At 67.6% G+C, this 57,175-nt stretch carries 49 protein-coding genes and 1 other RNA gene (2 of these 50 only partly in view); 21 read left to right on the top strand and 29 right to left on the bottom strand.

Annotated elements, in window-relative coordinates; translation table 11 throughout:
- Nucleotides 1-378, bottom strand: the beginning of a protein-coding gene (gene roxA / locus OV287_RS39975; protein WP_267539285.1) for a rubber dioxygenase RoxA. It extends 1,644 nt beyond the left edge of the window; the window shows 378 of its 2,022 coding nt (coding positions 1-378); its start codon is at nucleotides 376-378; the stop codon falls past the left edge of the window.
- Between the two features lie 188 nt (nucleotides 379-566).
- Between roxA and OV287_RS39970 the strand changes: the two genes are divergently transcribed.
- Entirely contained in the window at nucleotides 567-806 is a 240-nt protein-coding gene (locus OV287_RS39970) for a hypothetical protein (protein WP_267539284.1), read from the top strand.
- A gap of 98 nt (nucleotides 807-904) precedes the next feature.
- On the opposite strand, the gene ppsA is transcribed toward OV287_RS39970, so the two are convergent.
- From ppsA to OV287_RS39950, 4 genes are all read right to left on the bottom strand, one after another.
- Complete coding sequence (gene ppsA, locus OV287_RS39965) at nucleotides 905-3,520, bottom strand: phosphoenolpyruvate synthase (protein WP_267539283.1); 2,616 nt, start codon at nucleotides 3,518-3,520, stop codon at nucleotides 905-907.
- Nucleotides 3,521-3,649: 129 nt separating this feature from the next.
- Entirely contained in the window at nucleotides 3,650-4,075 is a 426-nt protein-coding gene (locus OV287_RS39960; protein ID WP_267542505.1) for an HAD-IA family hydrolase, read from the bottom strand.
- A 216-nt stretch (nucleotides 4,076-4,291) separates the two neighbouring features.
- On the bottom strand, nucleotides 4,292-5,434 hold the full coding sequence (locus tag OV287_RS56270; protein WP_308809772.1) for a M57 family metalloprotease: 1,143 nt from the start codon (nucleotides 5,432-5,434) through the stop codon (nucleotides 4,292-4,294).
- A gap of 706 nt (nucleotides 5,435-6,140) precedes the next feature.
- The gene (locus tag OV287_RS39950) at nucleotides 6,141-6,314 is read right to left on the bottom strand and encodes a hypothetical protein (RefSeq protein ID WP_267539282.1); all 174 of its coding nucleotides are present in this window, start codon (nucleotides 6,312-6,314) and stop codon (nucleotides 6,141-6,143) included.
- Nucleotides 6,315-6,385: 71 nt separating this feature from the next.
- Here OV287_RS39950 and OV287_RS39945 point away from each other — a divergent pair, with 71 nt between their 5' ends.
- Entirely contained in the window at nucleotides 6,386-7,735 is a 1,350-nt protein-coding gene (locus OV287_RS39945) for a hypothetical protein (protein WP_267539281.1), read from the top strand.
- Nucleotides 7,736-8,189: 454 nt separating this feature from the next.
- Nucleotides 8,190-11,213, top strand: coding sequence for a sensor histidine kinase (locus tag OV287_RS39940; protein WP_267539280.1), 3,024 nt, complete (start codon nucleotides 8,190-8,192; stop codon nucleotides 11,211-11,213).
- 44 nt (nucleotides 11,214-11,257) lie between these two features.
- Here OV287_RS39940 and OV287_RS39935 read toward each other — a convergent pair whose 3' ends face one another.
- Together OV287_RS39935 and OV287_RS39930 are read right to left on the bottom strand one after the other, a co-directional pair.
- Nucleotides 11,258-12,214, bottom strand: coding sequence for a phosphoribosylaminoimidazolesuccinocarboxamide synthase (locus tag OV287_RS39935; RefSeq protein ID WP_267539279.1), 957 nt, complete (start codon nucleotides 12,212-12,214; stop codon nucleotides 11,258-11,260).
- 46 nt (nucleotides 12,215-12,260) lie between these two features.
- The gene (locus OV287_RS39930; RefSeq protein WP_267539278.1) at nucleotides 12,261-12,776 is read right to left on the bottom strand and encodes a hypothetical protein; all 516 of its coding nucleotides are present in this window, start codon (nucleotides 12,774-12,776) and stop codon (nucleotides 12,261-12,263) included.
- Nucleotides 12,777-12,912: 136 nt separating this feature from the next.
- Here OV287_RS39930 and OV287_RS39925 point away from each other — a divergent pair, with 136 nt between their 5' ends.
- Nucleotides 12,913-13,686, top strand: coding sequence for an RNA methyltransferase (locus tag OV287_RS39925; RefSeq protein WP_373371865.1), 774 nt, complete (start codon nucleotides 12,913-12,915; stop codon nucleotides 13,684-13,686).
- Here the strand turns inward: OV287_RS39925 and OV287_RS39920 are convergent.
- From OV287_RS39920 to OV287_RS39910, 3 genes are all read right to left on the bottom strand, one after another.
- Nucleotides 13,683-13,949 carry a vegetative protein gene (locus OV287_RS39920; protein ID WP_267539277.1) on the bottom strand — a complete coding sequence of 89 codons (267 nt, stop codon included), beginning with the start codon at nucleotides 13,947-13,949 and terminating at the stop codon, nucleotides 13,683-13,685. The two genes, OV287_RS39925 and OV287_RS39920, sit on opposite strands and share 4 nt — an antisense overlap.
- Before the next feature lie 143 nt (nucleotides 13,950-14,092).
- Nucleotides 14,093-15,271 (bottom strand): S1C family serine protease, encoded by a 1,179-nt coding sequence (locus OV287_RS39915; protein ID WP_267539276.1) that lies wholly within the window; start codon nucleotides 15,269-15,271, stop codon nucleotides 14,093-14,095.
- A gap of 89 nt (nucleotides 15,272-15,360) precedes the next feature.
- Nucleotides 15,361-15,651 (bottom strand): hypothetical protein, encoded by a 291-nt coding sequence (locus OV287_RS39910; protein ID WP_267539275.1) that lies wholly within the window; start codon nucleotides 15,649-15,651, stop codon nucleotides 15,361-15,363.
- Between the two features lie 101 nt (nucleotides 15,652-15,752).
- On the opposite strand from OV287_RS39910, the gene OV287_RS39905 reads away from it, so the two are divergent.
- Entirely contained in the window at nucleotides 15,753-16,835 is a 1,083-nt protein-coding gene (locus OV287_RS39905; protein WP_267539274.1) for a CFI-box-CTERM domain-containing protein, read from the top strand.
- Nucleotides 16,832-17,440: a TlpA family protein disulfide reductase gene (locus OV287_RS39900; protein ID WP_308809771.1), complete on the top strand. Its 609-nt coding sequence runs from the start codon at nucleotides 16,832-16,834 to the stop codon at nucleotides 17,438-17,440. Before OV287_RS39905 ends, OV287_RS39900 begins: the two co-directional genes overlap by 4 nt.
- Before the next feature lie 5 nt (nucleotides 17,441-17,445).
- Here the strand turns inward: OV287_RS39900 and omp85 are convergent, their stop codons facing one another.
- The 6 genes from omp85 to OV287_RS39870 form a co-directional block, all read right to left on the bottom strand.
- Entirely contained in the window at nucleotides 17,446-18,810 is a 1,365-nt protein-coding gene (gene omp85 / locus OV287_RS39895; RefSeq protein ID WP_267539273.1) for an Omp85 family outer membrane protein, read from the bottom strand.
- Nucleotides 18,811-18,827: 17 nt separating this feature from the next.
- The gene (locus tag OV287_RS39890; protein WP_267539272.1) at nucleotides 18,828-19,964 is read right to left on the bottom strand and encodes a DUF819 family protein; all 1,137 of its coding nucleotides are present in this window, start codon (nucleotides 19,962-19,964) and stop codon (nucleotides 18,828-18,830) included.
- Between the two features lie 4 nt (nucleotides 19,965-19,968).
- Nucleotides 19,969-21,300: a pyridoxal phosphate-dependent decarboxylase family protein gene (locus OV287_RS39885; protein WP_267539271.1), complete on the bottom strand. Its 1,332-nt coding sequence runs from the start codon at nucleotides 21,298-21,300 to the stop codon at nucleotides 19,969-19,971.
- 121 nt (nucleotides 21,301-21,421) lie between these two features.
- Nucleotides 21,422-23,173, bottom strand: a complete 1,752-nt coding sequence (locus OV287_RS39880; protein WP_267539270.1) for an OmpA family protein — start codon at nucleotides 23,171-23,173, stop codon at nucleotides 21,422-21,424.
- Nucleotides 23,174-23,292: 119 nt separating this feature from the next.
- Nucleotides 23,293-24,900, bottom strand: a complete 1,608-nt coding sequence (locus OV287_RS39875) for a M16 family metallopeptidase (RefSeq protein WP_267539269.1) — start codon at nucleotides 24,898-24,900, stop codon at nucleotides 23,293-23,295.
- A complete protein-coding gene (locus OV287_RS39870; protein WP_267539268.1) occupies nucleotides 24,900-26,258 on the bottom strand; it encodes a M16 family metallopeptidase in 1,359 nt (452 codons plus the stop codon). Before OV287_RS39870 ends, OV287_RS39875 begins: the two co-directional genes overlap by 1 nt.
- Before the next feature lie 202 nt (nucleotides 26,259-26,460).
- On the opposite strand from OV287_RS39870, the gene ssrA reads away from it, so the two are divergent.
- Nucleotides 26,461-26,824, top strand: a transfer-messenger RNA (tmRNA) gene (gene ssrA, locus OV287_RS39865).
- Between the two features lie 304 nt (nucleotides 26,825-27,128).
- Here the strand turns inward: ssrA and OV287_RS39860 are convergent.
- Genes OV287_RS39860 through OV287_RS39850 form a run of 3 tightly spaced genes read right to left on the bottom strand, consistent with a single transcriptional unit; the run spans nucleotide 27,129 to nucleotide 28,216 of the window.
- Complete coding sequence (locus OV287_RS39860; RefSeq protein WP_267539267.1) at nucleotides 27,129-27,317, bottom strand: hypothetical protein; 189 nt, start codon at nucleotides 27,315-27,317, stop codon at nucleotides 27,129-27,131.
- Between the two features lie 21 nt (nucleotides 27,318-27,338).
- Nucleotides 27,339-27,824, bottom strand: a complete 486-nt coding sequence (locus OV287_RS39855; RefSeq protein ID WP_267539266.1) for a hypothetical protein — start codon at nucleotides 27,822-27,824, stop codon at nucleotides 27,339-27,341.
- A gap of 2 nt (nucleotides 27,825-27,826) precedes the next feature.
- Nucleotides 27,827-28,216: a hypothetical protein gene (locus OV287_RS39850; protein ID WP_267539265.1), complete on the bottom strand. Its 390-nt coding sequence runs from the start codon at nucleotides 28,214-28,216 to the stop codon at nucleotides 27,827-27,829.
- A gap of 256 nt (nucleotides 28,217-28,472) precedes the next feature.
- Here OV287_RS39850 and OV287_RS39845 point away from each other — a divergent pair, with 256 nt between their 5' ends.
- Both OV287_RS39845 and OV287_RS39840 read left to right on the top strand, forming a co-directional pair.
- A complete protein-coding gene (locus OV287_RS39845; protein ID WP_267539264.1) occupies nucleotides 28,473-29,519 on the top strand; it encodes a serine/threonine-protein kinase in 1,047 nt (348 codons plus the stop codon).
- 2 nt (nucleotides 29,520-29,521) lie between these two features.
- Nucleotides 29,522-29,914 carry a helix-turn-helix transcriptional regulator gene (locus tag OV287_RS39840; protein ID WP_267539263.1) on the top strand — a complete coding sequence of 131 codons (393 nt, stop codon included), beginning with the start codon at nucleotides 29,522-29,524 and terminating at the stop codon, nucleotides 29,912-29,914.
- Here the strand turns inward: OV287_RS39840 and OV287_RS39835 are convergent.
- On the bottom strand, nucleotides 29,911-30,288 hold the full coding sequence (locus OV287_RS39835; protein ID WP_267539262.1) for a helix-turn-helix domain-containing protein: 378 nt from the start codon (nucleotides 30,286-30,288) through the stop codon (nucleotides 29,911-29,913). The genes OV287_RS39840 and OV287_RS39835 overlap by 4 nt on opposite strands.
- 697 nt (nucleotides 30,289-30,985) lie before the next feature.
- Between OV287_RS39835 and OV287_RS39830 the strand changes: the two genes are divergently transcribed.
- The 3 genes from OV287_RS39830 to OV287_RS39820 all read left to right on the top strand — a co-directional run bounded on the left by OV287_RS39830 (nucleotide 30,986) and on the right by OV287_RS39820 (nucleotide 35,885).
- Nucleotides 30,986-32,281, top strand: coding sequence for a lanthionine synthetase C family protein (locus tag OV287_RS39830; RefSeq protein ID WP_267539261.1), 1,296 nt, complete (start codon nucleotides 30,986-30,988; stop codon nucleotides 32,279-32,281).
- A gap of 28 nt (nucleotides 32,282-32,309) precedes the next feature.
- Nucleotides 32,310-32,483 carry a class I lanthipeptide gene (locus OV287_RS39825; protein WP_267539260.1) on the top strand — a complete coding sequence of 58 codons (174 nt, stop codon included), beginning with the start codon at nucleotides 32,310-32,312 and terminating at the stop codon, nucleotides 32,481-32,483.
- An 84-nt stretch (nucleotides 32,484-32,567) separates the two neighbouring features.
- Nucleotides 32,568-35,885, top strand: a complete 3,318-nt coding sequence (locus tag OV287_RS39820; protein ID WP_267539259.1) for a lantibiotic dehydratase — start codon at nucleotides 32,568-32,570, stop codon at nucleotides 35,883-35,885.
- Here OV287_RS39820 and OV287_RS39815 read toward each other — a convergent pair.
- Complete coding sequence (locus OV287_RS39815) at nucleotides 35,857-36,315, bottom strand: LysR substrate-binding domain-containing protein (RefSeq protein WP_267539258.1); 459 nt, start codon at nucleotides 36,313-36,315, stop codon at nucleotides 35,857-35,859. The genes OV287_RS39820 and OV287_RS39815 overlap by 29 nt on opposite strands.
- 230 nt (nucleotides 36,316-36,545) lie before the next feature.
- Here OV287_RS39815 and tnpA point away from each other — a divergent pair, with 230 nt between their 5' ends.
- The 3 genes from tnpA to tnpC are packed head-to-tail and all read left to right on the top strand — an operon-like array spanning nucleotide 36,546 to nucleotide 38,989.
- Entirely contained in the window at nucleotides 36,546-36,935 is a 390-nt protein-coding gene (tnpA, locus tag OV287_RS39810; RefSeq protein ID WP_267533913.1) for an IS66 family insertion sequence element accessory protein TnpA, read from the top strand.
- Nucleotides 36,936-36,961: 26 nt separating this feature from the next.
- Complete coding sequence (gene tnpB, locus OV287_RS39805) at nucleotides 36,962-37,273, top strand: IS66 family insertion sequence element accessory protein TnpB (RefSeq protein WP_267533914.1); 312 nt, start codon at nucleotides 36,962-36,964, stop codon at nucleotides 37,271-37,273.
- 48 nt (nucleotides 37,274-37,321) lie between these two features.
- Nucleotides 37,322-38,989: an IS66 family transposase gene (gene tnpC / locus OV287_RS39800; protein ID WP_267533915.1), complete on the top strand. Its 1,668-nt coding sequence runs from the start codon at nucleotides 37,322-37,324 to the stop codon at nucleotides 38,987-38,989.
- Nucleotides 38,990-39,009: 20 nt separating this feature from the next.
- On the opposite strand, the gene OV287_RS39795 is transcribed toward tnpC, so the two are convergent.
- Both OV287_RS39795 and OV287_RS39790 read right to left on the bottom strand, forming a co-directional pair.
- Nucleotides 39,010-39,306, bottom strand: a complete 297-nt coding sequence (locus tag OV287_RS39795) for a hypothetical protein (RefSeq protein WP_267539257.1) — start codon at nucleotides 39,304-39,306, stop codon at nucleotides 39,010-39,012.
- A complete protein-coding gene (locus OV287_RS39790; protein WP_373371864.1) occupies nucleotides 39,296-40,624 on the bottom strand; it encodes a hypothetical protein in 1,329 nt (442 codons plus the stop codon). Before OV287_RS39790 ends, OV287_RS39795 begins: the two co-directional genes overlap by 11 nt.
- Nucleotides 40,625-40,935: 311 nt before the next feature.
- Between OV287_RS39790 and sitA5 the strand changes: the two genes are divergently transcribed.
- The 4 genes from sitA5 to OV287_RS39775 are packed head-to-tail and all read left to right on the top strand — an operon-like array spanning nucleotide 40,936 to nucleotide 46,019.
- Nucleotides 40,936-42,621 carry a SitA5 family polymorphic toxin gene (gene sitA5 / locus OV287_RS39785; RefSeq protein WP_267539256.1) on the top strand — a complete coding sequence of 562 codons (1,686 nt, stop codon included), beginning with the start codon at nucleotides 40,936-40,938 and terminating at the stop codon, nucleotides 42,619-42,621.
- Between the two features lie 11 nt (nucleotides 42,622-42,632).
- Nucleotides 42,633-43,259 (top strand): pentapeptide repeat-containing protein, encoded by a 627-nt coding sequence (locus tag OV287_RS39780; protein WP_267539255.1) that lies wholly within the window; start codon nucleotides 42,633-42,635, stop codon nucleotides 43,257-43,259.
- A 46-nt stretch (nucleotides 43,260-43,305) separates the two neighbouring features.
- On the top strand, nucleotides 43,306-43,899 hold the full coding sequence (locus OV287_RS56835; protein ID WP_506344828.1) for a DUF5372 family protein: 594 nt from the start codon (nucleotides 43,306-43,308) through the stop codon (nucleotides 43,897-43,899).
- Nucleotides 43,896-46,019, top strand: coding sequence for a recombinase family protein (locus OV287_RS39775; protein ID WP_267539254.1), 2,124 nt, complete (start codon nucleotides 43,896-43,898; stop codon nucleotides 46,017-46,019). The genes OV287_RS56835 and OV287_RS39775 overlap by 4 nt, the downstream gene beginning before the upstream one ends.
- Here OV287_RS39775 and OV287_RS39770 read toward each other — a convergent pair.
- From OV287_RS39770 to OV287_RS39750, 5 genes are all read right to left on the bottom strand, one after another.
- Nucleotides 46,010-46,963, bottom strand: a complete 954-nt coding sequence (locus OV287_RS39770; RefSeq protein WP_267539253.1) for a beta-ketoacyl [acyl carrier protein] synthase domain-containing protein — start codon at nucleotides 46,961-46,963, stop codon at nucleotides 46,010-46,012. The genes OV287_RS39775 and OV287_RS39770 overlap by 10 nt on opposite strands.
- Before the next feature lie 475 nt (nucleotides 46,964-47,438).
- Nucleotides 47,439-49,010, bottom strand: a complete 1,572-nt coding sequence (locus tag OV287_RS39765; protein WP_267539252.1) for a hypothetical protein — start codon at nucleotides 49,008-49,010, stop codon at nucleotides 47,439-47,441.
- Nucleotides 49,011-49,207: 197 nt separating this feature from the next.
- The gene (gene istB / locus OV287_RS39760) at nucleotides 49,208-50,035 is read right to left on the bottom strand and encodes an IS21-like element helper ATPase IstB (RefSeq protein ID WP_267533778.1); all 828 of its coding nucleotides are present in this window, start codon (nucleotides 50,033-50,035) and stop codon (nucleotides 49,208-49,210) included.
- The gene (gene istA / locus OV287_RS39755; RefSeq protein WP_267533779.1) at nucleotides 50,032-51,522 is read right to left on the bottom strand and encodes an IS21 family transposase; all 1,491 of its coding nucleotides are present in this window, start codon (nucleotides 51,520-51,522) and stop codon (nucleotides 50,032-50,034) included. The genes istB and istA overlap by 4 nt, the downstream gene beginning before the upstream one ends.
- Nucleotides 51,523-52,032: 510 nt before the next feature.
- Nucleotides 52,033-52,218, bottom strand: coding sequence for a hypothetical protein (locus OV287_RS39750; protein ID WP_267539251.1), 186 nt, complete (start codon nucleotides 52,216-52,218; stop codon nucleotides 52,033-52,035).
- 95 nt (nucleotides 52,219-52,313) lie between these two features.
- On the opposite strand from OV287_RS39750, the gene OV287_RS39745 reads away from it, so the two are divergent.
- Both OV287_RS39745 and OV287_RS39740 read left to right on the top strand, forming a co-directional pair.
- Nucleotides 52,314-55,256, top strand: a complete 2,943-nt coding sequence (locus OV287_RS39745; protein ID WP_267539250.1) for a DUF2135 domain-containing protein — start codon at nucleotides 52,314-52,316, stop codon at nucleotides 55,254-55,256.
- A 61-nt stretch (nucleotides 55,257-55,317) separates the two neighbouring features.
- Nucleotides 55,318-56,670, top strand: a complete 1,353-nt coding sequence (locus OV287_RS39740) for a hypothetical protein (protein ID WP_267539249.1) — start codon at nucleotides 55,318-55,320, stop codon at nucleotides 56,668-56,670.
- Here the strand turns inward: OV287_RS39740 and OV287_RS39735 are convergent.
- Nucleotides 56,633-57,175, bottom strand: the final stretch of a protein-coding gene (locus OV287_RS39735) for a recombinase family protein (RefSeq protein WP_267539248.1). It continues 1,443 nt past the right edge of the window; 543 of the gene's 1,986 nt are visible here — the last part of the coding sequence; the start codon falls outside the window, past its right edge; the stop codon is at nucleotides 56,633-56,635. The two genes, OV287_RS39740 and OV287_RS39735, sit on opposite strands and share 38 nt — an antisense overlap.

The raw sequence follows: 57,175 nt of genomic DNA, 5'->3' as shown, positions 1-57,175 counted from the left end.
CGAGTTGGTGAAGGGCTGGAAGTAGGCACGGGTCTCGATGTTCGCCTTACCCCGAGCGACGCTTGCGCGAAATTCGCCGCAGGTCTTCGGGTTCGGAGGCAGGTTCGAGATGAACGGCGGCGGCGGCGTGTGAAGGTCCACCCAGTAGGCATTGAACTGCACCGCCGCCCCAGGCTTGTTGACGCCGGGCACCACCAGGGTGCGCGGATCCACTGGCAACAGAGTGGAATCCGGCTTCCCAGCGCACGCGGCCGCGAATGGCGACCGGTTGGCCGTCGAATCCAACAACGGCAATGGGTCCGCAACTGCCTGGGATGTGCTCAGGGCAAGAAACAGGAAACTCGAAAACGCCAACTCACGGGTCCACCGCAGTCTCATGGCGCATCCTCCATCACGTATTGGCAAAGTGCCAATAAGGCGTTTTTTAGACTGCCAGTGCGGGTAGCCACAATGCGCAGTGCGTCAACGAGTGTCATCGCTGGCCGCATCATCTGGTGGAGAACAGAGAGAAGCTGACTCGCGCAGTTGGCCGAAGAGAGGGCACTGTAGAGGTGTTGTTCGGGGCGTTGGACGAGGCTCCGACCTGGCGAGCCACCGCGGTCTTCACCCGTGACGAGTTGGAGATGCTCATCTCCGATTCACGAGGTGGCCCCGAGTGCCACCAGCACCGCATCTTCGGGTTCGTCTACCGGATGGCAGAGCCCGGCTATCCGACGCCTGTACCCGGAGCCCAGGTGGACGTGGACTCCAACACGGTCAGCGCGCTCGTGCCGGGTCTGGGGCGCTACGCCTTCGCGCCGCGCTGAAACCGGGTTGCAGGAGCCGGCGGCGCAACGAGCGTGAAGGGGTAACGTGCCGTTCAGCATCCGGCCGGTCGCGGTGAACGCCCCCGCGGACGACAAGGCTAGAGGATTTCTACGTACCCTTCCGTGCCATGGACGCGAATCCGCTGCCCATCCTTTATCCGCCTGGTGGCATGTTCCACGCCGACAACCGCCGGTAAGCCATATTCGCGTGCGATGACCGCGCCATGGGTCATCAGCCCACCGACTTCGGTGACCAGTCCTTTTATGGATACGAACAACGGTGTCCAGCTCGGGTCGGTGAAGGCGGTGACCAAGATATCTCCCTCTTCCAGCACAGCGTCTTCCACGTTCAAGACGACACGCGCGCGTCCCTCCACAACGCCGGAAGAAACGGGGAGACCGACGATCGCTCCGGCCGGGAGATTGTCTCGTTTGTATGCACCTGCGATGATCTCGCCATCGGACGTGATGACGCGCGGCGGCGTCAGTTTTTCATACAACGCGTGCTCGTCTTTTCGTTTGCTGATGAGCTGGTAGTCCAGTTTGTATGTGCGCACGACGTCGCGAAGCTCTTCGAAGGTGAGATAGTATATATCTTCCTTTTCTTGAATGACGTTGGCTCGCACGAGTCGTTCGGCTTCTTTCAGCAAGGCCTGCTTGTAGACGAAGTAGCGACCGACGATGCCGTATTTGGGATATTCACGGTAACCGATGAAGTTCCGGACCAGGCTGATCATTTGCTTTGTCCGTTCGGCTTTCTGTTCACCATCCGGTAGTTGCTTCAATCGTTCCAACAACTCTTGTTCTTTTTTCAGAGCCGCCTGTCGCCCTTGCTCGAATTTCTGACCGCCAGCACTGGGCGCAAAGTTTTTGATGTTCCCGAGAATCAAGGGGACGAGCGTAGTTGGTTTTTCGCGCCAACGAGGTCTCGTAATATCGATTTCCCCGGCACACCGCATTCCATACTTATCGAGGTAAGAATAGATGGCGTCTCGGGCTTCCTGGCCACCCTTGAGCTTGACCAGTTCATCCAAAAAATCATCATCTTTTACATGCTGGATATATTCGACCACTTGCGGATGAGGGCGAATCACGTCTGCGACATCCAGTAGTGCTAGCCCCATTTCCGAGGTGATATTGTTTGGTACGGATTGAGAGAGTGTATCTGCTGCGCCTTTTTCGCCTAGCCACTTCTCGATGTTTTCATTGAGCCATGTTGAAGCACCTATGGCCGCCATGATCACGGCCGAACTCCGGGGATCGAATAGAATCCTCTTCAGTTCCTGAACATCTTCTTGGATGAAATCAAGCAGTTCGGGGCCTGATTTCGTTTGGATGTTCCGTTTCAACGCGTCTATCGATGCTTGATTCTTCTCAATCAAGTCAGAAGCGATTTTCGGATCGTTTTCGATTTGCGGATGAAACTCCGAAGACGACGCGCCTTTGTTGTTCTTGATGGAACTCTGTTCTTTCTTGTCATCTGGCGACGATTTGATGAAATCGCGTCGCTCGATGATGGTCGTGAGTGCATCTTTTATGAGCGGATCGTGTTTCCCCATGCCATCCAGCAACATTTCTCTGCCGGCGGGTGAAGTCAGATTGTTGGTGACATCAACAAACAGCCTTCCGCCAGCTTTGTACATGGGCCGGAGAGCCGTTAGCTGGAACAACGAAATCCCCAATGGCTTCATGGGATCGGTCATCATTTGCTGATGGCCGACAGACACATAAACGTGATTGTCTTGATCGTTCGCTTCCGGGATGGGAAATAGAGTGGTGATTGGCCGACTCTGAACCAGGTAGAATTCATCGCCAACCAGGCACCATTCGATGTCCTGGGGGCAGCCGAAGTGTTCTTCGATCTTTCGGCCCATGCGCGCGAGTTGCAAGATCTGCTCATCCGTCAGCGCTTGCCTGTTCTGCCGCTCAGGCTCGATCGCCAGTTCCTTCGTGCCGCCATCGTTCAAGGCATGAATAGCCAGCTTCTTGGTGGAGACCTTCTTTTCGATGAGCTCGCCGTCACGCACTTTGTAGATATCGGCATTGACCAGGCCGGAGACCAGAGCCTCGCCGAGTCCGAAGCCGGCATCGATGGATGACACCTTCCGATTGGACGTGACGGGATCTGCCGTGAACAGGATCCCTGCCGCCTGCGGGAAGACCATCTGCTGCACAACCACGGACAGGTGGACTCGGCGATGATCGAAGCCGTTCTGAAGCCGGTAGGTGACGGCCCGCTCGGTGAATAGCGATGCCCAGCACTTGCTGATGTGCGCGAGGATGGCCTTCTTTCCGATGATGTTCAAATACGTATCGTGCTGGCCCGCAAAGGAGGCCGTCGGTAAATCCTCCGCGGTTGCGCTGGAGCGGATTGCGTAGGCATTTTCTTCGCCCAGTCTGGAGAGAAGGTGCGTGATGTCTTCGAGGATATCTTCAGGGATGGCCCTCCCTTCGATGGCGCTGCGGATTTCACCGCTCAGTTTACCGATCTTGTCCCGGTCTTCCGCCTTCAGAAGCGACAACTGATCAAGTGAATCGCCGATCGACGGTATTTCCCCGATAATTCGTTTGAAGGCTTCGGTGGAAATGCAAAAGCCATCCGGCACGCGGATTCCTTCGATCTTGGACAGTTCCCCCAGGTTCGCGCCTTTACCTCCGACAACCATGCGTTTTGTTTTGTCCAGATCCTGGAAACCAAGCACATATGAATCCATATGTTCGCGCCTCCAATTTCAGTAAAATCCAGCTTCGGCGGCCGAGCATGCGGGACGACCCCCGTCTTGCGGCAAGCCCCCTCTCACAAGGTATAAACCTAGAATCAGGGAGAGTAGGGCTCTTCCTCTCTATCCCGGCCGGGCGAGCACGAGGTTCTCGCGGGCGGCCCACTGTGCGAGGTCCTGCCGCTGCAGCGCCGCGGTCATCAAGCCCGGGAGCTGGTCGAGCATGCAGGCGAGGGTCGGAATGCCCATTCCGGCGAAGGCCGCCGCGTGGCGCGTGTCGTAGCCCAGCCCGCCTCGGGGGTCGTGATGAGCAGTCACACATTCGGCACGTGCCTGGAGCAGGACGTCACACGGGAATGTGGTGGTCAACGCGAGGCACCGGGCGCCAGCGGCCAGGGTGGCACGGTCTCTGAGCACGGCGTCCTCGACCACGAGGCACCCGGTGGGCGCCACGCCCGGCGCCGAGGCCGCCTTGATGTACATCTCAGGGTCCGGCTTGCACCGGGCGACATCCGCCGCCGTCACCCGCGCGTTGAATCTCTCCCGCAGGCTCAGGTGCGACTAGGGAGAGTTCGGTGTTCATGGGCACCGCGCTCGCCGCCACCGCCCGGGGCACCCCGCCCGCCGAAGGGCTTCGAGGAACTCCCGCAGGCCAGGTCGAACAGGACGGCGTCGAAAGGGTAGGGCCGTGAACCCCGAGTGCTTGTTTGTTCTTGTTCGTGCATGACTCGGAGGTAACGGCCGTACCCCGTCCTGAGGGCCAGGTCAGCGGTTGATCAAGCTGTAGTTGCCGCTACCGGTGCTGCTGTGAGCTCCACCCGTGGGACAAACCGAGCCGGGATTGCCGCCAAAGAACAGCCCCTGGCACTTGTTGCACCATCGCCAGTTCGACTGCAGATCGGGGGCGCTTCCCGCGTCATGGAGCAGATGGTAGTCCCCGCTACCGGTAGCATCGTGGGCGCCACCCGTGGGACAAACCGAGCCGGGATTGCCGCCAAAGAACAGCCCCTGACACTTGTTGCACCATCGCCAGTTGCTCTGCCACCCAGTCGTGGATGCCAGACTGTGTCCGAGATGGTAATTGCCGCTGCCGACGTTCTCGTGCGCTCCCCCGGCCGGACACTTGGAGCCGGGATTGCTGCCGAAGAACAGCCCCTGGCACTTGTGACACCACCGCCAGTTGCTTTGCGTAGGCGTGTACAACGTCCTCATCGCGGAGAGGTCGCCGGGGGCGAACTCGCCCGTCTCGATCGAGCGGAAGCAGGAGTTCATGAGCGAGCCGCCGGAGGTCGCCGTGGTCGGCGTGCCCGGGATGTGGATCGCGCCAACGCCATCGTCGCCCTCGTTGCCGCCGGTGCCACAGCTGATGCTGCGGTTGTAGTAGTCCGAGTGGCGGAACCCGATGGTGTGGCCGATCTCATGCGTGATGACGTGCTCGATCACATCGACGCTGTATGAGGCGAGCCCTCCGCCGATGTTGATCGTCGAGTACGGCAGCCCGCCGGACGGGAACCCGGCCGAGCCTCCGACCAGGCCCGGTTGGAGCACCGCGTTGATGGTGAAGCTGCAGCCGCTGCTCGGCGTCCGTGCCATGGCGAAGGTGAGCGGTAGCTCGTCGTAGTTCTGGATCGCCAGATCGAGCGCCGTGCTGAACACGCCGGTGAACGTCGAGCCATTGATGCAGATTTTCGACAGTGACGTGTTGATGAGGTTGGTGGTGCGGTATTGCTCCTCGGTGGAGTTGCCGCGCTCGAGCATCTCGCGCGATGCGGCCAGGGACACCTCGGCGTCCCGCCCGACGTAGACCTTCCCGTCGACGACCATGATGTCATCGGCCGGGAACCCGGCCTTGACCAGATTGCCGAGGACCTCTTGCGTTTCATCGGGTTGCCCGGCGCACCCGGACATCAACGCAATGCATCCCGCTGCAAGTACAAGACTTCTCGTAAACATGGAGCCCCCTTCGGTTTGACTTGTGTCTCCGAGGCCGCCGTATCGCGGCGAGCCCCCCAGCGACACGTGCGCAACGTAGTCGAAGGAGTAGAGCCTCCTCAACCAGTCAATCCAGGTTTCCTAGCAATCAACGAATGCTGAGCAGGTGAGAATAAGCTCTCACGACGAGGAGGGCCTGTGCTGCGAGGTGCCTACCACGACACCGGCACGGTCAATCCCACATCAGGGTCCGGAATGCGGCTGGCAATTCCTGGAGGCCCAGGCCCTCGATGGTAGTTTCACCGTGTGCTGGCTCCTTGAAAGAGGCACGCCAGCACAAGGTGAAGTCCGTCTACCAGCGGCGCATCAACAAATGCTGAGCCGGTGAGAAAAGGCCCTCCATGACGAGGAGGACCTGTGCTGAACCGAGGTAAAAGGAGACAGCGGACACATTCACAGTTCAGGTCTCGAGGCATGGAATCTCTGTGACGGGTTTTGGGGTGGCGTATTGCGGTGATACCGGTGACGGCCCGAGCCGGCTGTCAGTGCAGATTGAAGACTGGAAGGATGCCGACGCAGCCATTGCCATCGTGGAGCGGGTGCTTCAAGAGTTGGGCATCGGCGACTCCGACTCCTTCGGGGTGAGTGTGCGTGGAATAGACTGTGCGGAAGAAGCGGTCGCTCACGGGCGCGTGTCGCTCATGACGCTTCCGAGCCACCCCATCAGTGCCCGCCGCCTGGGTACGTCGAGGTGCTCCGGCGGGTGGAGCACGGGAGAGAGGGGCTCTACCTCGTCGGGCTCGACTACCACGTGGGCTTCCTCTGGAACGACGGCACTCAGGTCCTCATGTGCCATGTGCCACCGTCATCGTGTTACACCCCACCCTCATGTTCTTCTGTTCAAGGCGAGTCATCGCTTCCCTGTGTATGTCGGTAGGCTTGTCGCTGCTGTGTGGCGCGTCCGTGGCCGCCGAGCCCTCCCCCGGGGACTCGCCCCAGCGGGTGACGCCCGCGGGCGGGTTGTTCAGCATCGAGTTTCCCGCGGCGCCAACATGCAACGCGAATCCGGTCGAGCCGGACTGCCACTATGTGTACCCCTCGGAGGGGTGGGTCTTGAGCGCGTCGCTCTCGCAGGTCGAATCCTCGGAGCCGCCCGCCAGGTCCCTCGAGAAGCAGCTGAACACGAGTGCGGAAGACGGGAGCTTCCGGATCGTCCGCCAGGAGATCACACACGTCGGCGACCTCCCCGCTCTCGACTACCGCTTCGAGTCCACCGACGAGTCGGCCTATCGGGCAGTGGGGCGGTTGGTGCTCATCGGCGCGCGGATCGTCACCCTCGAGGTGGGCGGTGACACGCTGCCCTCCGAGGATGCCATCCAGCGCTTCATGAACACCTTTCGCGTGGAGGGCCAGCCGGGGAAGTCAGAGGCCGTCGTGAGCTCGGCTCCGGAGCCGCAGCCCTCCGCCGCTCCCAGTCCCACGGAGCCGGCAGAGGTTCCCCAGCGAGCGCAGGCGTCCTCCGCTTCGCTCCAGTCCGAGCCCTCTTTGCAGTCCATCACCGCGCGGATGCAGGCCTCACTGCTCAAGCCAGGCAAGCTCCAGTACCAGAGCATCCAGGAGAAGCTCCCCGGAGAGGGGATGCCTTGGAGCTTCTCCGTGGGGACGGCCAAACGCATCATCCAGCGCAAGCGCGACAAGAAGCGTGACGCGCTCATCATCATCGAGACGGGCCGCACCCAGGCGGGGACGTTCGAGCATCGCTTCTGGCTCGATGCGAAGACCTTGCTTCCCTACCGGTGGACGAGCCGGTCTCCCGGTTCCTCGACGCGGCTGGAAGTCATCGACGGTTTCCTGCATGCGGACGGCAAGGGCGCCAGCGCGGTGAAGTTCAACCAGCACCTGGGAGACACGCCGCTCTTGTTCCCGGGCGCTCCGCTGGAGCTTGCCCTCTCCACGCTTCCCCTGGCGCCGGGTTTCACCGGGAGCGTCCGGGTGCTCGACCCGGGGGGAATGGCTACAGGAAAGCCCTTCTCCACCTGGCGGGTTTCCGTTCCCTTCGCCGGCCCGGTCACGGGTCTCGCGAGACTGAAGAAGGACGTCGCGAGCTACAAGGTCGAGCTGCTCGAGTCCACCGGGGAGAAGGAACTGGAGAAGGCGCCGCGGAAGATCATCCTGTGGATCGAAAGCGAGGCGCGCCGCGTGCTGCAGGTGGAGACCGAGGCTCCCTTGTCGCGAGGCGGTATCAGGAGCGTTCAGACGCTCCAAGCCCAACGTTGAGCCTCGGTATCTCGGAATGCGCCGGTCATCCTTGTACCGCCCCTGCTTGCTCCTGGGGAAAGCATTCAAATCCTTGAGCGCCTTCTCCCGGACCATCTCTCCAGGGACTTTTCATCGCCCCGGGCTTCTTCGAGGAGCTGCTCTTCCGCGGCATCGTCTTCCGGCTGTTCGTCGCGACAACTACTGACACTCACCGCTGCCGCCCCCCTTCTGGGGGCCGCCTGGGTCGGCGTGTGCCCCATGAGGGCTGCACGGCTTGTCCACCAGCCTGGTGCACAGCACGGGCGGCACCCGTCTGCCTCCTTCCTCGCCCCCTCTGCACCAGCCCCCCTCAACAGCGCCCCAATTTCTCCTATGCTCAACGCAGCGGTGTTTTCCTTGCAATGAGGATGTGGTGACCGGACTGGCGGACGAGCGAGGCTGCAGAACCTGTTCGGCGAGGAGGGGAGCGCGCGTGCGCGCGAGCCTCTGGCTGGCGGGGTGCTTCCTGCTGCTGACGCTCGGCAACGTCGCCCATGCGCTGGACGCCACGCGCCACATCGGCCAATTCCATCACACCTCCTGGACGGTGAAGGAAGGCGCACCGGGGCAGATCACCGCGCTGGCGCAGACGCGCGACGGTTATCTGTGGCTTGCCACGCAGATCGGCCTGTTCCGCTTCGACGGCGTGCAGTTCGAGCGCTTCGACCCGCCGGATTCCAATGCCTTCCCCGCCACCAGCATCTCGGCGCTGTATGCGCCGGAGAGCGGCGGGCTGTGGATCGGCTTCCGCTATGGCGCGGTGAGCTTCCTCGAAGGCGATCGGCTGACTCATTACGGCGAGGCGCAGGGCCTGCCGACCAGCACCGTGTTCCGCTTCGCACAGGACCAGGGCGGCACGCTGTGGGCGGCCACGTTCACCGGCCTGGTCAGGCTGAAGAACAATCGCTGGGAACGGCTCGGCGCGGAGTGGCGGTTTCCCGGGAAGCAGGCGCGCACCGTGTTCGTCGATCGCGCCGGCACGCTGTGGGTGGCGACGGAGCGCGGCGTGGCGTTCCTGCGCAAGGGCGCTGCCGCGTTCGAAAGCGTGGCGGCGCCGGTCGGGCGCATCAGCCAGATCGCGCAGGCGCCCGATGGCGGCATCTGGATCGCCGAATCCGACGGCGCCGTGCGCCAGTTGCCGCTGGATGGCGGGCGTCCGGCGACGCAGGCGCTGGCGCATCCCTCGGCGGGCCTGCTGTTCGACCACGACGGTGCTCTGTGGGCAACGACGCTGGGCGAAGGCCTGTACCGTCTGCAGTATCCGACCCCGGTGAACGATGCCGCCTTGAATGCGCAGGGCAGCGCGTTCGAAGCATTCCGGAGGATCGACGGGCTCAGCTCCGATTACGTGCAACCGGTGCTGGAGGATCGTGAAGGCAACCTCTGGATTGGCAGCAGCCGTGGACTGGACCGCTTCCGCCACTCGAACGTGGTGCCTGCGCTGCTGCCGGATGGCGCGCAGGACTTCGCCATCGTGCCGGGTGATGCGGACACGTTGCTGACAGGCAGCCGCAACAACCCGCTCATGCGCCTGCAGGGGCATCGGCTTTCGTTCCTCGAGCTGGCGCCTCCCATCACCGCGGCACATCGCGACAAGGACGGCGTGATCTGGCTGGGTGGGCCGAACGGGCTGTGGAAGCTGCAGGGCGGGCGGCTCACGGAAATCACCGCGTTGCCGATCGACAAATACTCCGGTGTCCAGGCGATCGCGAAGGGCCGCGATGGTGCGTTGTGGGTGTCGTTGAACACACCGGGCGTGTGGCGCCTGTCCGAAGATCGGTGGCAGCACTTCCAGGATCTGGAAGGCATGCCCGAGGGTTCCTCGCCGCTCACGCTGCTGTGCGCGTCCGACGGCACGCTGTGGATGGGCTTCGCCCGCAACAGGATCAGCCGGATGAAGGAGGGCGCGATCCATGAGCTGGCCAGCGCGCAGGGCCTCGCGGTGGGCAATGTCACCGCGCTGGTCGAAGGCTCGAACGGCATCTGGATCGGTGGCGAACGCGGACTGGCGTCGTTCGCGAACGGCCGGCTGCGCAGCATGCACGCGGCGGAGGAAAGTCCGTTCCGCGGCATCACGGGCATCGTCGAAACCCGCAAGGGCGATGTGTGGTTGAACGGCGCTCGCGGCATCGTCCATGTGCCGTCCGCGCAACTCGCGCATCTGTTCGACGAGTCCGGTCGCGGGCCGGCCTACGAGCGCTTCGATTTCCTCGACGGCGTGCCAGGCATCCCGGCGCAGTTCCGGCCCATTCCGACGGCCGTGGAAACCGGCGACGGCAAGCTGTGGTTCGCCACCACCGGCGGCCTGGTTTCGATCGATCCCGCTTCGATCCGGCGCAACGCGATTTCGCCGCCGGTGCGGATCCGTTCGGTCGTCGCGGACGGGCACGCCCATGCGGTGGGTGCCGACCTGCTGCAACTGCCTGCGGGCATCCGGAACCTGCAGATCGCCTACACCGCGCTGAGCCTGTCCATCCCCGAGCGCGTGCGCTTCCGCTACAGGCTCGAAGGCCACGACGAGTCATGGCAGGACGCGGGCACGCGACGCGCGGCCTTCTACAGCGATCCGGGACCGGGCACGTACGTCTTCCGCATGATGGCCGCCAACAACGACGGCGTGTGGAACGAGGTTGGGGATTCGCTGACGCTGACCATCGCGCCGCTGTACTACCAGACCACCTGGTTCCGGGTGCTGTGCGTGCTGCTGGTGCTGTCGAGCGTGTGGATCGCCTACCTGCTGCGGCTGCGCCATCTGGCCCAGCAGATCCGCCTGCGCCTGCAGGAGCGCTACGGCGAGCGCGAGCGCATCGCGCGCGAGCTGCACGACACCCTGCTGCAGGGCACGCAGGGACTGATCCTGCGGCTGCACGCGACCAGTCAGCGACTGCGCGAGGAGGATCCGGTGCGGCAGGACCTGGAGAAGGCCATGGATCTGGCCGAGCGCGCGCTGGCCGATGGACGCGACCGCGTGCGCGGCCTGCGCGGCGATGTGCCGTACTGGCACGATCTGGGCAGCGCGCTGCTGCACGTGCGCGACGAGGTGCACGTCCAGTCGCTGCCGGACATGCGCCTGAGCGTCGAGGGAAAGCCCAGGCCGCTGTTGCCCGGTGTCGCCGAGGAGCTCTACCTGATCGGCCGCGAGGCGGTGCTCAACGCGCTGCATCATGCGCGCGCGACCACCGTCGAGATCGAACTGGGCTACCACCCGCGCGAACTGCGCCTGCGCATCCGCGACGACGGCGTCGGCATGCCCGAGCAAGCACCCAGCCGGCCCGGCCATTGGGGGCTGGACGGCATGTACGAACGCGCCGAGCGCATCGGCGGGCACCTCGACATCCTCTCCGGCGTCGGCGCGTGGACGGACGTCGACCTGCGCCTGCCCGCGGTGGCCGCCTACCCGCGCCGCCGTCGCTCGCGCTGGTCCGCGTTCAGGCGCTGGGCGCTGCGCAGGTCCTGACGCATCTAAAGATTTCGCGGGGATCGAACCCGCCGCCAGAGGCTTCAGAGGTACCCGCGTGCCTTCAGGTTCTTCTCGATGCGCGCGTGCACGTCGCCCACGTTCAGCGCCAGCGGCGTGCCGGTAATCCGCTCGTAGGCCGCGAGGTACTTCTCCGCGAGCTCCACGCGCACGTCATCCGGAATCGCCGGTGGCGTGCCCTGGCCCTGGAAGCCTCGCTCGCGGATGAGCCACTGGCGGATGTTCTCCTTGTCCAGCATCCGCTGGTCTTCGCCCTTCGCGAAGTGCGCCTCGTACTCGTCCGCCACCCAGTAGCGGCTCGAGTCCGGCGTGTGGATCTCATCGATGACGTACAGCTCATCGCCCACCTTGCCGAACTCGTACTTCGTATCCACCAGAATCAGCCCGCGCGTGCGCGCCCACTTCTGGCCCTCGAGGAACAGCCCCCTGGCCGCCTCGGTGATGCGCGCCCAGTCGCGTGCGCTCGCCAGGTTCTTCGCCAGAATCTCCTTCTCGGAGATGGGCTCGTCGTGCTGGCCGTACTGCGCCTTGGTGGACGGGGTGATGATGGGCGAGGGGAAGGCCTCGTCCTTGCGCATCCCGTCCCCGAAGGGCACCCCGTAAGCGGTGTGCGTGCCCTTCTGGTAGTCGCGCCACAGGCTGCCCGTCAGGTAGCCGCGCACCACCACTTCCACCGCGAAGGGCTCGCAGGCGCGCGCCACCGTTACGTTCGCGTCCGGCACGTCCAGCACGTGGTTGGGGACAATGTGCTTCGTGCGCTCGAACCAGAACGTCGCAAGCCGGTTGAGGACCTCGCCCTTGAAGGGGATGGTGGTCAGCACATGGTCGAACGCCGACAACCTGTCCGAGGTGACCAGCACGAGCCGGTCTCCCTGGCGATAGGTGTCACGGACCTTGCCCTGGTAGTGCTGACCCAGGGCCGAAAGGTTCGTCTGCCGGAGCGTATGCGGGAGCTGCGCGTGGAGTGCGGAGGTGTTCACAGGAGGCGCCTCGAGCCCCGACACGGGGCGGGAAGGAGGCGCGACTCTACTGACCCGCGCCCGGCAGGGAAGCGGGACCTTGGGCCGCCGCCATGTACAGGAACGCCGGGTTAATGCGCAGGATGCCGTCCACGTATGCCGCTGCGTACGGCGCGGCCGAAGCCCGATCCACCTGCACCACTCCCGACGGGTTGATTCGCCAGTGGGCCAGCAGCGTCCGGGCGACCAGCTCGGCCGCCTCGCGCTCGGACAGACCCTGTAGGCCCTCGCGCCGATCCTCCGGCCAACGCTCGCCTGCCCGCCCATCGAAGATCAGCTGCAGCGGCGCGCCCGCGTCCGGCGCCAGGAGCAGATCCGTCCGCGCCTCGAAGCCCGGGGCCGCCACCAGCTCACCTTGCTGTGTGATGGGGAACAGCACCGGAGCCTGTGCGGCCTGGCCCGCCTCCAGCTCGGAGATGCGGGCCACCTCGCGGTACAGCTCCAGGCGAGTGGAGGACGTCTCGAACTCGAGCAGCTCGGGCGGATTGGTGAGTGCTTGACGCGCGCCCAGCGAAGCGCGCACGGGGGCACCCCCGACGCCACAACCGGTCAGGGTTACGAGAGAGAGGAGCAGGCTTGCGACCCAGCGACGCATCACCCGGGAATATACCGATGCGGGTCTGACACGGAAAGCTAAACTCGGAGGCATGCTTGCCGCTGTGAACTTGACCGTCGTTCTCCACCAGACGCGATCACCGGACAACCTGGGGGCGGTGGCTCGGGTGATGGCCAATTTCGGCTTTTCCCGCCTCATCCTCTCAGATCCTGCCACCTACGCCTTCCGCTCGGCCGAGCGTCTGGCCGTCAAAGGGGACTCGGTCCTGGACGCCATGGCCGTGGCCCAGAACCTCCCCGAGGCCCTCAAGGACTGCGTGTACGCAGTTGGCACCACTTCTCGCACCCAAATCGAGGGGCGCGTGGCCCTCACCCCCGAGGAGGCGGTGGCGCGGCTGGCGGATCAGAGCCGGCGGGGGAGGGTGGCGCTGGTGATGGGTGGAGAACAGCGGGGGCTGTCCAATGAGGAGCTGGCCTTCTGCACGGACTTCCTCGTCATCCCCACCAGCGAGGTGCAGCCGTCGATGAACCTGGCGCAGGCGACGGCGGTGCTGCTCTACCTGTGCTCTCGCGAGGGTCGGAAGCCCGCGGAGGCGGTGGCCCCGGTGGCGTTGGAGCAGCAGGGCGCGAAGATGGGGACGGTGCGCGCGCTGGGCGAGCGGATGCGGCAGGTGATGCTGGAGGCGCAGTTCCTCAACCCGCAGGCGCCGGAGCACATCCTGCGTGAGCTGGAGCTGAGTCTGTTGCGTGCGGAGCTCACCCAGCGCGAGGCGGAGCTATGGCTCACGGCCTTCAAGCACGTGGGACGAGCGATGGCCGGGGGCAAGGGCACTCCCGGAAAGGGAGCGCCCTCGCGAGGTCCCAGCCAGGACGGCTAGGCGGCTTCGGCCTTCTTGTACGTCTCGCCGTAGTGCTTCTCGCACAGGCCGGCCTTGGCCGTCTTCACGCGGCAGTCCGGCTTGGAGCAGGTGCGGTAACGGGCGTGGGGCAGCTCGCCCTGCCGCCACTTCTTGAAGTGGAAGAAGCAGTAGCTCTTGGCGCGGTAGGGACGCTTGCAGCCCTCGACACTGCAGGCCTTCTTGCCACCGGCCTTGGCCACGCGGGGCCACTTCTTCAGGGTCGTCTTCTTTGCTTCAGCCATGGAAATGCTCCTGTTGCGATAACGGTGCCTCGCGTCACCATGGAGGGACCCGCGGGGCGCAAAGGCGCTGTCTGTAGCTCTGGCCGTATCGGAACGCAAGGAGGCAGGCGGGGAGGCGGGCTCATCCCCCCCGTTTTTCGGGCTTATGGAGAGGGAGCGTCCGAGCCACCGCTGCCCCCTATTCCCGGCTGTCCCTCGGGGCGGGCGCCCTTGGAGGGGGCGGCGGCGGTGGGGGCGACCTCCGGGCCCTCGGCGGGGAGCTCCTCGAGCTTCACCCTCAGCCTCAGGGGTCGCTCCCCTCGGCGCACGCGGAGCACCACGCTGTGGCCCACCCCTCGGGCCGCCACCTGCCAGCGCAGCGGGGCGGCGCGCTCCACCTTCGAGGTGTCCAGGCCCTCGATGACGTCACCCACCTGGAGCCCGGCGCGTGAGGCGGGGCCTCCATCCGTCACCTCCGACACCACCACGCCCCGGGCGCGAGCCAGCCCGTAGGCCTCGACGGCGTCCGGGGTGCAGTCCAGCACGGACACGCCCATCCACCCGCGGCGCACGCGCCCGTACTTCTGCAGGTGCGGCACCACCGCCTTGGCGATGTCCACCGGGATGGCGAAGCCGATGCCCTGGCCCGCCACGTTGACGGCGTTGGCGATGGCCACCACGTCCCCGTGCACGTCCAGCACCGGTCCGCCCGAGTTGCCCGGGTTGATGGAGGCGTCCACCTGCATGTAGTCGAAGTCCCCGTCGCGCCCGTTGGGCGTCACGTCCGTGCGGCCCTTGGCGCTCACCACGCCCGCCGTCACCGAGTGCGTCAGCCCGAAGGGGTTGCCGATCACCACCACCCAGTCCCCCACGTCCACCCGCGAGGCCGACGCCAGCTTGAGCACCGGCAGCTTGCGCCCCGCGTCCACCTTCAGCAGCGCGAAGTCCGTGCGCTCGTCCTCGCCCACCAGCTCGGCGGGGTACTCCTCGGGGTAGCCGCGCTCGGAGAGCACGGAGATGGAGATCTCCTCCGCGCCCTCGATGACGTGGGCGCTGGTGAGGATGTAGCCGTCCGCATGGATGATGACGCCCGAGCCGATGCCCTTCTGCGACTCGCCCTCGGCGTTGGTGCCTGGCTGGCGTGTGGTGATGGACACCACCGCGGGCATGGCTGCCCGGGCCACCTGGCTCAGCACGGAACGTTCCTGGCGGACGGAGTGCTGTTGCGCCTCCACCCACAGCCGCTCGCTCTCTCCGCGCCGGGCTCCCCAGGCTGGCGCGCCCAGGGTGCCGCACAGCAACGTCGCCAGCGAGACACTCCTCCACCACCGTCCACCCGTCATCGTCCCGCCTCCGACCCCGCCCGCTTCGGGAGAAGCTAGGGAGGGGGGGACCGGAGGGGAAGCGGGGTGCCCGGCAAGGGTGGGGAACCCTACTTCTTCTGGGCGATGATGCGGTCGATCGCCGCCCGATCCTCGTTGGTGATGCGCTCGCGAGGCGCCGAGGCGGCCTGTTTCGTCGTCCGGTTGACGGCGTCCTTGGCCTCGTCGAGCGCGTCACGCAGCTCGCCCTTCACCTTCTCCACCTGGGTCGGCTGCACGTGCCGCTTCCACTCCCGCTGCACGTACTCCAGCGGCGGCCGCCCATCGATCTCCCCGCTCGCCAGGAAGACCCCGAGTCCCACCGCACAGCCCGTCCACACCAGGAACTTCAAGAAGCCCATGGTTCACATCCTCCTACCCCCTCATACATGGGGGAGGGGAGGTCGGCCAGTTTCTGTCAGGAGGAGGGGAAGAGCGCTGACAGCGGACGGGGGGGACTCTAATGTGCGCGGCCTTGCAGCCCGACGAGCTCTTCCAGGCCGCCCAGCAGCGGGCGGCGACGATATCCCTTCCGCGAGCGCAGGAAGCGCAGGAGCAGTTGCGCGCGCAGGCGCTGGCGCTGTTTGCCCGAATTCCCGAGCCGCCGGTGTACCACCGGGCGGAGGATCCAGCCCGAAAGGCAGCGGAGTCGCTGTTGCCGGAGTTGGAGAAGGTGCTGGCGCTGGCGTTGGCGGTGGCGCGCGAGGCGGGGCATTGGGAGGCCACGGAGCGAATCCTCGCGGCGCTGAAGGCTCATGGCGAGGCGCTGTGCCACACGGAGGGCGGGCGGTTGGTGCAGGCGGAGGAGGCGTGGCGGCGGGCGTTGGAGCTGGAGCGGCTGGCACACCCCACGCGGGCGCTCGGGACGAAGGAGACGGCGCCGCAGCCGGTGTATGACCGGACGTCGGGGGCCTCGCGCTTCGATCCGCGGCAGGAGTCGGTGGCGCAGGTGAAGCTCGTCTGCCCCAACACGGGCTGCAAGCGCATCAACGACTACGGGTATGTGACGGGGCCGGGGACGCGCCGCTACGTGTGCCCGGCGTGCGGTACGCCCTTCCTCGCGTACTTCGGCGAGCTGCGCGGGCTGGAGATCGAGCACAAGAGCAGCTCCCGGCGCTACTACTTCACGGTGGACGAGGTGAGGGGCTCGGGCAGCGCGCGCATCGAGTTCGAGGAGGCGAGCGGCGAGGAGTTCCCGGTGGCACGGAGGGACCTGCTGGTCTTCCTGTACACCGAGGCGCGCGAGCTGAAGGTGGTGCTGAACCTGACGAACAACCGGCTGATGTGGATCTCGCCGGCGGGCTCGTGCTTCGTGGTGACGGCGGCGTTCGGGGAGGGGGCACCGGAGCTGGTGGCGTTCCGGGAGTTCCGTGACGAGGTGCTGCGCCGCCACGGGATGGGGCGGGAATTCATCCGGGTGTACTACCGGTATGGGCCAGGGGTGGCGGAGTGGGTGGTGAGGAGGCCGGGGGTGAGGCGAGGGGTCCGTGGGGTGCTGAAGCAGGTGCACCGGGTGTTGAAGACGACGAGGAGCGCAGGCACGTGACGGAGCAGCGGAACGGAGACGCCGAGGGGCGGCTGGAGCAGGTGGGCGAGGGGAGCGCGCCGAAGCCCGAGCAGCATGGGTGGAGCAAGGTCCTGCTGGTGGTGACGGCGCTGCTGGGCCTGGCGGGGCTGGCGTACCTGGGGGTGCAGGAGGCGCTGCGGTCGCGACTGGCGTCGGACGGGACGACGGCGCCGTCCATCTCGATGCAGACGTACGACGGCAAGAAGATGTCGCTGACGGATCTGCGGGGCAAGGTGGTGATGTTGGACTTCTGGGCGACGTGGTGCCCGCCGTGCCAGGCTGAGATGCCCCATCTCATCAAGCTGGCGAAGGAGTACGAGTCGAAGGGGCTGGTGTTCGTGGCGGCGAGCCGCGACGAGATGCCGGACGCGCCGCTGTTCGTGGAAGAGTATGTGGTGAGCCGGATGCCGGACCTGGCGCCGTACGTGGTGTACGCGCCGGACGAGATGGCAGCGGCGTTTCAGATTACGGCGTTGCCGACGCTCTACTTCCTGGACCGAGAGGGCCGGGTAATCGACGCGCAGCGGGGAGCGATGTCGGAGGACGCGCTGCGCCGGCGAATCGAGAGGGCGCTGGAGCAGTAGCCCCCTCAGAACAGGTGGTTGAAGTCCAGGTAGAACCCCGAGGTTCCGTCGCGAGGGCTGACGCCGTAATCGAGCCGGAGGATGAAGTTGTCCTCCCAGGCGATGCGAAGCCCGCCACCGCCCGCGTAGCGAGGGAGCCCGCTGTCGAGGAAGCGCAGGTCCGTCCAGGACTGTCCGGCGTCGAGGAAGGCGACGAGGGTGAAGTCCAGCCCCTGGTTCCAGGGGGCCACCGAGAGGAACTTCCACCGCAGCTCTCCGTTGGCGAGCGCCTTCACCTGTCCTTGCAGCCGGTTCTTCAAGATACCGCGCGCGGTGTACACGCCGCCGATACCGCCCCAGCCCTCGCGCCACTCCACGCCGCTGAAGGAGGAGAGGAGGACGAAGGGGACATCTCCGCCCATCACATCGACGAAGAGGCGCAGGGCGGCCACGAGCCGGTCGTCCACCACGGGGTGATAGAAGCGCAGGTTGGCGGTGGCGCCCCAGTAGGAGAAGGCGCTGCCCGTCACCCCGGCGGCTCCGCGGAGCGCGAGCTCGTGGAACATGCCGCGAATGGGGGCCGGCTCGTTGTCGCGCGTATCCAACAGCAGGCCCGCGGTCACCTCGGCGGTGCGGAAGGAGGCGGGCGCGTCCGAGTCTCCGCTCAACCCGGTGAGCAACCCCGCGCGAGCGTCCTCCACCAGCCGCGAGTCGCGCGACTGCCCCAGGTCCTTCGCGCTGTAGCGCATGTGCACGGTGGTGAGGCGGAAGCGGTAGCCCAGCGCCACCTGCCAGGGGCCACTCAGGGGCCGGCGCACGTTCAGCATCACGCTCGGCAGGGAGCGCTGCTCGAAGGTGTAGTAGCGCAGGCCGCGGAAGTTCGGGTTGCCCGGGCAGGCATTGGGGTCTGACTCCAGCGCACCGCGGTCCTCGCACGCGGAGAAAGCCGGCTCGTAAGCCGCCGAGCCTCCCTGTCCGTAGTACGGCGAGAAACGGTCGTTGAGCAGGCTGACATCCACACCCAGGCGCCAGGGGGAAGACAGCAAGCCCGGTGCGTCCACGATGAGGCGGTGCATGCCCAGGCCGGCCGTTGTCTGGAAGAACTGCGCCACGAAGGCCAGGCGGTAGGGCCGCTGGGTGCCATCGCCCGAGTCCACCACCATCAGCCGTGCGCCGTAGCCGAAGCCCTCATCGCTGTTGAAGTTGACCAGCGGCAGACCCTGCACGCCCCAGCCCGTCCGGGGCGCTTGGGCGGGCGCGGACGCGGGCACTGGAGCCGGCGCGCTGCTGGGGGCCTCGAGGGCTTCCTTGGGGGCCTCCTCTGCCCACGCGGGGGTGGTGGCCAGGGCGGCGGTCAACACGACTGCCCACGTCGTCCGAGTCGGATACATGGATGACTCCAGGTACGTCAGGGCCGCAGCAGCCAGGCCACGGCGAGTCCGAGGTAAGTGCCCACGGCGTAGCCCATGATGCCGGTGGTGAGGCCGGACACCATGAGCTCGCGGTTGCGCAGCGCGCGCGCCACCGGGCCGATGAAGGGCGGACCGAAGATGGTGGCGGTGGAGGTGATGAGGGCGGTGTCCGCGTCGATGCGGAAGAGAGCGGCCAGGGCGAAGTGGAGCGCCACGGCGAGCACCACCACGCTGGCGCAGAAGACGAAGACGAAGAGGCCCGTGTTCTGCATGCGGCTCGCGTCCGCGAGTGTGCCGACGGCCACGCAGAAGACGAGCAGTGCGTAGTCTCCCATCTCGTAGCTGCCCGGCAGCTCGCGCACGGTGGGCACGAAGGACGCGGCCAGGCTCAGCGAGGTGATGAGCAGCAGCACCACTGGCGCCTCCAGTGAGCCGAACACCAGGATCGTCCCTCCCACGGACACGCCCACGATGAGCGCGGCGAGGAGGAAGGCCAGGGCCATGCCGCGCATCCTGCTCCAGGTGAGGCCCGGCCCCCGCTGAGCCTCCTGCGCCTCGTTGTCGTCCCAGCCGGTGGCATTCGGGAAGCGAGGCAGGAAGAGGAGGGCAATCCGCTGTGCCACCGTCACCAGGATGAGGAGGTAGATGGCGCCGACGACAATGTCCGCGGTGTTGAGGAGGATGAGGGTCTCCTCGCGGACCCGGAGCGCCAGCCCGATGGCGTTCATGTTGGCGGTGCCGCCCGTGTAGACGCCCACCAGCATGCCGGACATCTTCCACCACTCGTCCGAGCGGTCCGAGAGGGCGAAGCCCACGACCGCGGCGCTCACCATGGCGGACAGGCAGGCCAGTCCGAAGGACAGCAGCGTGGGACGCGCGAGCCGCAGCCACCGGGGGACGTTGGTGGTGAAGAGGAGCAGGGGGATGGCGAGGGGCACGGCGGCCTCGCTCACCGAGAGGCTCAACCGCTCCTGCAACCCGAGCCCCGGCACGTTGCCCAGGATGATGCCGAAGGCGTAGCAGACCACCACGGGGCCTACCCAGGCCACGGGCTTGAAGTAGCGCGCGGCGAGCAGGGCGAGCCCCGGGAAGCCCACGAGGGCGAGGACTTGGAAGAGCCCCGTTGTATTCATGAACTCACTCCTGCTCGGAGGCGTCGTACAGCCCGTCCATGAACTGGAGGATGAAGCCCTCGGCGTCCTTGGGGTCGGGGAGGGCGCCCAGCATGCCGTACATGGCCGCGCTGCCATCCGGGGCGGGCTCACCGGAGGCGAGGCTGGCGGCGCACGCGCGCAGGTCCGCGAGGAAGGGCTCCACCACTGCGGCATGCGCGGGCGTCACCATCAGATGCAGCGCGGGAGGCATCATCTGCCGGTCCAGCTTCCAGCCGCGCGCCTCCATGGCATCGCCCAGCGCGTAGACGTCCAGGGTGTCCGAGGTGAAGGCGAAGACGCTCAGTGGGGGCCGACCCAGCAACCGGAGCCCGGGGACGGCGGCGATGCCCTCGCGCAGCGCCTTCGACGTGTCGAGCACCGTGCGGGCCAGCCGCAGGTAGCCCTCCTCGCCGAGGTACTTGAGGATGGCCCAGGCCGCGGCGATGGCGCCACCGGGGCGGGTGCCGGCCATGGAGGGCGAGGCGTAGATGCCGCCGCTCCAACCGGCGTAGGTGAAGAACTGGTGCCGGCGCAGCTCGGGCGTGCGGTAGAGCACGATGGAGGCGCCCTTGGCGGCGTAGCCGTACTTGTGCAGGTCCGCCGAGAGGCTGGTGACGCCGGGCACGGCGAAGTCGAAGTCGGGGATGTCATGGCCGAGCCGCTTCGCGAAGGGCAGGAGGAATCCGCCGAGGCAGGCATCCACATGGAAGAGGACGCCCTTCTCCTGGGCCATGGCGGCGAGCTCGGAGATGGGGTCCATCACCCCGTGCGGGTACGAAGGCGCCGAGCCGACGACGAGCACGGTGCGCGGGCCGATGGCGGCGCGCATGGCGTTCACATCCGCGCGGAAGTCGGGGGCGACGGGGACGTTGATGGGCTTCACCCCGAAGTAGTGGGCGGCCTTCTGGAAGGCGGGGTGGACGGAGGCGGGCAGCACCATCTCCGGCTCGGTGATGCCGCGTTCGGCGCGGGCGAAGTCGCGGGCCGTCTTGACGGCCATGAGGATGGACTCGGTGCCTCCGGACGTCATCGTCCCCGCGGCGGTGTTGCCGTGGAAGAGCTCTGTGGCGATGGCGAGCACCTCGGCCTCGAAGCGCCTCAGGCTGGGGAAGGCCAGGGGGCTGAGGCCGTTCTCGGACATGAACTCGGTGTAGGCCTCGGCGGCGATACGGCGGATGTCCTCGCCCGCGTTGTAGACGAGGCTCCACGTCCGTCCCTCCTGCCAGCGCGCATCTTCGGTGCGCATCGCGCGCATCCGCGCGAGCACGTCCTGATGGGACAGACCCTGGGTAGCCAGGCGGGGGCTCTTCGACATCGCAACTCCGGGAGTAGGGGAGAAAGGCTGCTCCCAGCACTATAGGTGAAAGGCCGTGGAGATTGCTCCCGGCCTCCGAGCCCCGGCACGCCCCGCTACAGCCGTGCCGGCCTCCCTTCGCTCACCGCTTCCCGGCCTCGCCCTCGCCCTTCTTCTCCGCGGGGACGGTACGGGCGGGGGTCTCGATCTCCGACTTGATGAGGCGGAAGTCGACGCGGCGGTTCTTGGCGCGGCCGAGCGCGGTGGCGTTGGTCGCGATGGGCTTGGACTCACCGAAGCCCTTGGCGCGCAGGCGGTGGGCCTCGATGCCCTTGGAGACGAGGTAGTCCAGCACCGACTGGGCGCGCCGCTGGGACAGGTTCAGGTTGAGGGTGTCGGAGCCGACGTTGTCGGTGTGACCCTCGATGAGGACGGGCCCGAGCTCGGGGTTGCGGTCGAGCACGATGGCCACCTCGTCGAGCAGCTTGAGGGACTGCTTCTGGATCTTGGCGGAGCCTGTCTCGAAGAGGATGTTGCCCTTGATGCGGATGCGGTCCGACTCGATGACCACGAGTGGCGGGTTGTCGATGGGGCAGCCATCGGCCTCGGGAGTACCGGACTGGTCGGGGCACGTGTCGACGTTGTCGGGCACCTCGTCGCCGTCGGTGTCCGGGCAGCCGTCATAGCCCTGGGGGCCGACCATGAAGGGGCAGAGATCCTGGCCGTCGGGCACGCCGTCGCCATCCGAGTCACCGCAACCGCCCTTGGCCTTGTCGCCAGCGGAGTTGGGGCACTGGTCCTCGCCATCTGTGATGCCATCGCCGTCGTTGTCCGGGTCCGGGCAGCCGTCGGAGTCGCCGAAGCCGTCCAGATCCTCGGCTTCCATGGGGCACCTGTCGCGCGAGTCGGGCACGCCGTCGCCATCGGAGTCGACGAAGGTCTCGTCGTAGCGCAGGGCGAAGATGACGCGCAGCTCTTCGCGGCCGTAGCCGCTGCCGAGCGTCACGCCACGGCCCACGTCCAGCTCCAGGCCCCAGCCGCCGTAGATGCGGGCGCGCACGCCGCCGAGCACGCTCCAAGGCGTCTTGAGGGAGTCGGCCTGGCTGAAGTTGAAGGGCGCAGAGGCGGGCGTGGCCAGGTGCATCTCGGCGATGGCCTGCACGTCGGTGAGGCGGCCCACGTTGGGCAGGTCCACCACGGCGCCAGCGCCGAACGTCACCTCGTTGCCGACGTAGAGATTGAGGTACTGGGCATGCTGCGGGCGCAGGCGCATGCCCAGGTTGCCGAGCACGCGCACCGGGCCGAAGGCGCGCTCCACGGCGATTCGCGGAGCCAGCAGCACGCCCTGCTCCCCGAGGAAGCTGTCGCCATTCCCAGTGGGCAGGCGCACCTCGGCGGAGAGGGCGACGCCGACGGGGAACTCCTCGGGCAGCAGAAGGAAGAGCCGGGGTTGGAGCCGCACGTCGCCGAAGCCGGTGCTGCTTACGCCGGCGGCGCCGGGGAAGTCCGGGGCATTGAGGGCGTCGCGCAGCAGCTGGAAGCCGTCCCCCTGCGCGAGGGTGAAGGGCACGTCCGCGGCGAGCTCCAGCCGGCGGTGCAGCTGCCAGGCGAAGAGCGCGTGGGCATCGAGCCGGTAGGGGATGAGATCTCCCAGCTTCTCGTCGCCGAGCTTGAGGGCGAGGATGCCGCGGTTGTAGTCGAAGAGCAGGGCACCCCGGAAACTGCCAGCGGGCTCGGCCGTGGCGCCGTCGAGGGCGATACCGCTCTTCTGGGCAGGGGTGGCCTTCAGCGGCACGGCGTCGAAGCCGCGCGCGAAAGGATCATGGTCCGCCTGCGCTGCGACACCGGCCAGCAGCAGGCACACCACTGCGAGTCGGGTTGCTGCGCTTCGCAAGGACCGCTCCCAGGGAGAGGCCCGGAAATTCGGGCCTTCGTATGGGTCGGCTCATACCACCCACTCCCGGGGGGCGAAAGAAAACCCCCGCGAGAGTGCCTGCTTGCTACAGCCGTGCGCTACTTCTCCATGAAGGATTGCGCGGGCACGATCTGGATGGCGTCGGCCCGGATGGGCAGCGGCCAGGTGATGATGGCCTTGTCCTCCTCCAAGAGCGCGGGAGCCTTGGGCGAGGCGTAGGTGATGGGCGAGGCCGGCTGCTCCTCGAGCAGCTTCGCGAGCTCCTGGGCCTCCTGGGTGACGAAGGCGAAGTTGAGGGCCTCGGGACGCAGCTGCCGGCGGACGGCGGCGTGCACGGACTCGGGGGTCATCTTCTCGAGCGCGGCGCGGTACTGCTCCAGGAGGCCGGGCGTGCCGTAGAAGAGCGAGTCGATGGCGTAGCCGAGCCGGCGCTGATCCGTCTGCTCCCACAGGCGGGTGTAGCCCAGGAGGAAGCCGCGGCTGAGCTCGAACTTGTCCTGCGGAATCCCCTGCTTCACCAGCCGGTCGAGGAAGTAGAGCATGCCGCGGGTGGCGAACACGCCATTGGCGGGCACCACGGGGCGGATCCACAGGGTGATGTCCTGCTGGGTGCGCGCGATGTTGGTGCGGTTGTAGGTGGTGCCGGGCTGCTCGATGAAGTGCTCGGCGTAGGCGTAGTCGCCGTAGTTGAGACCGCGCTTCTCGCGCAGCTCGTTGAAGAGGACGCCGGAGGACTGGCGGTGCTCGCCGAGGTACGAGAGGGCGAGGGCCACGGGGAAGAAGTCCGGATCTCCACGGCGCAGGGACGTGACGTAGCCCATGGAGACGGCGGTGGAGAGGGTGGGCTTCTGCACCACGAGGACGTGGCCTCCGGTGGAGGGCACGGGAGGCAGCTCCACGCGCGGAGCGCCGGTGGCCGGGAGTGCGGACAGGCGGGAGACGACGGTCTTCTGGAGCGCCTCGTCCACGGGGCCCGCGAGGCCGATGACGAGCCGGTCCTGGGTGAAGACGCGTGCGGCATGGGCCTTCACGTCCTCCAGGGTGAGGGCCTCGAGCGCCTTCTCGGTGCCGCCCACGAAGTGAGCGTAGGGGTGGCCCTGGAAGAGGAGCGAATCGAGCGCCACCTTGCCGAGCAGCTCGTCATTCTCGCTGCGCAGCCCGTTGCGGACGTCGCTGAGGGCACGTGCGCGCAGCCGCTCGAACTCCTGGGGCGAGAAGCGCGGCTTGAGCAGCACGTCGGTGAAGATGTCGAGGAAGCGCGGCAGGTGGTCCTTGTGGACTCGGCCGGCGAAGACGGTGAACTCCTTGTCGGTGGAGGAGCTCAGCTCGGCGGCCATGGGGAAGAGCACGTCGAGCAGCTGGGCCGAGCTGAGGCTCTGCGTGCCGCCCTCGGAGAGGAGATCCGCGGTGAGGGAGGTGATGCCCTCCTTGCCCTTGGGGTCATCCACCGAGCCCGAGTGGAAGACGAGCCGGAAGCTGACGATGGGGCTGGCCGGGTTGGCCTGGACGACGAGCTGCAGGGGCTCGGGACGCTTCAGGGGCGCGGCGGATACGGGCGCGGGCGCTGGGGGCTCGGCGGGAGCCTGCGCTTGCTCGGCCTGGGGTGGGGGCGCCTCGGGAGCGGGCGCGGTCTGAGAGGTGGTGGCACAGCCGCCGAGGCACAGCACGGCGCAGAGGGCGAGGGAGCGGGACATGAGGGGACGCATCAGTTCTGGCCTCCGGCCTTCTTGGGGGTGAGGGTGAGCTGGGTGCGGTTGGCGGCGGTGAGGTACTTCTTGGCGAAGGTGACCAGATTGGCCGGCGTCACCTCGGAGACCTTCTGGTAGTGGCGGCCGAGCGCGTCCGGCGTGCCGAAGATGCCGGCGTACCAGGAGAGCTGGGTGGCCACGGACTTGGCGGTCTCCATGTTCATGAGCAGCCCGTAGCGGGTGTTGCTCTTGATGGCCTCGACGCGGCCGGCGTCCACCTTGCCGGTGGCGAGCTCCCTCACGGCGGCATTGAAGGCGTTGCGGACGGCGTCGCGGTTTCCCTCCTCCTGGAGGACGGCGACGAGGCTGAAGAGGTGCGGGTCGCGGTGGATGGAGAAGTCGCTGCCAATGTGCTGGGCGAGCTGCTTGTCCAGCACGAGCTCTTTGTAGAGCGGGCTGGTGGGGCCGACGAGGTAGTCGGCGAGCACGGTCTGGATGGCGGCGTCGGAGGTGTCGAGCCGGGCGGCCGGGGTGCGCCAGGCGAACATCTGGCGAGGCTGGGTGCTCTGGGGCCAGTCGATGTGGACGGAGCGCTCCTTCGTCTGGGGCGGCTCGGCGGGCACGTTGACGGTGGCGCTCTTGCGGTCCCACGGGCCGTAGTGCTTGCGCACCGCCTGCATGAGCGTGTCGTCGTTGAAGTCACCGACGACGATGAGGATGAGGTTGTCCGGGGTGTACCAGCGCTCGAAGAAGGTGCGGCTGTACTGGTAGGCCTGGGGCATGGCCTTGACGTCGTCGTAGTAGCCGAGCGTCGTATGCCCGTAGGTGTGCTTGGTGAAGGCGGTGCGGCCGAGCTCCTCCTCGATCTTCAGGTAGGGCTGGGCGGCGTTCTTGTGGTACTCGCCGAGCACGGCGAGCGCCTCGGTCTGGAAGGAGGGCTCCGAGTACTCGAGGTTGCGGAAGCGGTCGGCCTCGATCTCCACCAGCTTCTCCATGCCGGCGGCGGGCCCGTACGAGTGGTAGACGGTGATGTCGTCGGAGGTGAAGGCGTTGTCGTCGTAGCCGTAGGTGCTGATGACCTTCTCGCGCTCGCCCTCGGGGAAGTTCTTCGTGCCCTTGAACATCATGTGCTCGAAGAAGTGGGCGAAGCCCGTCTTGCCCGGCTCCACTTCATTGCGCGAGCCCACGCGCACCACGGTCTGGTAGGCGATGAGACCCGGCGAGTTGAAGGGCACGCGGACGACCGTGAGCCCGTTGGGCAGGCGATCGACCTTCATGGGGTAGGGGAAGAAGGGGGAGGCGGCCTGCTCGGCGGCCGCGGCGGGGAGTGCTGCTCCCAACAGGAGGAGCAGGAGGGGGATGAACCGTCGTTGCATGCGTGTCCTCAGGTCGCTGAAGCACCCACGAGGTGGGGGCCAGGGAACGGCGCAGCCTACTTGCTATTCCCACGAGCGGGCGGGCGGAGGTGGGCGGCCGTTGGAGGACGACAGCGCGAGGTGTCAGAAGGATTGACCGGGCGCCGTCAGCGGTTAAGGTGGATGGAGCAACGAGGAAGTGAGCGCAGTTGAAGTGCCCGAAGGGGGCGACCTGGTTTCGACGGGGGCATGGAAGTTCGAGACGCGTGCCGAGCTTGTCAGTTGCTCGTAAAACCACCGACACAGACACAAAAGCCAACGACAACGTTGAGCTCGCGCTGGCTGCCTAACTAGCAGTTTCCTAGTGCGCGGTCCTCCCGCTCTCGGCCCGTGGGGTGGGGCAGGACCGTCATAATGCGGGCTGGCCGTCGAGGGTGCCTGGACTCTCGGCGGTGAGATCATCCAGGACCGGCTCACAGAATCCCGTCCGTGGGAGTCTGGGGGACGTAACAAATCGCGGACTACGCACGTAGGGTCAAAGGACGGAAGGCTTTCGGACGCGGGTTCGATTCCCGCCGCCTCCACTGGATGTAGCAAGGCCCCGGCCGCCATCAGGCGAGCCGGGGTTTTCTTTTTCTGCGGAAGCCGCCAGTGGCAGCCGGGCGAGCTGGCCGCGCTCGTGGCGCTGGACCTTGAGCTTCGCCACCTCGGCGCAGAGGGCCTCCCACGGGAACGTGGTGTAGAGGTCGATGGTGTTGCCACTCTTGCGCGGGGTGTGCGTGCAGAGTTCGAGGATGTCCTTCCGCGCGCCATCCGTGCGGGCGAGGGAGATCATCGTCCGGCGCAGGTCATGGCCTCGTCGGTGCCGCAGGCCGAGTGCCTCCATGTCCTTCACCAGCCGCTTGTAGGATCGTAGTGCTTCCAGCGAAGACCGGCGGCCGCCCCGTGCCGGAGCGCCGCGATGCCTTGGAGGGCGTAGAGCACCTGCCGGTCGGGCGGGACTCGTGAATCGGAGATGAGCATCTCCAACTCGTCACGGGTGAAGATCGCAGTGGCTCGCCAGGTCGGGGCCTTGTCCACGTAACCGGGGCAAGCCCACTTTCATCGAGAGGTGGGCCTGCCCACCGTGGCCACCATCTTCGCGTGGGCAATGGCGCTCAGGCTCTCCTTCCGGAGGAAGTGCTCCTTGCGGATGCGCAGGACCCTCCGCTCCGCGTCCTCCAGCATGTCCCATGCTTCTCGGGCCCGGCGGGGGAAGAGGTGGAGCGATTGCACGTAGAGGCAGGCGATGTGGACGCGCAGCGCGAGGTTGGAGAAGCCGAGCCGTTGGACACGGCGAAGCCACTGGCCGAACTCCTCCCACGGCATGTCGAACGAGTACGCCTGAGAGACGAGATCCTCCGCGATGCTGCGCCGGGTCTGCTGACGTTCAACCTCGGTCTTCGCCTCGCGCAACCACCGTTTCTCCAGCTCCAGCAATGCGCGCTTGATCTCCTCGTATGGGGCGTCGGCCTTCAGCAGCTTCACGAGGAGCTGGTCCTTTTCCTGCCCGCGAGCCAGCCCGCGCTCTTTTCGTGTGCGTCGCATGGTTACGCTCCCGGACAGGGCTTGTCGTTGGCCTCCTTGGGCCATGACCCGTAGCGCATGCAGGCTTCGAAGCACGCCTTGCACTGCGTCTCGCCCCAGACCCGGCCCTCGATGCTTCCACCGCCAGCATCAATGCACCTGTCGTAAGCCGGTGTGCAGATGTCCTTGCGCCACTTCTCCTTCTCCTGGCGGGTCGGGAGCTTGGGAACCGCGGCATTGAATCGCTCAGCCGACTGCGGCGGGGGTGTCACACCACACCTCTCATACTGGCCGGGGTTCATCTTCAGGCAGCAGGTGGCGGTGCTGTCCGTCTGGTTGCACTCGACGTCCGCGAGCGCCGCGTCCGCCCCCGCACACCCCGAGGTCAACACTACCGTGAGGATGGCCGCCATGAACGGGGTGAATGAGCTGCCCGATCTCTAGGTCCCAAGAAGCGCATGAGCCCCTCTCACGGTTGGTTTCCATGCGATATCTTGGCCAAGCCTCCAAAACCTTCAATCCAGATAAGACGCCAATTCTTCGCGGTGTGGGGTTATCAACACCAACGACAGCTCCCCCATCCGCCCCACGGGTCCTGACGGTCTTCTCTTCAAGGGACCCGAGAAACGCTACATCTTCATCGCCCCCTTACTGGACGCGCATGACCCCATGGCCATCGCCCGGCGCACTTCCTTGCAGGGGGAGAGCGTTCCGTGCCTTGTCATCATCAAGCGCGTGGAGATGCCGCCCGAGGACGAGCGCCGCCAGCGGGCCGTGGTGGAGGAAGTGCAGCTCGCAACACGGCTGCACCACCCCGGCATCGCCCAGGTGTACGAGCTGGCGGAGCACCAGGGCGAGCCCTACGTGGTGATGGAGCACTCCCCGGGCCTCTTCCTGGCGACGGCCATGGAGACGGCGCTGCTGCTGGGCAGGACGCTCGCACTGGCCCATGCCGTCTACATCGCCGCCGAGGTGGCCGACGCGCTCCACTACGCCTGGAACAGCCAGGACGAGGAGGGCCGACCGCTGCACGTTGTACACCGGGCGGTGAGCCCCATGAGCATCCGGCTGGAGTCCAGCGGCCGGGTGAAGCTCACCGACTTCGGCGTGGCGTACTCGCGGATGGTCGGACGGCTGGACACGCCCTCCAAGGTGCTGCGCGCGGAGCTGGACTATGCCGCTCCCGAGGTGATGCGCCACCAGGAGCCCGATGGGCGGGCGGACCTCTACTCGCTGGGCATGGTGCTGCTGGAGATGCTGTCGGGCCAGTACCCGCTGGACTCACCGGACGTGAGGCTGCCGTTCGGCGAGTCCCCGGAAGCAATCCGGTACAACGCCCGCGTGCGCGCCGAGCGTCCCACTTGGACGAGCGTGGGGGAGCTGGCCGACCGCATCCTGAGCTTCGGCCCGGAGGACGTGGAGCGCGTGGCCCGGAAGGTGCCCGAGCCGCTCAAGCGGATTCTCCACAAGGCCCTGCGCGGCAACCCGGACGAGCGCTACCAGAGTGGCGGTGAGATGAGGGACGAGCTGTGCGCATGGCTGAGTGGCCAGGGCAAGCGGTTCGGACGCTCCAGGGCAGCGGCGGAGCTGCGAGCCCTCGACCGCGACAAGCCAGCTCCCCAGGAGACAGGCGCCTTCCCCATCGAGAAGGGCGTCCTGCTCACTCCCGAGGAGGAAGCCACGGCCGAGGAGGAAGAGATGGAGCGGAGCGAGTGACCATGAAGAACAGCACGCACCTGACGAAGAAGAAGCTGACCGTCCACCTGGGAGAAATGCTGAAAGAGGCCCGGCTCAAGGCCGAGCTGACCCAGGCGGACGTGGCCGAGCGCGTGGGAGTGGTCACCGAGGTGTACGGGCGGATGGAGCGGGGCCACCTGACGCCCAGCGTCCTCACCCTGCGCAAGCTCTGCATGGTGTTGCGGGTGGATGCCAGCGCCGCCCTGGGACTTCAAGCGGGCGAGGCGGCGGCTTGGTTGAAGGAGTCCGAGCCCACCCCGGAGGAATCGCCGCAGATGCGCCGCCTGCTGCGCACCCTGCGCCAGTTGGACGACAAGCAGCTCAGCGCTGTCGGTTACATGGCGCGCAGCCTCGTGCAGCCCGAGGCCCGTTAGCTCTCGCCTGAGAGGTTGGTGTCGGCCGTCTCCAGCAGCTTGCGCAAGAGCGCCAACCTCTCCGGCGGCCATCCCTGCAAGATGTGGATGATGCGGCTCAGCTCCGGGTGCTCACCGGCCTCGGGTGGAGGGGTCGGCACCGTTGCCTCGTGGGCCTGAGTACCCAGGGACAGGAGCGCATCCGAGGAGATGGCCAGGGTCTCGCAGATGCGCCGCAGCGTGGGCACGCTGGGCACCATCGCGCCCCGCTCGACCCGGCCGTAGACGCCGGGCTTCAGGCGCACCTTCTTGGCCACCTCCGCCTGCGTGAGGCCCATCCGCAGGCGAGCAGCCCGGGCCGCGTCCCCCAGCGCGTGTCGCAGCTTCTCGTCCATGGTGTCCGTCTATCGGAAAGAGTAGGGGAGCGCGATATCCAGCCTGGTGGAGCAGTGATTCGCAGAGAAACCTGGGTCGCTCCCGTGCCGGGGCCAGGCTCGTGGGCGGCGAGGGCAGTTGCACGTGTCCCGATATCGAGCGTACCCCACCAGAAGCCGTCAGGTACGCCAGCACCCGCCGCCTGCCCCCACACCTGTGGCAAGTGAAGACGTCCACCGCGAATGTCCTGCGCAGCAGCCCCGCCCAGTCTACTGGCGGCGTCCTCTCCTTCCTCCGCTCCTGCCTCGCTCCTGCCTCGCTCCTGCCTCAGGCGCCACGCTCGCCTCCTCTGCTCCTACCTGGGGGCGCGTCACGCTCCTCTCCTCCGCTCCTGCTTGGGGGAACGCAGAGGGGACGCGGTCATGTGTTCTCCAACCAGCTACGGCACCTTCACATGGCCACGCTCTCCACACCAGCCTCCTGTTCAGAGCTTGGAACGCCGGAGGGTCGTTGTGGCGGAGTCGGTGCTCCTGGCGTCAAGCAGATCAGCAACTGGTTGAAGAGTCATATGAAGGGGCTCGTCCTGTGAGCGCCGTCAGCAGCGAGGGCTCGCTTCGCGGGCGCCGCCTCCGGGAGACATCCCATCACACCGCGACGACGGGCACTCCATCCCCCATTCGAGGTCTTCCCTTCCCGCATGCGCCGAGGAGTGCTCACATGGTCTGGCAACCGATTGCCGAAGGTGCGCTCCAAGAGCAGTTGTCTCGCACTGCCTTCGAGATTGCGGCCGCCCTGGCGGCTCGGGTGAATCCGGACAGCGATCCCACCTTGTGCAACGGTGCCGCGGGACAAGCGGTGCTTCATGCCTACTCGGCGAGAAGTCGGGAAGGGCTCGCGGATCGAACGCAAGCCGTGCGCCTGCTCGACCAGGCTGCCGAGGCGGTCGCCACGACCCCCATGCAGGCCGCACTGCACGGCGGGTTCGTCGGCGTCGCATGGGCGCTCACCCATGTGGAGGACGTGCTGGGCGGCGCTGGGGACGGCGATCCGCTCTCGGAGGTTGACGAGGTCCTGCTGCAGGCCCTGGCTCCATCGTCCTGGCCGGGCACGTACGACCTCATGGGCGGGCTCGTCGGCATTGGGATTTACGCGGTGGAGCGGCTTCCGCGCCCCTCGGGGGAGGCGATGCTGGCGCGGATCGTTCACCTGCTCGCCGAGCGCGCAGAGCGCACCGGCCAGGGCCTCACCTGGTTCACCGCACCCGAGTTGCTCAGCACGTATGCCCTCTCCGAGGCGCCCCGGGGATGGCACAACCTGGGCCTCGCTCACGGAGTTCCGGGCGTGATCGGGTTGCTCGGGTGCGCGGTGGCGGCAGGGGTCGAGGCGAAGACCGCTAGCGAGCTGCTGGACGGAGCCGTGACGTGGCTGTTGCGCCAGCGGCTGCCGGCGGGTTCTCCCTCGCTCTTCCCCCGCTGTTTGGGACCGGGGGTGGAGCCGGCTCCGGCGCGAGCCGCGTGGTGTTACGGCGATCCTGGAGTGGCGGCGGCACTGCTGGTGGCCGCCCGGTGCGTGGGGGAACCGGCCTGGGAGCGGGAGGCCCTGACGATTGCCCGGCACGCCGCGGCTCGCCCTCCCGGAGAGTCGGGCATCGCGGACGCGAGTTTCTGTCACGGGGCCGCGGGGTTGGCCCATCTCTTCAACCGGATGTATCAGTCGACCGGCGACCCCCTGCTTGCCCGAGCGTCCAGGCTATGGCTGGAGCAGACGCTCGCAATGCGCAGGCCCGGCTGCGGGGTCGGGGGCTATCTGGCCCGGGTGATGTCGGAAGCCGGCCAACCCGCCTGGGAGGCCGACCCCGGCATCTTGAACGGAGCGGCGGGGGTGGCCCTGGTGCTCCTGGCCGCCTGCACCTCCGTGGCACCCGAATGGGACCGGATGTTCCTCGTCTCGGCGAAGTCCCGTCCGCCACTGCGAGGGCGGCGCCGGCCGGGTTGTCTGTCAATGAATGGCTGATGTGTCTAGGGAAGGAGGTGAAATCATCATGGATGAGAAGAAGACCAAGAAGCTGGAGCTCCACAAGGAGACGGTCCGGCTCCTGGCCGACCGCCAGCTGGCGGCCGTCGCCGGGGGGTATCGATACCAAACGCAGAACATCACGTGCGACACGGGCAGTTCGACCTGTGCCAAGCAGTGTTGCTTTGAAGTCGCAGGCTAACGCTGACAGAGGAACAGCCGGAACCCGAACGCTGACAGGTTCGGGCCCCGGCTGCTCTTCACCTGACGAGGAGGGCGAGGCACCATGTCGAAGGCCACATCCGCGCCGCATCCCGAATGGAGGCAACCTTTCAGGCCCTCCGGTTTCTTCGCCCTCCGGACGCCACTGCTTCCCCTTGATGAATGGAGCTCCTGGAGCGCGGAGGCTCGGGCGCCGCTGGCAGTGGCGGGGGCAGCGGATGATCTTGAAGCCATCGTCGCAGCCGACCGGGTGCGCCTCCGCGCTCGCCTCTGGGAACTGCTGGATCGGCCCGAGGTTCGTGAGGCGCTCTTCCTGGCCACGCCCGACCTGTTCAGCCAGATGGACTCGTGGCTTCAGGCGCCCGACAGCAAGCGAGGACAGAAGGTGGAGCAGGCCCTGGTGCGCTACTTCACTCGGATGGCTGCGCGGCCTACCCCGTTCGGCCTCTTCGCGGGCTGCTCCGTCGGTCGGGTCGCCCAGGAGAGCACCCTGGCGCTCCATCCGCGAGAGGCCAACCGCCGCCACACCCGCCTCGACATGGATTACCTCTTCGCCCTCGCCGAGGCGCTCACCCAGGACCGGGCTCTGCGCGGCCACCTCACCTTCTGGCCCAACTCCACCCTTTACCGTGCCGCCGGGCGCCTGCGATATGCGGAGGCAAGGCTGAGCGGCCGGACCCGTACCTACCGCCTGGTGGCCGTCAAGGCCACGGAGTATCTGGAGGAGGTGCTCCGCCAGGCCTCCGCCGGCGCCCGCCTCGCGGAGTTGGTGGAGACGCTGGTCCGCCGGGATCCGGAGGTGACGCCGGAGGAGGCGGAGGCGTTCGTCCACGAGCTGGTGGACAGCCAGCTCCTCGTCTCCGAGCTGCTGCCGGGGGTAACCGGCCCCGAGGCGATTCACCACCTGATCGGCACCCTCTCTGCTCGACCGGAGACGCTCGCGATGGCCCATCGCCTGGAAGAGGTCCGCGCCTTGCTCGCCCGGACCGATGAGGCAGGGCCCGGTGCCGACCCGCGGCGCTACCTCGAGATCTCCGCCTCCCTGGCCGAGCTACCGGCCAAGGTGGAGCTGCCGCGGCTGTTCCAGGTGGACATGGTCAAGCCTGCGGCCGACCTGCGGCTGGGTCCCGAGGTGGTCCGAGAGCTCGCCAAGGGCGTACAGCTCCTCCACCGGCTGGCCCGCCCTCGCGGCGAGGACGAGCTGGCCCGCTTCCGGGCGGCCTTTCTCGCTCGCTATGAGGACCGAGAGGTTCCCCTGGCGGAGGCGCTCGACGAGGAGAGCGGCATCGGATTCGGCTCGGCCAGCGAGCTGGACAGGGATCCGTCGCCCTTGCTGGACGGACTGCCTTTCCCGGCGGTCGCGGAGAGTTCCGCCCCATGGGACACGCGCCAGGATGTCCTGCTCCGCAAGCTGTCCGAGGCGCTCCGCAGTGGAGCGACAAGGATAGAGCTGACGGAGCAGGATCTGGCGCAGATGGCATCCTCCATCGAGCCGCCACCGCTGCCGGATGCCCTCGCCGTCATGGCCTCCCTGGCGGCGCAGTCCCCCGAGGCCGTCGCCAGGGGGCAATTCCAGGTGTTGATTCACGCCGTGACAGGCCCCTCGGGCGCCCGGCTCTTGGGACGGTTCTGCCACGCCGACCCCGAGCTGCACCGCCAGGTGGCCAGCCATCTGGCGGAGGAGGAGGCGCTGCGGCCTGGCGCCCTCTTCGCCGAGATCGTCCATCTCCCCGAGGGGCGGGTGGGGAACGTCACGGCGCGCCCGGTGCTGCGCCGCTACGAGCTCCCCTATCTGGGTAGGCCCGCGGTGGAGGCTGCTGAGCAGATTCCCCTGACCGACCTCCTGATCTCGGTGGTGGGCGAGCGAGTCGTTCTGCGGTCGGCTCGGCTGGGGCAAGAGGTGCTTCCCCGGCTGTCTACCGCCCACGCTTACGGGCACCGGAACCTGGGGCCTTACCGCTTGCTGTGCAGCCTTCAGGGCCAGGAGACGGCGAATGGGCTCGCCTTTGGATGGGGACCGCTTGGCAACGCTCCCTTTCTCCCCCGGGTGGTCCATGGGCGGCTGGTGCTCTCCCGGGCGCGGTGGCACGTGACAGGAGAAGAGCTACGGGCACTCGGCGCTTCGAGCGGGGGTGCGCGGCTCACGGCCGTCCGGGCCTGGCGGGAGCGGCGCGGCTTGCCACGCCTCGTGGTCCTGTCTGACTTCGACAACGAACTTCCTGTCGACCTGGAGAACATCCTCAGCGTGGATGCCTTTGTCGATCTGGTGAAGAAGCGCCCCCAGGCAACGCTGCTGGAGCTGTTCCCTGGCCCGGAGGAGCAGCTCGCCCGTGGGCCCGAAGGTCAGTACGTCCATGAGCTGGTGATGCCATTCGTGCGAAGCGGCGCCAGTGTCGCTCGAGCACCTGGGCTCCGTCCCCCGCGAGCTTCGTCCCGTCCCAGTTCCTCCCCGGGCTCCGACTGGCTCTACGCCAAGCTGTACTGTGGCAACGCCACTGCGGACGAGGTGCTGCGGGCAGTGGTCCGCCCAGTCACCGCCCTGGCGTTGGAGGCGGGCATCGCCGACAGCTGGTTCTTCATTCGCTACGCCGACCCTGCCTGGCACCTTCGGCTGCGCCTCCACGGTGATGCTGCCCGGTTGCTGGGCGAGGTCATTCCCGCCCTCCGGGAGAAGGTGGCTCCTCTGCTGGCCGGCGGCCTGCTCCGGACATGGCAGCTGGACACGTACGAGTCCGAGCTCGACCGCTACGGCGGGCCCACCGGGCTTCCCCTGGCCGAAGCGATCTTCTTCGCCGACAGCGAGGCAGCGCTGGCGATCGTGGAGACATTGTCGGGCGACGAGGGGGCAGATGCCCGTTGGCGCCTGGCCCTGCTGGGCGCCCACCGCCTGTTGGTCGACCTGGGGCTCGACGCCGCCGCGCGGTCCCGGGTGAGCGCGGGGTGCCGCGATCGATTCGCCGCCGAATTCAGGGTGGACGGCCGGTTCAGGGGGGCGGTGGGAGACCGGTTCCGCCGCGAGCGTCCTACCCTCGAGGAGCTCCTGGATCCCGAGCTGTCCTCGGGCCACTGGCTGGCATCGGGTGCCGCCATCCTCCGTCGCCGGTCCGAGCAGATGGGGCCGGTTTGCCGGGCGCTTCGCGAGGCGGAACAGGCGGGCCGGCTCGACCAGCCCATCGAGGCGCTAGCGCCCAGCCTCCTGCACATGCACCTCAACCGGCTTCTGCGCTCTGCGCAAAGGGCGCACGAGGTCGTGCTCTACGATCTGCTGGCCCGCCACTACGAGTCGCAGGCGCATCGATTATCCAGCAGATTTGGTGACAACGCCTCCGCGCACCGCCCGGTAGGTACCGAAGCTAGGGTTTGTAGCGAAGCGCTCCAATGAGTGCAGCCAGGGCGGGAGGCGTCTGCCGCCGACTGGGGTGATAGAGATAGTAGCCGGGGAAGGTCGGAGACCACTTCTCCAGAATCCGCGTGAGCCGCCCGGCCTCGATATCAGCCGCCACCTCATCCTCGTAGATGTACGCGAGGCCGTGGCCCGCCAGGGCTGCCTCCCGGATCAGGTCGGTGTTGTTGAACACGAGGGGACCCTCGACGCGAACCTCGAAGGGCCGCCCCTTCGCCTCGAAGTCCCAGGCGTAGAGCCCGCCTGACCTGACGTGCCGGTAGTTGATGCAGCGATGGCCTGAGAGCTCGCGGGGCGGCGTATAGGCAGGATAGAGGCCGTGTTGAGGGGGAGGGCTGGTGCAGAGGGGCCGAGGAGGGCCGCTGACGGGTAGCGGCCGAGCTGTGAGCCGGGCCGGTGGAGAGGCCACGCAGCCTCCTTGGGCATGCCTGCCCAGGCCGCCCTCCCATGAGGGGCGCGGCAGGGGCATCAGGTCTCTTGGCTGTGGCGGCGTAAGCCTCAACACCAAGCGCCCTGGGGTGGCGCTCGCGCCGGGGTCAGGCTCGCACCTGCCGTGGGCAGTCCCAGGTGCTCCAAAGTAAGCCTCCGATCCAGCCCAGGTAGTGGAGGTGCTGGAGGGGTCGCAGAGTGCGCGGCGCGATGACGACGAACACAGCGACGACAAAGACGGAGCCGGCGTGGTTGGAAGCAGCGCGGCAGCCGAGGTGGACCCCGGAGGTAGCAGCAGAGGTGGTGCGAGCGTGGGAGGCGGAAGGAGGTACGCAGTCGGCCTTCATGCGCAAGTACGGGTTACCGCGCGAGAGGCTGCGCTTCTGGACGCGCAGGCGAGAGGGAAAGGAGGGAGCGCGGACGGCCATGGCCTTCGTGCCCGTGGAGGTGGCGCCCGCCGAGCGGAGTGAGGTGGGGCGGGAGCAGGGGGAGGCGGTGCAGGTGGAGGTGGGCGGGGTGAGAGTGAGAGTGGATGCGAGAGCCAGCCAGGAGTTGGTGGCGCGGGTGCTGCGGGCGGTGAAGGAGGTGCAGGGGTGCTGAGGCTACCGGAGGGGGTGAGAATCTGGGTGGCGACGCAGCCGTGCGACATGCGCAAGCAGGCCGACGGGCTGAGCGCGCTGGTGCAGGGCAGTCTTGGGCAGCAGCCGAAGTCGGGCCACCTCTTCGTCTTCTTCTCGAGGAGAAGGGATTTCGTGCGCATTCTCTTCTGGGACGCCAACGGCTACTGCACCGTGAGCAAGAGACTGGAGGCGGGGCGCTTTCGGGTGCCGGCGCCCGTAGAGGGCCAGGCCGCGGTGCACCTGGAAGCGCGGCAGCTCGCGGAGTTGCTGTCGCTGGTGGAGGCCAGCAGCGCGGTACGGCGAGGCGAGGTGCATTGAGTCCGCGCTTGCGCGCCCGGCCCCACTTCGTGCATAGGCACGGTGCGCATGACTTTTCCCGTCACCATTGAAGAAGAGAGGGGCCAGCAGGAAGAAGCCCAGCCGACCGCCTTCGAGGCGGACGACATGGAGGCGGTGCGCGCCTACATGCTGCAACTGCTGATGGAGGGCCGCGGCGAGCAGGCCGTTGAGATGTTGTTGGGCCTGTTGGGTCGGCTGCGCGAGGAGCACAGCTCCACGACGGTGCGACTCCAGCAGGCGCTGCGGCAGCTGTACGGGCGGCGCAGTGAGAAGACTCCCGCCAGTCAGCTCCAACTCCTGCTGTCATTGTTCACCCAGCAGCAGTCCGCCGAGCCAGAGGCCGTGCCCGCCACCGTCGACGGTGCACAGGCAGCCGCCCCAGCGGCCCCGCCGGCCGACGCGCCGAAGAAGACGCCCAGACGCGCGCCCCTCCGCGGCGCCCAGGCCCTGCCCGCGCACCTGGAGAGGCGCGAGGTGCTGGTGCAACCCGCGGCCGAGGAGTGCGTCTGCCCGGGTTGCGGTGAGCAGAGGCAGCCCATGGGCGAGGAGGTAAGCCAGCGACTGGAATTGGAGCCGGCGCGCTTCTACGTGCGGGTGGAGAAGCGCCCGAAGCTCGGGTGCCAGCGCTGCAAGGAGGGGGTGGCCGCCGCGCCCGCCGGTGAGGCGCCATTGCCGGGAGCGCTGCCCGGCCCGGGGTTGCTGGCGCAGCTACTGGTGGGCAAGTACCGCGACGGGCTGCCCCTGCACCGCCAGCAGGCCATTTTCGACAAACGCCACGGGGTGAGGCTGCCCGCCTCCACTCTGGGCGACTGGGTGGCGGGGGCCAGTGACTTGCTGGCGCCCGTGGTGGCGCTGCTCAAGCAGCGCACGCTGGCGGACGCCTTGCTGCACACCGACGACACCGGGGTGCGCGTGCTGGACAGGGACGACGCCCGCGGCATCAAGCGCGGACACCTCTGGCCGTACGTGGGAGTGGGCGGCAACGTCTTCGTGGAGTACACCCCCGATTGGAGTGGCACGGGCCCCCAAGGGGTGCTGGCCGACTTCCGGGGCTACCTGGTGGTGGACGGCTACAAGGGCTACCAGTCCCTCTTCGGCCCCACCTCTCCACGCATTGAGGTGGGCTGTTGGATGCACGCCCGGCGTGGCTTCGAGCGCGCATACGTGGCCGGAGACGCTCGCGGCGGCACGGTGCTCACGCTCGTGCAGAAGCTGTACGCCGTGGAGCGGCAGGCCCAGGACGCGGGGCTCTCCGCCGAGGCACGCCTTTGCCTGCGCCTCGAGCACAGCCGCCCCGTCTACGAGGAACTCTTCGGCTTGCTGGAGGAGTGGGCCCCGCACGTGCCCGCCAAGACGCCGCTGGGCAAGGCCATTGCTTACGCGCGCAACCGCTACCTCCCCCTGGGCCGCTTCCTCGAGGACGGACGCCTTCCGGTGGACAACGGCGAGGTGGAGCGCCTCATCAAGCTCATTGTCCTCGGACGCAAGAACTGGCTCTTCCTGGGCAGCGATGCCGCTGGCCACCGGGCCGCCAGTGTCTACTCCCTCGTGCTCAGCTGCTACCGGCTGGGCATGGACCCGTGGGCCTACTTCCGCGACGTGCTGCCCAAGCTCGGCGACACCCGCTTCCCCGCCTCCCGCCTCGCGGAGCTCCTCCCCGAGTCGTGGGCTCAGCAGCAGGCTCAGCAGCGATAGGCTTGTCGACGCGCCATCCATCACGCGGCCACCGTGCCATGCTCCTCGGTGGCCGACACCATGGGCTGGACCGGAGGCTTACGGTGCAGCCGCTCCGGTGCCTCGGGCTCAGGCTGAGAGGGAGGAGGGGAGGTGCGGGCGAGTGGAGACTCCTCGCCAGGCCCTCCGGCCACCGCGGGCCTCGTGGCCTCATGCGGCGTGTAGTGCAGGCTCATCCCCCGGCCGGGCGGTGGCCCCAGCGACGCACAGGCGTTGGACAGCAGGGCCAGGGCGAGCAACAGCCCCGTTCCTCTGGCCCCTGGCGAGTCAGCGCGCATTGTCCACCCCCAGGCCCACAGAAGCGAAGGCGCCCGGGCGCAGCGCGCCCACGCCTTCGGGAAATAGCAGCGTGCCGCCCGTACCCAGCGCGTACAGGCGCCCTCCGGGGAAGCGCCAGCGCACCTCCGCAGCGCCCAGGTAGCGTGCCCCGGGCTGCCCAAGGCCCACCGCCAGGCCCTTCACGGCCACCTCGAGGCTGCGGCCGAAGAGTTGCACCGCCACACGCCCGTCCACGTCGAAGCGGCCCCAGGTGAAGGCCTCGGCGGCGAGCGAAAGCTGCAAGTGCTTCTGCAGCCCGCCATAGCGCACGGAGTCCCACCCCACCACCGTTTCACCGTAGAGGGAGAAGCCGTCAGGGAAGGGCGCCTCGGAGAGCGGCACGCCCTCGGGGCCCGCGGCCCGGAAGCGCGCCAGCTCGTAGTCCGGGCCGAAGTACCCCTGGCGGAAGCCACCGCGCTGCGCGCGCACCTCCAGCCGCAGCGTCATGTCGAGGGTGGGCGTCACCGCATCCGCGCCCGCCCCCACCACCGCGCCCCACGCGCCGCCCTGGCCCGGCCGTCCGCCCCAGCCGGCCAGCAGGTGCGCTTCAAAACCGGGGCGCACCACCACCACCGCCGTCCCGTCCAGATGCGCCAGCGTCACTGGGGGCGCACGCCCTCCGGCCATGCCCCAGTCATGCACGGCGGAGAGCGCCAGCGTGTAGCGCCCGCGCTGCCTGGGCCTGCTGAAGAGGAGGTGTTGCACGTCCAGCGCGACTTCCGCACCCATCAGCCGCGCGCCCAGCACGTCCGAGGCGAAGGCCTCCGTGTAGAGAGGCCCCAGCGTGCCGGTGAGGAAGGCGCCCGCAGGGTGGTAGTCGGGGTTGGTGCGGTTGGAGTAGCGGCGGACGAGGTGCGCCGACAGGAGGCTGTAGCTCTCCAACCCGCCCACCCACAGCGCCACGGGCGCGTTGTCCGAGCCCAGCTTGAGGCCGCGCACGAGCTGCCCCCAGTCCGAGAGGCTGTCCCAATCCTCCCGACGCACGAGGGCGGCGCCCTCACCGCCACGCCACAGGCGCAGCCGCACGGGGGCTCCCAGGTTGACGCCGAGCTCCTCGCCCCCGTCGAGAATGAGGGTGGGCTCCACCAGGGCGAAGCCCTCCGCCGCGCCCATGCCTTCACGCGGCAGCAGCGCCAGCCCGGAGGCCTCCATTCGCGAGAGGTATCGCCACTTCCCAGCCGGGGAGGCCGACAGCAGTGGCTCTGAGGTCCCAGCCGGTGGGGTGTCGGGCCCTACTGCCTGGGAGAGCAGCAGCATTACCAGCAGCGTGGCCGTCATCAGCGCCTCCGGTGGGGACTCCCATTCTAGCGGACGCCCCCGACAAATCCGGACAGCCGAGAAAAGACGGGTGAAAGTGACTCGATTACCCAGCTTGGTGAGTCCAACCACTCAAGCCACCTGGGCGACTCAATGGAGCTGCGGAGCCCTCGCCAACGTGCCGCGTCCCCGTGGCCTCCGAGGCGGGGCCCACAGAGTACCTGCTGCATCCTGAGGAGGGCTCCCGACCCAGCAGCTTGACTGGCGTACCCGCATTTCCATGTAATTCCGGAGCGACGGCTCGCACGCCGCGTCGCCTCTGGAGGTGCGCCGTGTCAACCCGTCTTGTCGGCCCGCGCCCACTTGGCGCGCGGCTGCGCCCCCTTCTGGGCGGCTGGTTTCTCCTCTTCCTCTTCCTCCAGTCCGCGTGCGCTACAGGCACCCCACCCGGCAGCCTCCTCGTTGGCTACCGCTACGAGTCCCTCACGCCACCGCCGGCTCCCAAGCAGCGCGTGGCCAGCGCGGTGGAGCCCGGGCTCGAGTCCGCCACCGTGTACGTGGTGGACTTCATGGAGCCCGGCAACGTCGCCACTCGGCCGGTGCCCATCCCCAGGGCCGAGTTCCAGCAGGCCTTCCAGCGGCTCGCTCGCGATGTGCGGCTGAAGCGGAAGTCTCCACGTGAGGCCGCCCACGAGTTGCTGAGTCTCGTGGCGACGAAGCCGGACGACCCATGGGTGACCATGACGGGTTATTGGGAGGTGGAGCAGCACCACCGCGCGGCCCCCACCTGGACGCCCCTGCGTCAGGACGGCCCGGTTGAGCTCATTCCAGAGGCCGAAGCAGCCCTCAAGCAGAAGTACCTCAAGTGGTGTGAGAGACAGGGCGGCGGCGACTGCCTCGGCCTGCTGGACGACGGGCCCTATTTGCGCGCCGATGATCGGCGGGCATTTGCTCTGGCCCTGGCCTTTGGCACGGTCCTTGAGGAGACGCGCGATGCACTGAAGGCCGAGTTGCTGGACGTGCAGATGATTGTGTCCATGGTCGTCTGGACGGTGGCCCTCTACTGCATGATGTGGGTGGTGCCCGAGCCGACGACCAAGGCCATTGCCGCCGGCATGACCCTCCTCCTGGTGGGCTACCTGGGTCTCAACACGGTGTACGGCCTCATGGACGGGTGGGCCCGCATGGCCGACACGGCGCACCACGCCACCACCTTCGAGGAATTGCGCACGGCGGGCGAGGAATTCGGCAAGGTGCTGGGCGAGGACGCAGCGCGAGCCATGATTCTCGCCGTATCCACACTCGCTGGACACACGCTGGGGCAGGTGGTGGCCCGGGTGAAGTCGCTTCCGCGCTTCAACCTCGCGGGCGCGCAGTTCGAGGCGCAGGGTGGCGCCGCTGTCATGGGGCGCCTGGAGGCCACGGAGGCGGCGCTCGCGTCGGAGGGGGCCTTGGCCAAGGCGGTGGCGGCGGCGGAGACGGTGGCCACCTCCCCGCAGGGCCCCATGGCCGTGGTGATGCTCAAGAAAGGGACGGGCAGTGGAGCGGGAACAGCCCCTGGAGGCCGCCCCGCCGAAACCGTCATTCGTCACCGAGGCGGCAACCGGCAGGTGGAACTCAGCGACGGCCAGCGCTGGCACCTGCCACGCGGCAAGTCGGCTGCGGACATTCCCGCCGAGGACAAAGTGGGCGACATGCTCCAGGAGGCCGTCACCCGGGCAGCCGAGAAGTGGGGGCCCCACAGACTCACGCCGAACGAAAAAGACGCCGTAGAGCAGGCCATGAAGAAGGGCGAGTACTGGCTGGCGCGGCTATTGGAACGCGAGGCCCGGGGGCGCTTCGTGGAGGACGAAGTCAGCAAGCAGTTCAAGCATCTCTTCAACTTCAGCCGAAACAAGGGAGTCGATGTGGAAGTCCCGGGGGGCTACAAGTACGAGATTCTCTCCGGCACGGACTCGAACCTGGCGCGCCATGGCCGGCGCATGGCTGGCGAGTTCTTCCGGATGCTCACTTTCTGAAGGGTTGGCGGATGCTCTACAACAAGGTCTTCTACGAGGATCGGGAAATCGAAAACGAGCGGCTGGAACTGACGGACAAGGGGTCGCTCTATTTCCTTGGCTCCAATGTCACCTTCAGGAATTGCAGCCTGGTCCTCAAGGTCTCCGGCAGAAACCTACTCTTCGACGAAGGCACTCGATTCATCGACTGCACCTTCGAGGTGAAGCAAGAGTTGAAGAACCACCAACAGTGGGTGTTCGCCTCATTGAAGGGGTGTCGGTTCAAGGGGCGCCTGTCGGGCTGCGACTTCGGGCACTGGCCTGACTACTCAGAGAGGGCGGGGCACGGCTCCATCGAAAACTGCGACTTCTCCGAGGCCCGGCTGGCAGGGTGTCGGTTTCACGGCTGCGACATCAACACCCTGCGCTTCCCCAAGTGGCCCTGCTTCACCTTCCTGGACCCCATTGGTCGAGCCCCCGAATTACGCGGCGTCAAATGGCCGGGAAGCTTTGGCGATGTCGTCGTGGACAACCTGCATACCCACCCGCCGTCCACTAAGGCCTTGACCTATTACGCTCCCTCCGCTGCCAAGCGCTTCGAGACCACCCCTGAGGAGCTCCGAGCCGTCATCGAGAAGTTCGACTGCATCGTCTACTGACGGAGGCTCCCTGTATCAGGGTAGTTGAAATCCCCCTGCTTCCCAGGTGAAGAAATCCGATGGCCGATGGCATCCATGCGCTGGAAGGGTTCGACTACCAGGCAACGGTCATCCTCGAGTTGATGCTCCAGCACTTCCAGGAGCATCCACATCCCATTCGCAGACTACGACACATGCAGGGCCGGTTTCGGGCTGCGTAACCATCACCCTGCCGACTCATCCGCTCCAAGGCGTGCAGCTGCCGGTCATCCGCACCGCCCGTAGCCAGGACGGCAGGCGGTACATCGACGTGGAGCACCCACCTGGCTGGTGCATGAGACTTCCCGTCGAGTGGACGGACCGCTCCTCACCTCTGGTCCCACCCAGCATCGGCGGTCGTGAGGTTCGCCTCGGCATTTCCGACCTGCTCAAGCTCGCTGATGCTGTAGAGGTGGCACTTCGCCAAGAGCATGCCCTGCCGCCTGCCTATGACTCAGCGGCTGCGCATAGCTTTATCCATGTTGCCCCCTCCAGCCCTTCAACCCGCACTGCCTTGGCCAACACTGCCCGCCGCAATCCGACAAGACCTCCTCAGAGCGTGGACGACCCTCCTGCACAAAATGCTTCGCGCCGAGGCCGCAAGCGCGGAGGAAAGCGATGAACGAGAAGATTCGAGCAACCCATCTGGAGCGGCGCGCGATTGTCTACCTGCGACAGTCCACACTCAAGCAGGTCCACGAACACCATGAATCCACCGCTCGCCAGTATGCCCTGCAACAGCGGGCCTCGGAGCTGGGTTGGCCGACCGAGCGGATAGATACCTTGGACGAGGACATGGGCCAGAGTGGTGCAAGCGCGAGCTGGCGTGCAGGATTCCAACGGCTGGCCGAGGACGTCGCACGCGGACGAGTGGGCGCCATCTTCTCCCTGGAAGTTTCGCGCCTGGCCCGCTCCTCAGCGGACTGGCACCGCCTGCTCGAACTGTGTGCCCTGGCCGATGTCCTCATCGCAGACGAGGACTCGGTCTACAGCCCTCGGGATTACAATGACCGGTTGTTGCTCGGCCTCAAAGGGACCATGAGCGAGGCCGAGCAGTACTGGATGCGCCTTCGCCTGCAGGGGGGCAGGCTCTCCAAGGCCAAGCGGGGCGAACTCTTTCTCCCGCCACCGGTCGGCTACGAGTGGGATGAATCGACTCAGCGCTTGCGCCTCGACCCCGACGAGCAGGTCCAGCGCATGGTGCGCCTGGTCTTCGAGCGCTTCCGCATGGAGGGCAGTGCCTTCGCGGTCATGCGCTACTTCGAGAGAAATGGGCTGAAGATGCCCGTCCGAGATCAACGCATGCACCAGGTGCGCTGGGGCCCTACACGTCACGGCACCATCCTCCAGATGCTTCACAATCCTGCATACGCGGGTGCCTACGTCTTTGGACGCCGCGAGGAGCAGCTGGCGTTGGTGGATGGTCAGTTGAAGCGACGGCGCATCACCAGGATGCCGCAGGAAGAATGGAAGGTATGCCTGCGCGACCACCACCCAGCATACATTCCCTGGGAGGATTACCTAGCCAACCAGAAGAAGCTTCATGAAAACCGCTCCAACTCCAAGTTGCCAGACCAACGTGGTGCTGCCCGCGAAGGGCACGCTCTGCTGCAGGGCCTCGTGCTGTGTGGGCGGTGTGGCCACCGCATGCAGACGCGCTACCATGGCCGACGACGCCATGCGTACTACGAGTGCCGTAGTCCCACGCCAGAAGGTGGCGACAAGAGCATGTGCTGGATGGTCGCAGCAGCAGCGATTGATGAGGCCGTTGCCAGGCTCTTTCTTGAGGTAACCCAGCCCCCAGAAATCGAACTCGGGCTTGCCGTTGCCCGAGAGGTGGAACGCCAGGTGGGTGAGGTCCATCACCAATGGAAGTTGCGCTTGGAGCGTGTCCGCTATGAGGCTCAACTGGCGGAGCGGCGCTATAAGGCCATTGACCCAGACAACCGTGTCGTGGCCCGGACCCTTGAGCGCGAGTGGAACGACCGTCTTCGCGAACTCGAAGAGACTGAGCATGAGTATCAGGCGGTTCTCCAGCGCGAGAAGCTCGAACTGACGGACAAGGACCGGGCGAAAATAATTGCTCTCGCCAAAGACCTGCCTCGCGTCTGGCATGCGAAGAGCACGACCAATGCAGAGCGCAAAAATCTCCTACGCATCCTCGTGCGAGAGGTAACGCTGAACCCGATCGAAGTGCCCGAGCGGATGACGCGTATTCAGGTGGTCTGGCAGACGGGGGCGGTCAGTGACTTCAGCGTTCCACGCCGTACTCGATTCGATGCAAGGAAGACCTCCGCCGAGGCTATCGAGTGCATTCGCATGCTATTCGAAGAAAAGAAGAGCGATGACGAGATCGCGGCCGAACTCAATCGACGCGGCTTGCGCTCCGGGGTCGAGCGTCCGTGGGATGCGAAGGCAGTGAGTTGGGTCCGCTGGCGCCACGGCCTCCATCGCGTGCCCGTGCCACCGCAGGCAGGGAGGCAGCCCACTCGCCGAGTTGATGGCCTCTACTCCGTGCGCGGGGTGGCTGAGTACTTCAACGTCACCAGGTGGATAGTTTACTACTGGATAAAAGAGGGCTGGCTCAAGGGCGTCGAGGGCGGTGGGATGGGGCGCTGCTGGTGGTTCAAACTGGATGGCCAGGCAATCAAGCGCCTGACTGATGCCAGGGCCCGAGGGTATGGGCCAGGCGGGCGCAGCCATTCCAAAACCCATCTCCAGGAAGAGGGGCATTATGCATAGCGCACCCAGCCCCTGCCTGTCGTTCGCGTGAAGGTGCGTGTTGGCATGCAGGGAGAAGCCCTCCAGGAAGGCGCACCGGGGCTGCTTACTGGGAGGAGGCCGGACGTCCACCTCCGTCCAGCGCAGCCGCTGCTGTAGCGAGTGCGCCTGGTACGCCTGCCGCGCGTCCTCGGGCCCTTGGGCGAGGAGGGCCCCTCTTTTGTCCAGAAGGCGCAGCACCCGGTGACGCACCACCCGCAGCAGTCGCTCCACCTCACCTTGCGTGGGCGGGGGCAACGCCTCGAAGCGCACGCCGCCCTCCCGCGGCACGAAGACGCCGTCCGGCACCAACGAGCGAGAACGGTGAACACGGTGGGGGTGAGGTTGAGCGTGATGCCTCCGGCGAGCGCGAGCTCACACTCACCGCGATTCAGGCTCTCGCAGGCGAGATGGAGGGCGACCAGGGACGACGAGCACGCGGTATCGACGGCCAGCGCGGGGCCGGACAGGTCCATCGAGTGTGCGACGCGTGCGGGGATGAGGTTGCGCAGGTTTCCCACCGCCGCGGAGGGATGGACGGACACGCCCGACCACAGGAGCCGGAGGATCCCCTCCTGGTAGTCGGACTGGCCGACGCCCACGAAGACGCCGACGCGCCGGTTGCGCCGACGGGGGCCCGCGAACCCGGCGCGTTCGAGCGCCTCATGGGCCGTCTCGAGGAGCAACCGCTGCTGAGGGTCGGTGACCTCGGCCTCGCCGCCGGACATTCCGAAGAACGCCGCGTCGAACCCGCGAACATCCTCGAGGAAGGCGCCCACCCTCGCATCCGGGTGGTCGGGCCAGCGGTCCACGGGGGGCGGGCGCAGCGAGACGCGCTCGGCGATCAGGTTGTCCCAGAATGCCTCGCGGGAGTCGGCGTCGGGCATCCGGCAGGCGGCGGCGACGATCGCGATGGGACCGGTCATGGGCGCGGGAATGTACCCGCGAGGTCAATCCCGGCCAGTTCGCAGGTACTGCGTCACGCGGACCTTCGCCCGGCGCGCGGCCACTCCGGGGGCCTTGCCCCGCCCCAGTTCCACCGCGAAGGCCGAGGCCAGCCGGCACCCGGAGCCGCTCGCCTTCCAGCACCAGCTCCCGCCCCGGCAGGCGTGGCGTATAGGCGGGAGGGGGCCCTGTTGAGGGTGGGGGACGGAGCGGAGGGGGCGAGGAAGGCCGCGGAGGGGGGCCGCCAGGGCTGTGCGCCGGGCCGGTGGAGAGGCGCTGCAGCCCTCTTGGGGCACACGCCGCCCAAGCGGCCCACCTGGCAGGAGGGCGGCAAGGAGCGTGGGCTTGTGGGGCAGCGTGACGGCTTGGGGCTCACCACCACGCGCGCTGGGCGAACCCCCACCCTCCGCCCCCCGGCTGAGGCGAAACCAGCCGGGGGCCGTGGCCCGCGAGCCACTACGGCTTGAGCTGGAGGAAGAGGATGTCGCTACTCCCTTCCGCCGTGAAGGTGCGCCCGTCCAGCAGGACGGAGTCGCTGAAGCTTCCACCGACCACCACCGAGCCTCCGGGCTGCGAGGCCAGGCGGAGCCGGGGGATGTCGAAGAAGGGCAGGACCTCCTCATCGAAGAAGTTGGCGTCGAAGTGACGCGACCAGAGGTGGGCTCCCGTCGACGAGTAGCGCGCCACGAAGGGACTGTCGAGGTTGCGGGAGCCCAGGGAGCCGCCGCCCAGGTCCACCTCCCCGTCATGGCCGGTGAACGTGAGCGTCCCGTCGCTTCCCGTGACGAGCTGCTGGAGGGTGATGTCCTTCAGCTGGCGAATCCAACCATCCGCTCCCGTGGCGCCCAGCGTGCCGACGAAGCCATCGGTGGCGTCAACGAATTCATCGAGGCTCACGGTGAACGTGCTGCCACCGAAGGTGAAGACCCCTCCGAGGTTGACGGCGAAGGCCACGGTGTCCGCCCCCAGGCTCTGGACGCTCACCACGTTGCCGAGGCCGCTGCGGGAGCCGCTGAACAACCGCGACCACAGGAGCGCACCGGAGGCCGCCTCGTACTTCGCGATGAAGGGCACGAGCTCGCCGACCGGGCCATTCCCAAGGTTGGTATTGGTGTTCGCCCTCCCGCCGACGAGGACGTGGCCCGCGCTGTCGGTGGCCACGGTGGAGACCCTCACCGGCGCGTCCCGCAGACCGGCTTCGAAGGCCCTCGACCAGACGTGCTGGCCGTCCGTGGAGAACTTCGCGACGAAGCCACCCTCCTGGGCCTCCGCCGCGTCGACGCTGTCGCTGCCGGCGAAGATGGCCCCCCCACCGAAATCCACCCGGCCCTGGAGGCGGCCGCCAACGACGAGGCTGCCCTGGGCGTCGGTGGCCACCGCGTTCGGGATGAGGGGAAAGAACTCGAACTCGCCGTTCCTGTCGAACGTGGCCACGAAGCCACGCGCCCACTCGGTCTGTCCGCTCGAAGAGAATTTCGCGATGAAGAGGGCGCGTGAGACGGGACCGGTGGTCAGCGGGCCCGAGCCCAGGTCAGGCGAGCCCGAGTAGTCGCCCACCGCGAGGATGTGACCCTCGGGCGTCACGGTGATGGCCCTGACCCTCACGTCGCCGGTGGTCACCTGGCGGGTCCACAGCGGACTGCCGTCGGCGGTGAGGCGAGCGAGGGCGAAGCCGGTGTCGGCCGAGAAGGGAGTGTCGCCGAAGCGGCCCGCTGCCACGATGCCACCCCCGGAATCTGTCGCCAGGGCCTGCAGCACCTCGGGACCCATACCGCCCGATTGCCGCACCCACCCGGTGAGGCCACCTCCCGTGCCCCGGTAGGTGCAGAAGGGCGCCGTCTCCAGGGTGAGGGCCAGATGCGGGTGCAGCGCCACCTCGACCGAATCCCTCGAGACGAAGTCGACCCCGTCGCTCGATTCGGGCAACAGGCCGAAGCTGAGAAGGGCGGAGGGCGGGTCACCCGCCAGTACCCCCGTCACGTCGTATTCCACCCAGGTATTGGCGCTGATGGGGCCGAGGTTCCCCATCGCACTGCCCTGGAGGGCCGGCCGGGTGTTCTAGGTGAGCTCATCGGCGGGCTGCCCAGCGTCAATTACTTTTTCCCCTTGGCGACAATTACACTTCCCCATCGGGTTGATGTTCTGACTGCGTTCACTTCATCGTCGCCATAGTCGTCGCTACGTCCGTCGGAGCCTCTGAGTCGGTCACCTCCTGTGCCGTGGTGTTACTCGTCCCCGGGCGCCCTACGCGGGGCCTTGTCGACCGTCTCCCGGCTCTTGGCCTTCTCGCTGCGGTAGCTGTCGCCGGTGAGCTCCAGAATCAGCGCGTGGTGCACCACCCGGTCAATCGCCGCCGCAGTCGTCATCGCGTCCTTGAAGATTCGGTCCCACTGCGAAAACACCAGGTTGCTCGTAATCAGGACACTCCTCCTCTCGTAGCGCTGGGCCAGGAAGGTAAACAGCACCTCCATCTCCTCCCGGTCCTGCTGGATGTAGCCGATGTCGTCGATGATGACCGCGTCGTAGCCGTCCAGCCGCCGCAGCTCCTTCTCCAGCAACAGGCTCTTCTTGGCCAGGAGCAGCCGCTGCACCAGCAGCACCGCCGGGATGAAGAGCACCTCGTAACCACGCTGCACCAGCTCGTGGCCTATGGCGCTCACCACGTGCGTCTTGCCGCGGCCCGGCAGCCCGAAGGCCAGCACGTTCTCCGCGCGCTCGATGAAGCCACCCTCGCACAGGGCCGGTAGCTGGCGGCGCACCTTGGCCGGCAGCTTCTCCTGCTCGAGCGTGGCGAGCGTCTTGTCCGTGGACAGCCCCGAGGCCTTGAGCAGCCGCTCTATCCGTCGGCCCCGGCGCTCGCTCAGCTCCAGTTCCACCAGCTGGCGCAGGTAGTGCGGGCATGTCCAGCCCTCCTGTCCGGCGCGCCTGGCCAGCTCCTCGTGGTGGGCTGCGAATGCCGGCAGCTTCAGCGCTCGCAGCAGCATGGCCAGCGTCTGCTGCTGCTCGCCCTCGGCGCTCGCCGCTGCTCGCAGGGAAGTGGAGGTGGTGCTCATGAGGCCACCTCCCGCTGCTCCACCAGCAGCGCGTCATAGCTGCTCAGGTCCACCTCGGGCTGTGCCAGCTGGGGCACCTCAGGCCTGGCTGGCGCCACCAGCGCCTTCACCTGCTCGGCACCGCGCAGTCCGCCCTCGGCCAGCAGTCGCGCCAGCACCTGCTCCACCTGGGACTCCAGCGTGGAGGCCGCCAGGTGAAGAATCCGCAGGTACTCCACATCCGCGGCTCTCCTCCCCTCGTGCACCCGCTGCAACTCGTCGTACGCCTGGCGGAATACCAGCGAGGGGAAGAGGTCCTCCCGGTAGCGATACTGCGCGAAGGCCCCTGGCTTCTGCACCAATGACCAGATGATGTGCCGGTAGTTGATTCGGTGCCCGTTGCGACCCACCAGCCTGTCCACCACCAGCTGCGGCTTTCCCGCGTGCAGCACCTCCAGCCTGTCGTCATACACACGCACCCGCACGCGCTGGCCCACCAGCCGCGAGGGCACCGAGTACGTGTTGTGCTGCACCCGGATGGTGCTCCACGCCGTGACGACTACCTCCTGCTCGCTGTACTCCACCAGCCGCTGCACCGACAGCGGCCTCATCGCCGCGAGTTCCTCCTCCACCTTCCCTCCGCGCAGCCGGTTGGCCTTCTCCAGCACTCCCTGCACCCAGCTCTCGTACGCCGCGGCGCTCTCGAAGTCCCGGCTGCCGCGCATCAGCAGGTGCTGCAACAGCCGGCGTTTGAGCGCGCCGTTGAGCGCCTCCACGTCCCCGTTCTGCTCTTTCTTTCCCACCTCAATGGTGCGCGGCTCCATGCCCAGGTGCTTCATGAGCGCGAGGTACTCGGCGTTGAAGCCCCGCTTGCCGTTGCGCAGGTCATGCGTGGCGCTGGTGGAGTTGTCCGTCTGGTGGTAGCGCGGCACCTTCCCCAACCGAAAAACAGCCGCCTGCACTCCTCGCTTGATGGCCGCCATGGACTCCGAGTGGCACACCGTCGCCCATTCCCAGTTGGAGTAGGGCAGCACCGGGTGGCACAGCAGGTGCGCGAAGGGCTCGCCTCCCACCGTCACCTCCAGCTCATTGGCCCACGTGAAGTCCGTCTGCATCGCTTCCCCGGGCCGATGCTCCTGGGCGAAGAACACCTGCTTCTCCGGCCCCTGCTGCGCTCTCCACTGGCGCACTTTCCGCTGCAACGTGCGCAGCTGCCCCGGCTTGTAGCGGCCCGGCTCGCGAGCACACAGCTCCTCGAAGAGCGTCTTGGCCTCCAGCTCCGGCGCCTCCTTCAGCCGCTCGGCCAGGCTGTCCCACTGCTCCTCGAAGGGGTCCTCCCGTGTCCTCCAGGTGCGCTCCTGCTCGAGCTCCGAGGGGAACTTCCCCTCCTTCATGTACTTGCGTGCCGTCTTGCGGTCCATCCCCGCCCGGGCCGACGCCAGCCCCAGGCGACCGTGCTTCGCCATCTCTTCCATCAGCTTCCTCACCTGGGCATCCGTCGTCCTCACCCGCCCATCCGAACCTCCGGAGTCACCGGGTTTCTACCGACGGCTGCCGTCACTCAGGATGGGGAGGTGTAGTTGTCGTTGATGGGGAGGTGTAGTTGTCGCTGAGCATCCGCCGGTACGCCCACCCGCGCTCCTCCACCAGTCCCTCCCCGGCCACACCTCGCCAGGGCACACGCTACCGTCCGCCTCCCACGGGTCTCCGTGGTGCCCCTGCCTGCTTGTGGGGTTCGCGGCCTATGAAAGCAGGAGCCGCAGGAGGGTCGCAGCCCGCGCCTGATTGCCCCCTTCCAGGGCCTCCAGCGCCGCCGCGACGTGCCTTGCTACATTGCTACAGCAGACCCGCGCTGGAGCGTCCTCAACACAGCCCGGCCTGGGGCAGGGGGCGGCGTAAGCGGCTGGAACTCCTATGAAAACCGCTCTCGACCGTTCTGGATCGCTCTGGCCGGAAGCCTGTAGAGGCGGGTTCGATTCCCGCCGCCTCCACTGGATGTAGCAAGGCCCCGGCCGCCATCAGGCGAGCCGGGGTTTTCTTTTTCCGCCGAAGCCGCCGCGCAGGTCATGCCCCCGCCGGTGCCGCAGGCCAAGCGCCTCCATGTCCTTCACCAGCCGCTTGTAGGAGTGGTGGTCCGTCCGGCTTGCTTCACGTACGCCAAGAGCCGCCGCCGGCTTCCACACCTCTGCTTTGGGGCGCGTCACGTGGCGCCTCGTGCCCAGCGCAAGCGGTAGCGCAGGACGGGGCGTGGGGTCCGCGCCCTCGTGCTACATCGGGGGCACCCGCTTCGGGAGGAACCATGCTCCGTCCCCTCATCGCCGTCCTGCTCCTGTGCTCGGTGGCCCGCGCCGCCGAGCCCGAACGCCCCGCTCCGCCTCCGACGCCGCCCGTGCCGCCGCGCATCCTGTTCGTCCCCGAGGCCGAGCGCCCGGTGGAGCTCAAGCGGCTGGAGGTGCGCGCCCTCGTGCACGGGATGCTCGCGGAGACCACCACCACGCTCGTCTTCCACAACCCCAACCGCCGCGTGCTCGAGGGGCAGCTCGAGTTCCCCCTGCCGCCCGGCGCCACCGTGAGCGGCTACGCGCTGGACGTGGGCGGCCAGCTCGTCGACGGCGTGGTGGTGCCCAAGGAGGAGGCGCGCATCGCCTTCGAGAAGGAGGTGCGCAAGGGCGTGGACCCCGGCCTCGTCGAGCACGTGCGCGGCGACCGCTTCCGCACCCGCATCTACCCCATCCCCGCGGGCGGCACGCGCACGGTGCAGGTGCGCCACATGACCGAGCTGGCCGTGCGCGAGGAGTCCGCCGGCTACCGGCTGCCGCTGCCCTTCGGCGTGCTGCCCGAGGCCTCCGTGCGCATCGAGGTGGTGCGCGGCCCGGCGGCGCCTCCCCGCTTCAGCGGCGGCTTCGGCAAACTCGTCGCGGTGCGCGCCAACGAGAGCTGGGTGGCCGAGCAGCGGCTCCAGGACGCCCGCCCCGGCGCGGACCTCGTGGTGGAGCTGCCCGTGCGCCAGGAGCCGTCCGTGGCGGTGGGCTGCCGCGCGGAGGGCGAGTGCTACGCCATGGTGACGGACCTGCCGAAGCTGCCGCCCCCAGGCGCGCCCCTGCCGCCGCCACGCCGGCTCGGCATCGTCTGGGACGCCTCCAGCAGCCGCGCGGGAGACCACCGGCGCGAGCTGGCCTTTCTCCAGCAGTTGCTCGCGCGCTGGCCCGCCGCCGAGGTGAAGCTGGTGGTGGTGAGGGACCAGGCCGAGCCCGCTCGCGTCCTCGCGCCCCAGGCGCTGCGCGATGAGCTGGGGCAGGTCGTCTATGACGGCGGCACGGGCCTCGGCGCGCTGGACCTCGCCAGTGACAAGACGGTGGGCGCGTGGCTGTTCTTCTCGGACGGCCTGGGCACCGTGGGCGCCTCGCTCCCTCGCACGGGCTCGGCGCCCGTGTATGCCGTGGTGGACGGCGCGGGCGCGGACACGGCGGTGCTGCGTCACATCGCCGCCAACGGGGACGTGATTGACCTCGCGCACGAGGAGGTGGAGCGGGCCGTGGCGCGCGTGGTGTCCCCGCCGTGGCGCCTGCTGCGCGTGGAGGCTGACGGCGCGAGCCTCGCCGACGTGCTGCCGCGCGCCCAGCCGATTACCGGGCCGGTGACGGTCGCGGGCCGCCTGCTCGCGAGCAAGGCCACCCTCACGCTCGTCTACGGTGCGGGCTCCCAGGAGGTGGCGCGGCGCAGCGTCACGGTGAGCCGCGCGGAGGCCGTCGACGCCCCGCACGCGGCGCTCGCCTGGGCCCAGCGGCGCATTGCCGAGCTGTCCGCCCTGCCCGTGGAGCACGCCCAGGAGCTCACCGCCCTGGGCCGCCGCTTCGGCCTGGTGACGCCGGGCACCTCGATGCTCGTGCTGGAGAATCTGGAGCAGTACCTCGAACACGACATCGAGCCGCCGGCCTCGCGGGCCGAGATGCGCGCCCAGTTCCTCGCCCAGCGCGCCGAGCGCCGCAAGGCGGAGCAGCAGGGGAAGCAGGCCAAAATCGACGAGGTGCTGGCGATGTGGCGTGAGCGCGTGAGCTGGTGGGAGACCGAGTTCAAGGTGTCCCCGGACTTCGGCTCGAGGGAGAAGCCGAAGAAGAGCGCGAGCGCCCGGATGGAGGGGGAGGAGCGGCAGATGAGCGAGAGCGAGGCCCGGGAGATGGACAGGGACGACTCCGTCGGAGCGGGGGCCGCGGCGCCTCCGCCCTCCGCTGCTGCTCCCGTGGCGCGTAATGCCGAGCCGGCCAAGAAGGCACCGGACTCCGGTGGCAACGAGTCGAGCATCGCCATCACCGAGTGGAACCCCGAGACGCCCTACCTCCAGGCGATGCGCGCCGCCGGCGCCCAGAAGGCCTACGCGGCCTACCTGAAGGCGCGCGGTGACTACGCCAACAACCCGGCCTTCCTGCTGGACTGCGCGGACTTCCTGCTCAAGGGCGGCCAGCGCCCGCTCGGCCTGCGCGTGCTCTCCAACCTCGCGGAACTGCGGATTGAGGACCCGGCCCTGCTGCGTGTCTACGCGTGGCGGCTGCAACAGGCCGGTGAGCTCGACACCGCCATCCGCGTCCTGCGCGGCGTGCTGCGCCTGCGCCCCGAGGAGCCCCAGTCCTACCGCGACCTCGCGCTCGCGATCTCCCTGCGCGGCGAGGGCTCGCGCTCGGTGCCGGATTTGGAGGAGGCCATGGGGTTGCTCACCCAGGTGGTGATGAAGACGTGGGACCGCTTCCCCCAAATCGAGGTCATCGCGCTCATGGAGCTCAACCGCCTGCTCGCGATCGCCGAGCGCCTCCAGGCCGGAGGCCCCCCGGCGCGCTGTGAGCTGGACGCGCGGCTGCGCAAGCTGCTCGACGTGGACGTGCGCATCGTCCTCTCCTGGGACGCGGACCTCACGGACGTGGACCTGCACGTGGAGGAGCCCACCGGCGAGACGGCCAACTACGGCCACAACCGCACCGAGCAGGGCGGGCTCGTATCCCGGGACTTCACGCAAGGCTACGGCCCCGAGGAGTATGTGCTCCACCGCGCCCTGCCGGGCACCTACACCATCCGCGCGCACTACTACGGCTCCCGCCAGCAGACGCTGTTGGGGCCGGCCACCGTCACCGCCACCGTCATCACCCGCTTTGGGCGGCCGGGCGAGCAGCGCCAGGTGCTCACGCTGCGCCTGGAGGGCGCGAAGGACCTCGTCGAGATCGGCAAGGTGCGGATCGGCAAGCTCCAGTGACGGAGACGTTTCCGCGCGGCTTGCGAGAAACAGGGTTTGCTCCGGCGCGGAGGACACCTACGTGAGACGCAGCATTCAGCAGATCATGGCACTCAACAACGGCAGGGCTGTCTACAACGACAGCCGGATGCTCGTGTTCGACCATCCCGACGAGTGCTGGTTCCACAGCGCGGATTTCCGCCTCCACGTCTGGAGCCACGGGGCGTTACTCGAGGAGGAGCGCGTCCCCAGCCCCGCCGCGGCACGCGAGCGCGTGTTCCTCGTCCAGAAGCTCGACGGGCTCTATGTCGACATCGCCCTCTTCGAGAGTACGGCCATCATCACCCGGGGCAGCTTCGGAGGCCGCTGCACCCAGGCCTCTCTGAAGCCCACCGACGTGGAGGCCCTCGCGGCCCACTACCGGAAGCTGGGCTTCCAGCATGTGTACGGATGGAACGTGTCACGAGAGCGGCTTCTCAAGCGGGAGCTTCGGCTCACCCAGCCTGGACTGCTGCGCGCGGAGCAGATGCAGGTCGACGGGGCCGTGCGGCTCACGGTGTCCACGCGAGTCGTGGGGACGGAGAAGACCGTGGCCGAGGAGCGTACGTCCTTCGCCAGCCGCGAGGAGGCTGTCGCCGCGGCGGAGCAGCGACTCTTCGCGCTGGAGCAGGAGGGACTCAGCCCCTTCACCCTGTCCATGCCCCAAAGCACCCAGGTGAATCCGGAACCTCCGGGGCTGCCGCCGGTGGCGCTGACCGCGTTCGCCCGCCCGGAGACACCTCATGCGGCCGTCGATGCCGCGGTCGCTCGCCTGGCGGAGCTGCACCACAAGCTGCGTGCGGGCCACTTCATCGTCGAGCTCCTCCAGCCCGACACGGACCGGGACAGGCTCGACTCCATGGGACATGGCAGCCGGTTCTTCAGGGACCTGCACGCGGAGCGCTTCGGCCGCTGGCTTCGGCCCGCGGAAGCGCCGACGGAGGGCTCGTCTTTCGAGTACTTCGTGCGGCGTTATGGGACCGCGACCTGGGTCGTCAAGTGGGCCGGCAAGGTGCCGACGCACTACAGCGGAAACGTCAGCGGAGGGGGCCAGTGTGTTCTGGAGGTGAACGCGGACGAGTACAACGTCGAGGAGCTCGCGAATCACCTGGAGCAACCCCTGCCAGGGATGGCGGAAGCCCACGTCTTCCATGGAGGCTGGCATGATGGCCTCAGCTTCATCTTCGACCGGCGCACCCGCACTCCCGAGGGCGAGTTCGGCATCCACGAGTTCGACGAGAACGACCCTGGGGCCTCCTGGCCGGAGCAACCCCTGGCTCCCGACGAGATTCAGCCCTTCGGCTTCTGGCTCTTCGACCGCGTGGAAGCCATCTGCCAGACGCTGGTGCCCGAGCTGCTCAAGGCGCAGCCGCCGCCCTCCCATGCAGGGGCGTAGTCCTTCTCGGGGCATCGACCATGCAGGCCCTCGAGCGCATAAGAGAAATAGGGGCAGGGTTGAGGGCAGGGGGTTGGGGCAGAGAGGAGGGGGAAGGCAGCTGAAGGGAGCCCAAGAGAAGTGAGCCATGCCGGTGAACGCAGAGTGCGGCCGCCATGAGGAACACGTCGGCCCCGGCCGGCCTGCCAGCAGGGGCAGCGCAGGGGAGCAGGGGGCGTGGGCCTGTTGGCAGTGGCGGCGCGGGCCTCAACACCACGCGGCCTGGGGTGGAGCTGGCGCCGGGGTCAGGCTGGCACCTGCCGTGGCCAAGAGCCGGTGCCGGCCTCCACACCTCACGCAGGCCAATACGTCGATCATCAGGACGCAAACGACAAAAACGGCCGGAGAGGGGGACGACATGCTCGATGGTGACGTCCTCCCCCAGCACGATGACCCGCTCGACGAGCAAGCGGACGAGCCGTTGGCGCCCGGCGAAGTCGAGCGCCTCCAAGCCGTCCCGGATGGC

The sequence above is a fragment of the Archangium lansingense genome, from assembly GCF_026626635.1.
In the GTDB taxonomy this organism is placed as follows: domain Bacteria; phylum Myxococcota; class Myxococcia; order Myxococcales; family Myxococcaceae; genus Archangium; species Archangium lansingense.
This window is presented reverse-complemented; position numbering and strand designations above follow the sequence as displayed.

Coding starts and splice junctions, on each gene's coding strand:
- ppsA (WP_267539283.1), bottom strand. CDS start 3,520: ATGGATTCATATGTGCTTGGTTTCCAGGATCTGGACAAAACAAAACGC.
- OV287_RS56270 (WP_308809772.1), bottom strand. CDS start 5,434: ATGTCCGGGTGCGCCGGGCAACCCGATGAAACGCAAGAGGTCCTCGGC.
- OV287_RS39950 (WP_267539282.1), bottom strand. CDS start 6,314: ATGGCACATGAGGACCTGAGTGCCGTCGTTCCAGAGGAAGCCCACGTG.
- OV287_RS39945 (WP_267539281.1), top strand. CDS start 6,386: ATGTCGGTAGGCTTGTCGCTGCTGTGTGGCGCGTCCGTGGCCGCCGAG.
- OV287_RS39920 (WP_267539277.1), bottom strand. CDS start 13,949: ATGGCTGAAGCAAAGAAGACGACCCTGAAGAAGTGGCCCCGCGTGGCC.
- OV287_RS39915 (WP_267539276.1), bottom strand. CDS start 15,271: ATGACGGGTGGACGGTGGTGGAGGAGTGTCTCGCTGGCGACGTTGCTG.
- OV287_RS39910 (WP_267539275.1), bottom strand. CDS start 15,651: ATGGGCTTCTTGAAGTTCCTGGTGTGGACGGGCTGTGCGGTGGGACTC.
- OV287_RS39905 (WP_267539274.1), top strand. CDS start 15,753: ATGTGCGCGGCCTTGCAGCCCGACGAGCTCTTCCAGGCCGCCCAGCAG.
- omp85 (WP_267539273.1), bottom strand. CDS start 18,810: ATGTATCCGACTCGGACGACGTGGGCAGTCGTGTTGACCGCCGCCCTG.
- OV287_RS39890 (WP_267539272.1), bottom strand. CDS start 19,964: ATGAATACAACGGGGCTCTTCCAAGTCCTCGCCCTCGTGGGCTTCCCG.
- OV287_RS39885 (WP_267539271.1), bottom strand. CDS start 21,300: ATGTCGAAGAGCCCCCGCCTGGCTACCCAGGGTCTGTCCCATCAGGAC.
- OV287_RS39875 (WP_267539269.1), bottom strand. CDS start 24,900: ATGCGTCCCCTCATGTCCCGCTCCCTCGCCCTCTGCGCCGTGCTGTGC.
- OV287_RS39870 (WP_267539268.1), bottom strand. CDS start 26,258: ATGCAACGACGGTTCATCCCCCTCCTGCTCCTCCTGTTGGGAGCAGCA.
- OV287_RS39855 (WP_267539266.1), bottom strand. CDS start 27,824: ATGCGACGCACACGAAAAGAGCGCGGGCTGGCTCGCGGGCAGGAAAAG.
- OV287_RS39850 (WP_267539265.1), bottom strand. CDS start 28,216: ATGGCGGCCATCCTCACGGTAGTGTTGACCTCGGGGTGTGCGGGGGCG.
- OV287_RS39845 (WP_267539264.1), top strand. CDS start 28,473: ATGGCCATCGCCCGGCGCACTTCCTTGCAGGGGGAGAGCGTTCCGTGC.
- OV287_RS39840 (WP_267539263.1), top strand. CDS start 29,522: ATGAAGAACAGCACGCACCTGACGAAGAAGAAGCTGACCGTCCACCTG.
- OV287_RS39835 (WP_267539262.1), bottom strand. CDS start 30,288: ATGGACGAGAAGCTGCGACACGCGCTGGGGGACGCGGCCCGGGCTGCT.
- OV287_RS39830 (WP_267539261.1), top strand. CDS start 30,986: ATGGTCTGGCAACCGATTGCCGAAGGTGCGCTCCAAGAGCAGTTGTCT.
- OV287_RS39825 (WP_267539260.1), top strand. CDS start 32,310: ATGGATGAGAAGAAGACCAAGAAGCTGGAGCTCCACAAGGAGACGGTC.
- OV287_RS39820 (WP_267539259.1), top strand. CDS start 32,568: ATGTCGAAGGCCACATCCGCGCCGCATCCCGAATGGAGGCAACCTTTC.
- tnpA (WP_267533913.1), top strand. CDS start 36,546: ATGACGACGAACACAGCGACGACAAAGACGGAGCCGGCGTGGTTGGAA.
- tnpC (WP_267533915.1), top strand. CDS start 37,322: ATGACTTTTCCCGTCACCATTGAAGAAGAGAGGGGCCAGCAGGAAGAA.
- OV287_RS39795 (WP_267539257.1), bottom strand. CDS start 39,306: ATGCGCGCTGACTCGCCAGGGGCCAGAGGAACGGGGCTGTTGCTCGCC.
- OV287_RS39790 (WP_373371864.1), bottom strand. CDS start 40,624: ATGACGGCCACGCTGCTGGTAATGCTGCTGCTCTCCCAGGCAGTAGGG.
- OV287_RS39780 (WP_267539255.1), top strand. CDS start 42,633: ATGCTCTACAACAAGGTCTTCTACGAGGATCGGGAAATCGAAAACGAG.
- OV287_RS39775 (WP_267539254.1), top strand. CDS start 43,896: ATGAACGAGAAGATTCGAGCAACCCATCTGGAGCGGCGCGCGATTGTC.
- OV287_RS39770 (WP_267539253.1), bottom strand. CDS start 46,963: ATGACCGGTCCCATCGCGATCGTCGCCGCCGCCTGCCGGATGCCCGAC.
- OV287_RS39765 (WP_267539252.1), bottom strand. CDS start 49,010: ATGGGGAACCTCGGCCCCATCAGCGCCAATACCTGGGTGGAATACGAC.
- istB (WP_267533778.1), bottom strand. CDS start 50,035: ATGAGCACCACCTCCACTTCCCTGCGAGCAGCGGCGAGCGCCGAGGGC.
- OV287_RS39745 (WP_267539250.1), top strand. CDS start 52,314: ATGCTCCGTCCCCTCATCGCCGTCCTGCTCCTGTGCTCGGTGGCCCGC.